Here is a 57,671-nt window from a genome sequence, read left to right on the forward strand (position 1 = left end):
CCAAAAGGTCCACTCAATATGTATTTTTACGGTCTTGTGGTAGGGTGTGAAACTATAAGATACCATTTAGAGTCTTTGAATAAATGAAAAATCCCGAAAAATTATAGGAATGAAAGAGACGATTACTATTTATTCCTTATGTAATATCTCAACAACTAAATGAGTTGTTCACTGAACTTATTACTCAAGATTATAGGATTGCCACGACTAGATTTTTACTTGTAATAATCTTTTCTTTATCTTAATAATAAATAATATTAATTTAAAGAAAAACTAAATATTTTGAAGTTTAATATTCAACTGACAGGCGATTTAGTAGAAGAACTTTGATCTGTTCAGACAGCTCTTTTTTTATTGAACTAACGGGACAGTTTAATCCAAGCTCTTTTCTGTTGAACTAATTAAACTAATGAGGTAGGTTTGTAAAAGAATGCAGGTACAAAAATTTTTCTGAAACTGAAAAAATTAAAATCCTGGGGGAGAATAAAATGAAAGATATTCATGACGAAAGTACCTGTCCCGTTTGGGCTAATGAGACAATAGACATTGTCGAACCAAATCCCAAGTGGGTAGAAAAAGGTATTTATTTTTAGCGATAGGGGTTTTGGCTTCAATTTTATTTAATATGATACATCGTAGTATGAAGGAAAAAACCGAATATGCAGATAAACAAAATAATAGTTCATCAAGTTGATTTAGAGTTACTTACAACTTAAAGTAACGGGGGCAATTGTTCAATTAGAGCAATCGCTTCTTGTGCTAACGAAGCAGTAGAGTTGAATAAGATATAAAATAAAATAAATTAGATTAAAGTTTGGTAATGAATACAGGGAGAAGGCATTAAAATCATGAAAAAGATTATGGTTGTTGGGGCATCAGGAGTTCTTGGTCAATTAGTTTGTAGCGAATTATTAAGAATATTTGATAATCAAATAAGGTTAATAGTAACCGACTATAAAGCTGAACGAGGAGAAAAATTAGCGAATTCTTTTAAAACCGATGTTCAATTCCAATATTTAGATGCAAATAAAGAAGAAAATGTAAAGCAGGCAATAAAAAATATTGATATTGTAGTTGTAGTATTGAAACAGAAAAATCCATATATTCAAAAAGCATGTATAGAAAATAAAATATTATGTCTAGATGTTACACCATATTATGACTTTGTAGAGAAAGTTAACGAGCAAAATGAAGATGCAGAAAATAATGATATAGGTTCAGTTGTAATGTCTGGATTTTTCCCTGGATTATCAGGATTAATGGTAAAAAAGGCTATTTCAAATTTTTCAGAAGTGACAGAGATAAATGTTGGATTATTACAAAATACAAATGCTAAAGCTGGAATATCTGGAATTTTGGATATGTTAAATATAATTGCTCAACCAGTAAAGTTTGAAAACAAAGTTATATCTGGATTTACTAATAAAAGAAAAATGGATTTCCTTCATTACCTTAAAGAAAAAGAGGTAAGATATATAGACCATTCAGAAAAAGCTATCTTAAAAGAAACGTTGGATATTAACTATATAAATTATTGGACTTCTTGGAATGTTAATAGTTTCAATAAGCTATTATCTTTTTTAAGACAGGTTGGCTTCATAAAAAATGTTCATAAGTACAAGGATTTTCTTTCTAAGGTAGTAAAACATAAGCCTCATAAAAATGAAAATGCTTTTCTTACTGTTGAGGTAAAGGGAGTAATCGATAACAAAGAAAAGGTAAAAATATTAGCCCTATCCACCTTTTCTGATTATCATACAACAGCAATGGCAACTGCTTCTTTAGCAAAAATAGCTCAACAGAAAAATGTGAAAGGTGTAGTTTATCCTTTTGAAATAACTGACATAGATGAATTGCTATCCGAAATAAACTGCCCCAACATTGTTATCGAGGAATTTGAAAAATAAAAAATAGTTATTAAGCTAACGGGGGCTTTAGTTTAATTAAAAGGAAAGATCGTTACATATTGGTCATATAAGATATGTAACGCCCTTTTATTAGCTCCTTTTATAATGCTCAAGGCGATTTATTAAAAATTTAGTAGCCTATCGTGTAATGCAGAATAAATCTGCTTACACATATGAACTAGACTTTTAAACTTCTGGATAGGATTTTTACCTTTGCGTAGATAGTTTAAACCATGAGTTACTTCATAAAGAAAACTGTAAATGCAAAAACTTCTTAATAAAAAAAGCGATCCACTCGAATTAGTTGAGAGGATCGCTTTTTCTTTACTATTTTTCTTTCACTACATATGTACTGCTAGTTAAACTTTAATGTGGAGTCTAAGAATTTTTTAATTTCATCTACCTCTTAGTCGCCTTTACCGTTATTTTAGAACCCGTAGAGGTAATAATAAAGTGGCTCTTCTTTTTTCAGTACCATGTTCTGAGATAATTGTTTTTTACTCTAAAATAATATTCTTTGCTGGTGAATCCTTTTTCAGTCTAAAATCATATTTGTTTTCATTTTCATATTTTGGATTTAAATAACTGGATCTCTCATCACTACTTGAAGTAATTTTAAATTCCGGAAAAGAAGTATATTCTTCCTCTTTCCATACCCAAATACCAGTTTTTCCTTTTTCCTTATGGAATACATTATTTTGCAGTTTATTTGCTTGATTGGTTGTGAAATAATTAGCAATAAATAAGCGAGATGGTCCAGCTGTTAAAATGTTTTTTTCGATCACATTGTTTTTTGTATCATTTTGTAATAAAAGCTGTCCCCCATCTAGTCCCTTCGTGTCATTCCGATAAATAATATTTTTCGAGATTGTTGAATTTATCGTACCTCCACGATTTTTATCGTACCCACCAATCGATATCCCAGTGTAATAGTTGTTATAAATAGTATTGTTTTTAATATTAATATGACTAGCATATTTTTTTGCATGCTCAGACGTTGCTTCAATTCCGATATCGCATTTATATATGGTATTCATTTCAATAGTTATATTCCTCCCCCCATCTACGTATATTCCACCAGCAGAATAATCTTCCCCATAAGCCGGGTTTCCGTACGAGGATATTTCATAAACTTTATTATTTTTTACTACCCCATTTCGGACATAGTCAGCTTTTTTATTATTAGAAGTACCCTCATAACCAATCAGATCAATACCGATATTATCACTTCGGCGAACTAGATTATTTTCCACCTTAAAGCCGTCAATATTTCCATTAAGTACAAGAGATTCACTTGAACCGAGTTTTAAATCCTCTACTATATTATTAAAAATATTTATCTCTTTCATTGGGTCTGTTCCGTATATAGCAATCCCATGTCCATTTCCGTCATCTGCATGTGTTTCAATTCGCCGCACATGGTTATTCTCTAATGTAATATGACTGCTAGGTCCTGTTACATATATCCCCATTACCGTTTCATCTGTTAAATTAGTCGATAGATCCTGTATAGTTAATCCGCTAATCGTAAGATAACTTTTATTATTTATTGTAACTAAGGATGTATTCCCTTCGACATCTTTTACATCCTTTCCACTAAGAACAACTTTATCGTTTTTGTAAGCTCTAAAAATAATTGGTTTTGATTTTGTTCCACTATGTTTAATGACAAGTCTTTCATTATAGGTTCCTTTTCGTATGTAGACGGTAGTTCCGGCTACAGATTCTGAAGCAGCTTTTTTTAGTGTTCGAAAGGGCTTTAATTTTGTCCCATTATTTTGATCATTTCCATTTACAGCTACATATATTGAATTATCTTGTTCTGCTTTAGTATTATTTATTACTAAAACAATCGTGACAGCAGCTGCGGCCAAAAGGATAATAATAATTTTTTTCATTTAATCATTCCTTCTAAAAATAAATTATCTGCATAATAAGTCATAAAGGATAAAAGGATTACCTTGGTTGCGTAAACACTTTTAACTTTCAATGTATCAATAACTTCAGCTAATCCGTATACATGATCAGCGTCCGGATGAGTTAAAACAACAGCATTTAATATTTTTACTTTCTGCTTCTTTAAATATGCTACTACTTCATTTCCCTGGCCATTATTTCCTCCGTCAATTAATACATTCTCATTACCAGTTTGAAATAAGATGGAATCTACTTGCCAACATCAATAAAATGAACTTCATTGCTGGCTGCTTCAGACGTTGGAACACAATTAAGACTAACAAAACTATGAAAGATAATAATTCCATCAATTTATTAAAACCTCCCCTTTCATTTACTTAACTAGAACATTAGTGACCATTCCCGCTACCAAAACCGTTTAATTTACAATTTCAACAGCAAATAACATTTCAAGAATATTATCTTCAATCTTTTTCTCTCTCATTAACTCTACACTTACCATTGGGGAAATAGTGTCTCCCTTTTTCTCATTTATCTCTATATGCATTTTAAAAAGCTCATTTTCTGTTTGATCCACAATATCATCTTTAGATTTACCTGGCGATGCCTTTCCGTCACCATAACCACTACTTTTTTATAGTTGCCATATTACTTAATACGCTGTCATCCACAATCAAATTTCCTACTCCACCACATCCTGGGAATGACCATCCTGAAGCTGTTATAGTTTTTAATACATTCGTATACTTTTTTCATTATCGATTTGTACACTATTATCACAATTTCCGACGCCTATTTTAACTACCCTCGTTACTGTTTCAGTGGTCAGTTTACTTGTTAAATATTATGCTTAAAGTAATATCAATGCAAATATACTTAATAATAGGATTCTATTTTTGTTCACTTCATCCCTCCTTATTTGAATGTTAAATACTCCATTTACTTATATTCTACAAAACAGACCTATCCACTTATGTGAATAGGCCCGCGATTTTTCTTATTGTTGTAGTAAGTTCGAAAATTAACTTGATTTATAGTTTTTCTTTTAATTCCTCTATTTGTTCAATATGTCTTTTTTCGTGGTATCCGATAAATGGAACCCACTGATCTAGACTCATTAATCCGAATATTGGCTGCGGATAGGCTTTCTCTTTCAGTTGATCCTTGTTGCTACTTGAGACAACCTGATGAAGAGCATGACGTGATTCCTTCAGTTTATCTTTCATCTCTTCCAGTGTGATAAATCTTGGATCTGGATCTGCAAATGAAGGTGCTTTTATCTTTGTAGAACGGTCAACTGTTAACTCAATTGGCTTGGCTTTAACAGACTGTTTTTCACCTTTTTTCAAAGTATATTGAATTGCTTTTGCTACTCCAGCTTCAATTATATGCAGATGATGAAGTACTTGCATAATCGTCCAACGACCTTCTTCAACTTCCTTATTTAATTGCTCGTCCGATAGATTGCTTACACTATTCAATAATTCATCTCTTATGCTTTTGTTTTGTTCTAAGTACTGTTCCATCTTATATCCCTCCCATACTTACTATACTATTAGTCTATCACCGAGAATATTAACACCCAAAGATGACAAAAATGAATCTTGATTAGATCTTTTGTTAATTCTTTTCTCCATAAATCAGTTGTCCACCCATCAAATTACTTCTATCTCTCCACTTTACATATTTTGCAGAAATCCAAGTTATACCTTCCTCTAAACTAACATTCGTAGGATTAAAACCTTCACAATTAGCCCAATAGAAAATACCATTTTGTTGTATAAACGTAGCGTCAAGAATTTCTGCAGTATAATCCGCTGGAAGAGGGCTTATGCAAAAATGTATAATTTCTTCAAATATTATTTCAATTGCAGAAATTGGCCCAGCTTGTCTTTGAAAAATAGATGTGCTGAAGTAGTAGGATCAATTGCCATTCCGTAATCTTCTCCAACAAAACTTTTTGTTAGAACGTGAGCTTCTTTCAAACAACTATCATAAAAATAGCCAAATTTATTCATGAAGGTCCTAATGTCTTCATCTGTATTCAACGTTTGCCAATCCATTTCTCCACTCCTGTCTATGATGAAAAACCAATGGATCACTGAATTTGATTTGGAAGCTTTTACGCCTTCTACTTTAATTATTTTTTATTACAGAAGATCTTTCATTCTCTTTAAAGTATAGATGAAATACTCCCAGTTATTGATAGTTGAAGGTATACTTATATGCTCATCTGGCGTATGCACTAGAAATATATCTGGACCAATTGAAATAGCATCTAAACCTGGAATCTTCTCGATAAATACACCACACTCAATCCCAGCATGTACAGCAATAACTTCCATCTCTTTTCCGTATTTTTCTTTATATGTTTCTTCAAATAATTTCTTCGCTTTTGAATCAGGGTTATAAGGCCATTCAGGGTAATCAGAGTCAATGAGTACTTCACATTCAAGCATTTCTGCAATTGTTCTTACTTGAGTGACCATATAGGATTTTACACTCTTAACGGAACTTCTGATTTCACTTTCGAATGTAATAGATGTATCAGTTGTCGTCACAACCCCTAAATTTGTGGAACTTTCCACTAACCCCTCTATTGCCATACTCATTCCTTGAACACCATGTGGAATTAACAGTAAAGAAGTAATAGCTTTATGCTTCGTTTCTTTGGCGAATACATTTGAAGAGCTGATGTCTGTTTTTTCAAAGACAATTGATACCTTCGGATCTGAAAACTGTAGTTCGTTTTTCAAAATATCATTGTATTTATCAATTTTCTTTTTTATCTGCTCAACATCTTCCTGTTGAATAAAGACAGTTGCTTCTGCTTCTCTTGGTATAGCGTTAGGTTTTAAACCACCATTAATCTGTTGTATAGAATATTGAAATTCAGTTGATAGTTCATGTAATACTCTTCCTAATATTTTATTAGAATTGCCTCTCTCTTTATTGATAGAGATACCAGAGTGTCCACCTTTTAAACCTTTAATACGAATGCTATGAGCTACCTCATGTTCCGTAGTATTCTCCCATTTAATCGGCAGTACTTGCGTAACATGTACGCCCCCTGCACTGCTGACAAGTAATTTACCGTCTTCTTCTGAGTCAATATTAATCAGTATTTCCCCTTTGAAATGGGCAGCATCTACAGCAAGGGCACCATTCATCGTTGTCTCTTCTTCAGTTGTAATGACCACTTCTAGAGTTGGGTGCGGGATATCCTCTGCATCTAATAACGCTAACGCATATGCAACTGCGATTCCGTTGTCCGCCCCTAAAGTAGTATCCGTTGCATACAGCATGTCCCCTTCTATTCTTAATTGAAGTGGATCCTTTTCAAAATCATGAATTGTATCTTGATTTTTCTCGCAAACCATATCCATATGCCCTTGAATAATGACCGTCGGGACATTTTCATATCCAGTTGTAGCATCTTTTTTTATGATGACATTTAATGCCGAATCCTGTACAACTTCAAGATTGCGCTCTTCTGCAAAGCGAACTAAATAATCACTAATCGCCTTCTCATTACCTGAACCTCTTGGAATTTTGGATATCTCTGCAAAATAATAAAATACTTCATGACTTGTTAGTTCTTCTAGATTACTATACATAGTTTCACCTTCTCTTTAGCAATATTTGAAATGTTTAGTATTATTATAGCTCAACCTTTAGACAAGATGTTGTCCCCAGTGTTAATTATCAGAATATACATGTATCTTTAAAATATAGATTGATCATTTTTTATACTTCTTATTAACATAAAAACAATTTTTACTTTTATAAGAAATTTGGCCAGCATTTATTGTGAATACTTGAACTGCTGTGAATAATGCTTTGTTAAATGTAAAAAAACAAACATGCTGGCTATTTTTTTAGTTTTCCAAGTCGACCGATTAGAATTTGTGCAAGAACAACATGCTCTATTCCTATATCCAAGAGTAATAGTATCTCTTTTCAAATCTTCAATGATTACTGCTTATTTTTTACCAACATCACCATGTTTTGCTTCAAAGCTTCTCCCTTTTTAATTCTTATTTAACCATTCGAAAGCTTGAACTACTGCATTGGCAATTTCGATATCTTGTGCGCTACTGCCTCCACTGATCCCGATACCGCCAACAATTTCCCCTTCACTAACTAAAGGAATTCCTCCTCCAAGAATGACGATATGACCGTTATTTGTTGTATTTATACCAAATGAAGGACTACCTGGAAGAGCTGCTTGCGATAAATTCGCAGTCGGCATCTGCATACTTACACTAGTCCAAGCCTTGTCTTTAGAGATTTCAATACCTGCGATTCTCGCATTATCCATTCGAAGAAAAGCAATCAAATGAGCGCCATCATCTACAATGGCAATATTACTTGAGAGCCCCATTTGATAGGATTTTTGTTCGGCAACACTCAATAATCGTTTAGCTGTTTCAAGAGTAAGTTTAGCCAAAATTCCACCTCTTTCTTATATGTCTATAGCATATGGCAATGCGATAGCAATGGTGTAAACTTAAGCAAATAAGTTACAGTGTTCTAAACCGTGCCTATTTGATGTTCTGATGTCACATTTAATTTTTCTATCCAATTTTCAGCTTACGATATCCATCTACTTTTGGACAAAAAAAAACCTCTTAGATAAACATAACCTGAGGGGTATAACGTTGCGACTTTATTTCACGGCTTCTTTAATAGTAAAAGTGTTTGAATTAATATTCTAATTATTCAAATAACACCTTGTAATGGTATTTAATTCCCATTAACCTTATGTTAAGACTTTTTAGAAATGGGGATGGTTATATTTTATGAAAAAAGCACTCCTCACCATCATTATCTTTATTGTATTAGTGGCTGGATCATATGGTATTTTTCAATACAATAAGTATAAGGAAAAACCAATAACAGATGTTCTGACACACTTAGAGGATAGTGAGGTTCGCTCTACAGATGTAACAAAAATGAACAAATTAAAATTCGGAAAAAGCTATACTTTAAACAATGATAATTACGTAATTTTAAAATCACTTAAGAATGTAAAGCTACGTCTAACAAAAGATGATTACGATATGTTTAATTGTGACTATATAATATCTATCTATACAGACTTAGACAGAATTACTATATTTTTGTTTGTTGATGAAAAAGAGATGGTTATCCTCAGTGATACTGAAAGCTGGGGTAGAAGACATTATAAAACTACTAGTAGTGACTTTTTTGATGTTGTAGAAACATTATTAACTAAAGAAAATGAAGATGTGCAAAAATAAAAATGGGCAATCCAATAAGTCAATTTTTTGACTATTGGATTGCCCATTTGTAAATTCAATAATGATAATTTTTCTATCGTATTTATCTTTTTAACACAGCTCGTTATCGCCTATTTCGCACGTTTTATGAAAAGCGAAACAACTATAGCAAGTAAAACAATGATAAATCCTAAAGTAAATGCAGAATCAAATCCTGCTGTTAAAGCAGATAGAATTTCCGTTGTGTCATTTGGATTTTCTGATTGTGTTAAATAATCCTTTTGTCCAGATGACATTTTACTAATGAATAGTGCCGTTCCAATGGCTCCTGCTACTTGCTGTAACGTACTAAAGATTGCTGTCCCATGAGGATACAACTCTTTAGGTAATTGATTTAAGCCATGTGTTTGTGTTGGCATCATGACAAGCGAGATACCAACTAATAGCATACAATGGATCGTAATAATGTAGCCAGTTGTCGTTGTAACATCAATTCCTATAAACATCCACATTGCAACAGCTACTAACACAATCCCTGGAATGATAATGGTTCGAGGACCATATTTGTCAAAAAGCTTCCCAGTAATTGGGGCCATAATACCATTTAACACACTACCTGGTAACATGATTAAACCAGATTTAAAAGCTGATACTAAAAGTACACCTTGTAAAAACATTGGTAGTAATGTCATTGTTGAGAACATCGCCATCATGACGATAACAATTAATACGACTGTAATTGAAAACATTGGATACTTAAATGTACGTAAATCAAGTATTGGGTCCTTGATCTTTAATTGTCTTATAATGAACCAGATTAATGAAGCAACTCCGATTATTAAAGTGCCATAAACTTCTGGATTGTCCCATCCTAGCTCGCCCGACTTACTAAAGCTATAGACAAATCCGCCAAACCCGATTGTTGATAAAATTATAGATAAGATATCTACAGCTGGTTTAGTTATTTCCGAAACATTCTTTAAATACTTCGCTCCAACAATGATTGATATTAGAGCAAGTGGTATTACGATGTAGAATAACCAGCGCCAATCAAGAGTATCAATAATCACCCCTGAAAGAGTCGGCCCAATAGCTGGTGCAAACATAATAACTAGGCCGATCAAACCCATTGCACCACCACGTTCTTCCGGTGGGAAGATGATTAAAATGGTATTCATCATAATCGGTAGGATTAATCCCGTTCCGAATGCTTGTATAATACGCCCTACAAGTAAAATGCTAAATACAGGTGAGAAGGCCGCAATAATTGTCCCTACTAAAAATAAGATCATCGCAGATAAAAACAATTGCCTAGTTGTAAACCATTGTTGTAACAAAGCGGTAACAGGTACTAGGACCCCCACGACTAACATATATGCGGTAGTTAACCACTGAATAGTAGTAGGTGTTACACTAAATTCACGCATCAATTCTGGCAAAGCATTACTTAATAGTGTTTCATTTAAAATAGAAACAAAAGCACCAATAATCAAAGCAATGATAATCGGTCCTTTTTTTATATTCGATAAATCGAATGAATTATTTGGTGATACTTGGTTCGTCGTGTTCACTTTTATTTCCTCTTCCCTGAAAATTTGCTACACTTGTAGGATAAAGCTACAAATGTCTACTAAATAATATACACATATAATTTTAATGTTGAAAGAATCAAATTTAGTTAAGTATCTATATAAACTACAAAACAAGGAGAATGTAGATGAATTTTAATGACAAAAAGGTCGATCTTAGGGTTAGAAGAACATATAAACTACTGTGGGAGGCACTCGAAGAATTACTTTCACAACCTGGACAAGAGTTTAATTCAATTACAGTCAATCAAATTTGCGATAAGGCAATGGTTCACCGAACTACTTTTTATAAACATTTTGAGGATAAATACGATTTGTTATATTTTGGAATCGAACAATTTAACGAAAAATATGTGAAGGTCGGCTTAGAAGAACGTGTTTTAAAACCTTTCCAATCATTTGAGATGGTTCCAAACTTAGAGTTATTTGATAACATCATACAATCAAATAAAAATGATGAAATATTCAATAACTACATGAATTATCGTAATAAAGAAACACTGAAGTACGATTTTCTAGAGTTAAATAACCGCGGGGAGAATTTCTCGGTACCAATTGAAATCATTGTGGAATTTTATTCAGGAGCACTCTCTTCACTAAGTGCATGGTGGATTCAAAATGGACGCAAGGTTCCTGCAAAACAAATGGATCAGTATTTTCATGAAATGATTAATAAAGAATTTTTCTCTAGTTCAAAATAGATGCTTCTAATTGGAGCTTCTCCTATCCTACTTTACTTCAGTAACATTGTTTGAACAGCCATAATGACAGTTCAAACAATGTGATAGGCTTCATTTATAAAGTAGGCTACTCTTCATGAACCGTCACTATTACTCCGTCCACATTATTTCCTGATATTTCATAATGTTGATTCACAGGGACATCAATTGTCCTACTCTTTGAAATTTCATAATAAGTAACCGTATAATTTTTTCCCTCAGCATTTATGGAAATCTCCTTATTCTCTTTCAAGAAATCTAAGTATTCTTCTAAAGTCAGTTTCTTTTTATGCATAATGGCACTATGAGGTAAACCGACATAACGTATATGCCAAGGTTCATATTGAATTCCTGTAATGTTCGTTTTGTTTTTCGGATAGCGTAGAACAAAGCCGTACTTCCATACCTCTTGTGCAATCCATTTTCCTTCTGGAGCTTTCTCCATTTTCATTTGAGTAGACCCTATATCAAGTGATAAACCTAAATTATGTTCGCTATATCCTGCTGGCAATGCATAATTAGAGCCCATTTTTTGATATAGCTCACTTTGCTCATCAAAATCTCGATAGCTACTACTAATCAAAAAATGACTAACGCCATCTTTTTCCGCTGCATCTACTACCTTCAAAAATTTATATACAATTTCCTTTGATAGGCGAAGATTTCTATCAAGTATTCCATAGCCACTTATTAGCTCTTTATTTTGAAATAAATTTATAATATCAGATTTTATGCTACCTTTCTGAACTGGGTAATCTTTATTAACTAATAATAGATCCCCTTTATAAATTTGCTCTTTTGTAATTTCTTTCTTTTCGATATTCGTAGAAGTTACTTTATCATCCTTTTCCACATTCTTAACTTCTACGCCATTTTGATATAATGGTGCCAAATAAATACTAACAAATACTGTGCACAATATAAGTGAAAAAAATACCCACTTTTTCATTTCTAGTTTCCTCCTTAACCTTACTTAACTATAGGATAAGAAAAACTATTTAAATAAAAAGTGGGGTAAACTTAAAATTTTTATTAAATTTTTAAATGAGATTCAGCACCGTCGTCTACCGGTAATCTTACTTCAAATATTGTTCGGGTTAAATTACTTTCCACAGAAATCGTTCCGTTATGTTGTTCTACAATATTTTTCGCAATGAATAAGCCAAGCCCTGTACTTTCTTGATTATGGGTTCTTGCTTTATCACCCGTATAAAACATATCGAAAAGATACGGCAACTCTTCCTCTGGAATACTATCTCCATAATTAATAATTTGTACGACAACTTCTTCATTATCAATATGCCCATTTAAATCAACAAACTGTCCATCATAGCCGTAACGAATTGCATTGGTTAATAGATTTTCAAATACTCTTGCCAACAATTTACCGTCTCCATTAATCTTTAAATGAGGAGCTATATTCATTCTAGCTACTAAATCCTTCTTCTCTAATAAAGGATATAATTCTTCATCTAACTGAATAAGTAATTCACTTATATCAATCGACCTTTTCTCAAGCTTTAGCATGCCATATTGCATTCTTGTTATTTCAAATAGCTCATCGATTAGACCTTCTAATCGTTGAGATTTCGTAAATGCTATCGTCGAAAAATGTTTAATTTGCTCTTTTGTTAAATTTTCATCTTTAAGAATTAAATCTAAATATCCTAAAACAGATGTTAATGGAGTTCTTAAATCATGAGCCAAATTTAAAACTAACTGATCTTTACTGTTTTCTGCAAAATCTCCTCTTTCAACAGCTTCTTTTAACTTTTCACTTGCTAAATTAATTTCGTGTGCAATATCACTAAACTCATCATTTGAAGCAACATGAACTCGATTTGTAAAATCACCGTTAGCAAGATAATGAATTCCATTAGAAATTTCATTAAAGTACTTCGAATATGGTCTAGTAAGAAAAAAGAAAAACAAAATAGATAGAGGGATAAATATAATTAAAAAGAAATTAACATCTCCAATATTTCTAATCGTTGACCGCAATTGAGCTAAAGAATCCCCATAGCGAGCATTAGTTTTATAATAGAGCTGAAGCCATTTGTAGATTAAATACGTAATGCCACCAGCTAATATCATGCTTAAAACGAATAGTGCAATCATTTTTGAGCGGAAGCTTCTTACCATTTTAGCCATTGAATGTATAACCAACTCCCCAAACAGTTTTGATTAATTTATCTTTCCTCTTATCTTCTCCAAGTTTTTTCCGTAAGGTACGAATATGTACCATAACTGTATTTCCGCCTTCATAATACTCCTCGTCCCACACTTGTTGAAAAATATTTTCCACACTATATACTTTCTTCGGATGGCTCGCTAATAAATATAAAATATCAAACTCTTTTGGAGTTAATTCAATATGTTCATCGTTAACAATAACTTTTCTTTGCTCCGGATAAATAACCACTCCACCAATTTCCAAAACGTAATTATTTTCATCCTTTTGCGGTTGATTCAACAGGAAAAATCGTCGCAATTGAGCATTTACACGTGCTACTAATTCAATCGGAGTGAAAGGTTTCGTCATATAATCATCTGCTCCTATTACTAGCCCTGTCACCTTATCGAAATCAGACGTTTTCGCACTCAAGAAAATAATAGGCATATGATATTGCCCTCGAATTTGACGGGTAACTTCATAACCGTCCATTTTGGGCATCATAATATCTAAAATCACCAAATCAATTGGTTGAGATTCGATAACACGAATAACTTCTTCCCCATCAGCTACTTTAACGACATGGTAACCTTCTTTTTCTAAATGTATCCCAATTAAATCAGCAATTTCTGCCTCATCGTCAGCTACCAAAATTGATACTCGCTTCATTTTATTACACTCCTATATCATTTCAATTCCATACTACTTACACTCAAAATATTATTTAAAAAGAGATTCTAGATTAAGTTCATTTGGAGACATTAGAAATCACTAAATATCTAGAGAAATTAGTTTTGTCTGGCCTCATATTATTTCCAACAATATTGGAACTACTACAAGTTACATTTTAGGACTAAAACTCAAACACAATTTTTCCTTCTACTAGCTTCAACTTTGCACTAAATATCGAACCTTTCTTCGATTTAAAGCCTTTCATTTCCTTTGTCACACCGTATTGACAAAGATCTGACACCTGCTTCGGTGATAGTTTTTTACCTGCTACTGTTTTAGATACAGTAAATTTACAGCCTGCTTTATAATTCGAACAGCCGTAAAAACTTTTACGAGATAACAACTGTCCTTTTTTACAAATCGGGCAAAGTCCAAGTGGTTCATTGGAAGCACTATTCTCAGCGGCTGCTTGAATATCCGTTTTCTCTACCATTTTTGGAGTTACTTCTATTAAATGATTTAAAAACTTACAAACGTTTTGGATGAAAGCTTCTTTTGAACCTGTACCATTACCGATTTTCCGCAAATACGTCTCCCATTTTGCGGTCATTGTAGGACTTGATAATAGCGATCCTTCAATTGTCTGGCATAATACTCGTCCTTTATCTGTTATTGACACGATATTTTTGGTTACCTCTATATAACCATGACGTTTTATCGTTTCAATGATGCCAGAACGTGTTGCTTCAGTACCGAGCCCTTCCACTTCCTTCAAAATATCGCTAGCGCTCTCATCATCCACTAGTTTTCCACAAGTTTTCATCATTTGCACAAGCTGTCCTTCCGAATATGGCTTCGGAGGCTGGGTTGTCCCCTCATGAATAGCAACTTTTGATTCTACTACCTCATTCTCATTTACTGGAGGTAATAATGGTTCTTCATCCTTTTTCTTTGTCGGTTCGCTACCACTCCATAGTGTTTTAAATCCTGGATCTAGCTCCACTTTGCCAACTGTTTTAAAATCGATTGCTTTTACATTCGTCATGATTGTCGTTTCTTTATATACATGATCTCTGTGGAACATCGCAAGTGCACTCTTCACGATCTCAAAGTAAATATTTCGCTCCATTGGTGATAAGCCTTGTACTTTTCCTGCCGTTGGAATTGTTTTTGTTGGTATGATGGCATAGTGCTCTTCCACTTGTGCATTATCTACATAACGTTTTTGAGGACGTGCGGTTGCAATTTCAAATGGTTTATCAACGATTTTCTGATAATCCGCTAATCTGTCAGCCAGATAACTAAATTCGGCTTCGGTAATATACTGACAATCTGATCTTGGATAAGAGACTAGCTTTTTCTCATACAAACCTTGCACAACATCCAACACTTTTGCCGGACTGTATTTCCATATTTTATTTGCTTTAGCTTGTAATGTAGAAAGTGCATGTAACTTCGGAGGTTTAACATGCTTCCGTGCTTTTTTGACATCTCTAATCACACCTGGCAGGATTTCACCTTCAGTAATACTAGCTTGATGAAGTATTTGCTCGACTTCTTCCCGCTTATCCTTCTTAATAGCCGCTTTCCCTTTATATGGCCCTTTTTCAGCTAAAAATTCAGCTGTTAGTTCATAGAAATTGGTCGGTTTAAAATGTTCAATTTCTTGTTGTCTTTGATAAATCATATAGACTGTTGGCGATTGAACACGACCAATCGACATCGTTTCATTTAGACCCTTTGCCTTTAGTAGCATCGTATATAAGCGACTTGCATTCATCCCAACAAGCCAATCACTGATTTGACGTGCCTGCGCTTCATGATACAGCAGTAGATCCTTGTCATTATTTCGCAAATTGGCGAACCCCTTGCGTATTTCATCTACCTCTAGTGAATTAATCCAAAGTCGCTGAACTGGTTTCTGACGGACACCCGTTTGACGATAGATGGAATAAAAAATATTAGAGCCTTCTCTGTCCACGTCACATGCGTTAATAAGTACATGTGCTTCTTTAAACAGTCGCTTCACTTCTTGAAACTGATCCCACTTGCCCTTTGCCACTCGGAATTCATAGTTATCCGGGATCATCGGCAATTGTGCCAGCGACCAGCGCTTCCATTCTGGCTTGTAATCTGCCGGTTGTTTTAACTCAACTAGATGCCCTATCCCCCATGTAATCGTCGCTCCATCTGGAAACGTCTGATTCGGGGCTATTTCTATGTAATGTTTTGTTTTCTTTGCTACTTGAAAAGCATCTGCATAGGCTTTCGCCTGCGATGGTTTTTCAGCTAAAATCACCGTAAGTCCCATACTAACACCTCTATTTATATCCTTACTCGTATCATACCGAAAATTTGTTCGGTTGGCTATTGGAGAACGAGAAAAACGTTTCAAAAGCGGGCTGACTTTTGAAACGTTTAAGTTTAATATATTTCTATTAAGTTAGGCTTTGCATTTTCAGCTTGTAATCTGCGAGTTGTTTTAAATCCACCAAATAAATTCAGGGTTATTTTTTATTTTTTACAATATCCCACTCATCATTATTGATTTGCTAATATTTTCTTTAAGAGACTTTAAGAAAACTAAAAAAACATCCCAAGCTATAAATCACTAAATAAAGCGACCTCTGCATAAAGTAAATAAACTTAAATTTAAGAAATGGAGGTAGCTGTATGAACGTTCATGACGAATTTTCGCAAAACCAACATCCATTCACCAAACCTTGCCCGAACCCTTACTGCAATAATCCGAATTGTCCTTGTGGTGATCAATGTAATTGTTCTCCTGATAAACATTGCGGAGAAAACAAAACAAATCCAATAAACATATTCCTCTCGAAATTCATAGATGAACTTCCCATTCCTCCTGTTTTAAAACCTCGTAGGAAAGATCATTTATACACATATTATAAGGTGAAGATGACGCAATTTAAGCAATCTATCCATAGTGAGTTACCTGATACAACCGTTTGGGGATATGAAGGCAGCTACCCTGGACCAACATTTGAGGTAGAAAGTGGAGAAAGAGTATATATTAAATGGTCGAACAATCTCCCCCCTACACATCTTTTGCCTATAGATCATACGGTGCATGGTGCTCATACGGATGTACCTGATGTAAGAACAGTTGTACATGTACACGGTGCTAGTGTTGAATCAGATAGCGATGGATATCCAGAGGCTTGGTTTACAAAAGGGTTCGAGCAAGTAGGCCCATATTTTAGAAAAAAAGTATATCAATATGATAATAATATGCGAGCTTGTACTCTCTGGTATCATGATCATACACTAGGCATTACGAGGCTCAATGTGTATGCTGGATTGGCAGGGTTCTATCTTATCAGAAATCATCGAGAACGATTATTGAATCTACCAAATGGCAAGTATGAGATTCCTCTTATCATACAAGACAAAACTTTTAATAAGGATGGATCTCTTTATTACCCGACGCAACCAAGAAAACCAGTCCCAGAATTGGAGACTTCAATAGTTCCTACATTTATAGGGGATACCATCTTGGTGAATGGCAAAGTATGGCCATACCTAAACGTTGAACCACGTAAATATCGATTTAGGCTGCTAAACGGGTCTAACAGTCGTTTCTATAATATCAAACTGGATTCGGGTCAACTTATATATCAAATCGGAACAGATGGCGGTTTGATGGAATATCCAATTGGTGTCAGAGAAATTATGTTGTCTCCTGCAGAACGTGCAGATGTAATCATTGATTTTACCAATCTGGAGGGTAAGAATGTAATTATGATAAATGATGCCCCTACCCCTTTTCCAAGCGGGGTTCCGGTAGACGAAAATACAAGTATAGTGATGCAGTTCAAAGTGACGCTCCCGCTCTCCTGTATTGATACAAGTGCGATTCCTGCTAATCTAGTTTCGCTACCAAAAATAAACGAACAGGCAGCCTCAAAGAAACGATATCTATATTTTAATATGAATACAGATAAATTCGGTCGTCCATTAATGTTATTGGAAAATAAACATTGGGATGACCCGATAACTGAAAATCCTAAATTGGGAGCAACAGAAATATGGTATCTTATTAACGCTTCTCCGGATTCACACCCGATGCATCTTCACTTAATTCATTTTCAAATAATAGACCGAAGAGATTTTGATGTCGAAAAGTTTAACAAGGAAGGAATCATCCAGTATACAGGTCCGTCAATCCCACCAGAAGCACAAGAACGAGGGTGGAAAGATACCGTTCGAGCTAATCCTTACCAAGTAACTCGAATAATTATGAAATTTGGTCCTTATATAGGATTGTACGTATGGCACTGTCATGTATTGGAGCACGAGGATTATGAAATGATGAGACCGTATATTGTTATCAAGTAAAAATACTTTAAACCTTATAGTCTGAAATAAAGATTCTTTCGTCAAATGTTGGGGTGCTGTAAATCACCAGCACCTTATCCTAAATGAATCCCGAAAATCAAAGAACAGCTAAACCTTGCGAGCCAAAGTAAGGATAGTTAGTCCAGGCAGCAACCTGTATTCCTACTAGACTACCATCATCTTGGATATTAAATACTGACACTGTACCCTGGTTTCCGTTAAGTGTGTAAAAATGTCGTCCATCTTTACTGATTCCCACATCCATAGGTAGACCTAGCGCTATACCTGGTGGTGTACTAGTATTATGTCCTACCACCGATAATGCTCCATTGATATCGATTCGATAGGTGGAGATGGTTCCGCTCAAGGTGTTGGTAATGTATGCAAAACCTTCATCCCTCGTTGATACAACCCAACAAGCAGTCTTATATCCGTTTCGTACAGAGCCGCTGATTACTTGAAGGATGCCATCCTTGCTCAATGAATAAGAAGACAACGCATTTGAAACTGCTTCTGTAACTAAGAGCATTCCAGAGGATAGAAAATAAGCGCCCAATGGTCCTTGGCCGTAAGAATTATTAACAATCGGTCCTGTAACCGTACCATTTTTATTTACATTGAATACACTGAGATGATTTGATGTAAACTCGGACACAACAATTTTACTGCCATCTGGACTAAATAGAATCTGCGCCGGCTGAGCATTGACAGTACTTAGAGAATGGGTGGATCCTGAAATAACAGTAAGGCGTCCGTTATCATCTATGTGAAAACCAGTGATATTTGATGCAAAATTGTTTTCGGCATTACCTACATTGGAGACATAGAGAAGATTACCAAATACATTTACACTATTGGGCTGAGCACCTCCTGATGGCTTCACATCAGCGAGAACAGGTATTCCACTATCAGTTATGATGAAACTACTGATACTATGACTGCCTGCGTTAACTGCAAGTAGGAAACGCCCATCACGGGACAAAGTAAGAGCGCCCTGTGACGTTAAGGGGTCAATGCCATTTCTTACTATTGCATTGGAAACTTCCTTTGTACCGGTACCTCTACCATTAGTTGAGAAGGAACCCGCAAAGGTGAGCATTCCATTCATGTCCATGTAAAAGGCAATGACTTGATTCATTACTTCATTATTGGTCATCATGTACACCATACGCGCACGATTATTATTGTTCATTAACTGCATTTTATGACCCTCCTCCTTCTATAATTTTATATGTTTCTTGTGCCATTTAAATTACCCTGAGTGGAAGTAAATGGGTCTCATTCATTTATCCCAATAACCAGGTTCCAGCCAAAAATGGTCAAGCTTTTTATTAATATAATTCGGTGTCATTAATGTAAGATATTCCCAATAGAATTGGTTCCTTGTGCCTTTCACAGTGCGAAAAAAGAAGTCAACCAAGATTTGACCTGGCTGACTTCTTTTCTCTGAACAGTGTCTCGTTTCTGTTTCCTAATGAAACAAATATGGACTTCTTTTTAGATTAATAAGTACTTATTTTAAAGTTTAAACTGACGAACTAACTCATCTAGCTCATTTGCTAAGTCGGCGAGTTTCTCTGATCTCACTGCAACTTCGTCCATCGAGCTACTTGATTGTTCGCTTGTTGCAGCAGTTTCTTCGACGCCAGAAGCTGACTCTTCGGAAATTGCTGCAATTTCCACAATCGAACTATTCAACTCTTGGCTATTTATTGCAATATCTGATAAATTCTCAGCAATTATTTTAATATTTCCCACCATTTCTGTCACAGCATCGTTAATTTCATCTAAAGTGTTACTTGTAGTTTTAATATGGCGTGTTCCTTGTTCGACTTCTATGTAGCTGCTTTGAAGCGATTTGGTTACATCGGATGACTCTGTTTGAATATTGATAACAATACCTGTGATATCCGTTACTGAAACAGATACTTGTTCCGCGAGCTTTCTTACTTCATCTGCAACAACAGCAAACCCTTTTCCACGTTCTCCAGCTCTTGCAGCTTCAATCGCTGCATTTAAGGCTAAAAGGTTCGTTTGCGTTGCCACTTCTTGAATAACAGAAACTAACTTGGAAATCTCTTGTACCTGATTGTCGAGGTGATCCATCTTTCTAACGGCTTCATGAACAATTTCTTCGATTTTCATCATTTGGTTCTCTGAAGATGCCATCAATTGTTGTCCATTATTTGTCAGTCCAAGCACTTCTATAGAGGATGTTTGAATGTGCCCTCCTTTTTCACTCATTTCCTGTGCTTTTGTAGCAAAAACTCCCATCGTATCAGCGAGATTACTAGTATTGTCTGCTTGTTTTTCCGTTCCGGATGTAATTTCTTGCATCGTCCTGGCAATTAGTTCCGATCCTATTTTTACTTCTAATGCTGAATGGGTTAATTCTTCACTTTGTGCTGAAACGCTGGAAGAAGCGTCAGCAACTTGTTGAATTGTATCATGAAGAGTATTTTTCATAACTTGCATTGCTTCCGTTAATTGACCAATTTCATCATTGCGGTTACTTTTTCTTATTGCAACTGTTAAATCACCTTTAGAGAGTTCCCTCATCAAGTCAGCAATATGTTTAATTGGATTCGAAATTGTTTTACTGAACTTAATAGATATAAACAGCACAACCAACAACGTCCCGACTGTAATAAATAGTGCGATCAACAGAATTTGTTGCTTCGTTTTCTTAATAACAGATATGTCTTGGTTTATGCCGATGGCGCCAATAATCTCACTTTGCGTCGGATCATACATCGGGATATAGGAATTCATATGTACATCATTATTTTCGGAGATTGTTTCTCCATTCTCAACAGAAGATAAAATTGAAGCATTATTAATGGACTTCCCAACGTTTTCCTCTTCGGAAGAGACAACAATTGCTCCGCTTCTATCATATAAATCGATTGTCACGCCTTGCAACATCTCGTTCAATTCCTTTAGAAAAGTATCGTCAACACCTGTTTGTAGGGTCCCAATCACTTTATTGTTGTAGATTACTGGTGCAAACGCACGAACGGAAAGGCCACTAGCACCAAACTCAAAACCGGAAATCGATTTGCCATCTAACGCAGATTGAATCGCTGAAAGTCCGCTCTTGTCATCTCCATGCTTTTCTGGATTATGCCCACGTAACGACACAATGCCCGAAGTATTTCCAAATTCAAATACATTAAGTCCATGTTCCGCCTGGAGACGAGGATAGATTTTCTCCACCTCTTGTAGTAGTTCATCACGTTTTTCTGATTGAAAAGCTAAGACAAGTTCTTCATCTGTAGCGTAAATCGATGTAATCTCAAGTAGGGCTTCGGAAGCCTTGTTGAATTGCGTTTGAATTGTATGCTCCAACTCTTCCTGCTGATTCTCAATCAGTTTTGTAAATCCTAGTTCCACTGCATAATAAATCACGAAAACCGTAATTATTAGTGGAATAATCGTTAACGATAAAAAGATTGCGAGCAACTTTTTGTTTAAGCTGTCTGGATTAAAGACTCTTTTCATTTCAAAATCCCTTTCATATCTAGGTGCATGACATATATGTTCAAGGCTTCAAATCAATAGGTAATTCTTCTAGCTTCCCACTTCTTTCTACCTATAATCCTTTATGCCTATAGTCAATCATAATCGCTATATAAGTAAATGTCACTCGAAAGTGTCATTTTTTATCATAAAATTACATTGGGTGTGAGCGACTGCCATTTGAAACGATAGTTGGAGACTTTTGAGAATGGTTGCAGAAAGTAATCATCTAGTTCAAGAGCGAGCTGTTCAAGTGAAGAAAATGAATCAATCTACCCCGTTTGTTGGTGAAGATAACTCCCTTCACATAGGAGGAGTAGCTTCAGGATATTAACGAATTTACAATGTTAAGAAAATTCAATGTGAAAAATCCTAATTCCAATAACTATGGAATTAGGATTTCATGATGCTTATTAATTAAACTCTTTATCCACTATCGCTTTCGTTACGCCTAAGATATCTCCCGATAAGAGTAATCTAGGTCATTATTTACTTTTATTTAGGCTCTGTTAAATAATGTTTTTGATATGCGAATATAAATCCACCCGATATTTAATTTTGCTAACTCTGTGTATCAAATATCACTGTTCTCTATATCAAGCAAGTAAGCTTTCGATATATAGTCTGTAACTTTTCTAGGTGAGTTGTATTTGTCATTATCACTAAATATCGTAAGTCCAACTTCGTGTACATCAATAAATGTATCGACCTTTTCAAAATCCAGGGTTTTAAATTCAATAGGTTTATCCCAGTTACTTGTTGGAACTAAATTCCCTTCAGAAAGTCCTTGTCCAAAGAAAATATACACGATTCCAACAACGATTGATTTAAACATTTCATTTGGAAGAGAAAAATCATTTATTATACTATCATGTGAATATTGAACAAAATATTGTTTTTTCAATTTCTCCCCTCCTATTCAAGTTACTTTTAAAATTTTTGAGTAGTAATGGGAACTGCATATGATCGACCATTTTATTTGAAAAGTCTAAGGTAAATATGGTCAACATCTCTTATTTAGTAAGGAGTTAAGCAAAGTCACATACTAACACCTCTATTTATGTCCTTATAATTCTATTAAGTTAAGCTTTCATCAGAATTCTTCAATGAAATTTAATGCGTAAAATCTACTTTTTCCCCTATTTTTATAATAGTCAGAAGCATCATTCCTATAATAATTACAAGGACTAATAACGCTGGTGCAAAATTGTCAAAAACATCTACCGTTAACCCAATAAATGCAGGACCGAGTGCCCCTAGTAAATAGCCACCAAATTGCATCATAGCAGACCAAGAGATTGTTTCTTCAATATTTTTGGATTCTTGAATAGGTAAAAGTAACGCCAAAGGAAATAAGCCACCCGCCCCAATGCCAAGGAAAACAGTCGCTACCCACGGAGAGAAATGAAGCAGTAAAAGTACAATCCCTAGTAACTCGGAAATACTGCAAAATAGCAACCACATTCTTCTATTCCCTGTTTTACTCACAAACATAGGAATTAAGAAACTCACTGGAATTTGAATGACTGTAAATAACGTTAAAATCATCCCTGATTGAGAATAGCTGAAACCTACTGATTGTGCAATTGGAGCTAACCAAGCTGTTATCGAATAAAAGATAGCCGCCATGCACCCAAAAAATAGCATGAATACTGTAACCCGTTTATTCCTTACAAATAAAGATGAAATTGCTAGCGGACTTTTACTTTTATCCGTATTCTTTAGAAGCGGGAGAAGTAGTAAAACCGCTGGAACCGCAACTAAACTCCAGAAACTTAACGAGTATTGCCAAGATTCATTAAACCTTTGATATAGAGGCACTGAAAAACTAGACGCAACTGCCGCTCCAATCACCATGGAAACAGAATAAATCCCCATTAAACCAGGATTTTCAGGGATGTATTTTTTTATAAAGCCTGTAATTAATGGCCCGGCGATACCTATTCCAATACCAGAGATCAAGGCTGTCACAAACAACAAGAAACTATTATGCACGAACATGCGTAGGAATGTAGCAATGAATATTAAAAGCATTGCTATAACTAACGACCTTTCCATCCCTAATCGTTTATTCAACTTAATAGCTAAGACTGCGAATAATCCCATAAAGAAAACAGGTAACGCAGTAATTAAACTAGCAGTCACCCCACTCATTCCCAAATCCCTTTGGATAATATCTAGTAAAGGACCAACAGAAGTGATCGATGGTCTTAAATTTATTGAAACAAAAAATGTTATTAAAATAAGATACACAAAACGCATATCCAACATCTCCTTTCCCCTATCATTGCTTTCATTTTATATTTGCGCATATAATAGTTCAATACTATTATTTCTATACAAACAATAGATACGGACTATTATTAAAGGGGAGTGCAATATGGAGATCAGACAACTACACTATTTTCTTATGTTAAGTAACGAACTTCATTTTACTGAAGCTGCATACAAACTGGGTATTTCACAACCCACACTAAGTCAGCAAATAAAGGTATTGGAAGATGAATTAGGAGTTCCTTTGTTCGATCGTCTTGGAAAAAAGATTGTTAAAACTGAAGCTGGTCAACTCCTTGAGCAATACGCTTTACAAGTTGTTCAACAACTTGAAAACGCAAAGAAATCCATAGAAGACCTGTCAAATTTGAAAACCGGTCACTTACGTGTAGCGGTACTACCATCCGATCTTGATTATCGAATGACATCCGTACTAATTGACTTTCATAAGGAATTCCCGAATATTAAAGTTCAAGTAATTCCTTCAATTGATATTTTAAATAAAGTGCTAGAAAATGAAGTTGACATTGGCGTTGGTTTGGCAATTCAACCTGACAGTCGCTTAAATCGAATCCCTTTTCATAGTGAAACATATAGTCTTTATGTTCATAAAGAACATGAATTAGCAAAAAAAAATATTATTATACCGGAAGAACTGGAAAATCTCCCTCTCGTTATGTATCCCAAAGGCTTCTCAGGACGTGATTTGATTGATACATGGTGCGAAAATCAAGATATTTCTATCGATACTCTAATGGAAACAGGTTCTGTCACTTCCTTATTTCAACTTGTAAAAGCAGGAATTGGAGCTACGATTCAACCTAGTCAATTGATTGAAAGCTTTCAATCGCTTGGCATCCGTGCAATTTCAATCAAGCATTCACCTACCAGAAACTTAGAAATGTTTTATCGTAACGATAAATATTTAACTGAATCAGCAAAAGCGTTCATGAAAAGAATGAAGACTTTTTTCAACTAAATAGTGCCCATTCTTTTATGATGAACAGGTGCAGAGAAATTTTTTTCAACTTGCATTTATCATCAGAACGCATTTGTTTGGCTATTAGAGAATAAAAAACGTTTCAAAAGCAGAATGACTTTTGAAACGTTTTTGAGTAGTACTTTTCCCCAAAGAACTCAATGTTTGCATTCAAAATAAAAAGGCAACGATAGCTTGTTAGCCCGTTGCCCTTTTATCAGGAGTAAAATACATCACATGTTACGGCTCAATAGTACTTAAATCAAAAAGCATTTGACACACGGACGCGTTAAAGTACTAACTGGTTGTTGAATGATGGATTAGACAATTACTTTATTATACTGTGCTTATTTACCCTTTTTTATACATGAAACTGAATTATTTTTTGTAAAATCCATACTGACTCACTCATTTTCCAATAGAAACAGCATTCCTCTACAATTCCACTAAATATCTCATAATTATTTACCCGAAACTATTTTTATTTCTCTACAATAACCCCATCAAATGCTGATTTATAAATCGCATAGATGTCTTCTTTTAACAATGGTAATGGACTTCTAGCTAGAATACGTTTTTGTTCAATCGCATCATTTGTAAGTCCTTCTAAAGCATCTTCTGTAATATTGAAACCTTTTAAAGTAGATGGAATGTTAACGTCCTCAACAAGACGTTTTAACTCAATCACACATTTATATGATGCTTCTGTTTGTGAAAGATTTGTTGCGCTAAAGCCCATTGCTTCATATATATCTTTCATACGTTTCTCACAGCTTTGACGAATATAGCCCATTACATATGGAAGAAGTACGGCATTTGAGTCACCATGCGCGATATGGAATTGACCTCCGATTGGATAAGCTAATGCATGTACTCCAGCTACTCCTGCATTGAAGAAAGCAAGTCCTGCTAAATAGCTACCATAACTCATATCTGAACGTGCTTGTTTATTTGTACCATTTTTTACAGCAATACGAATAGAATTGCTTATTAAACGAATCGCTTGTAGAGCTAAGGCATCTGAAACTGGACTAGCAAATTTAGAAATGTATGCTTCAACTGCATGTGTAAGTGCATCGACACCTGTTGCTGCAGTTATTTTTGGTGGTAAAGAAATTGTCAATGCAGGGTCTACAATGGCAACATCAGCAAGTAAATAATCATGTGCAATGACATCTTTTGTTGTTTCTAATGACAGCACTGAAATGTTCGTGATTTCAGAGCCAGTACCTGATGTTGTTGGCACTAGAATTGTCGGAATCCCTTTCGATTGAATTTCTTTTGTTCCCGTTAAGTTTAAATAATCTTCAACTTTACCTGCATGTGTAGCTAACACACCTGCAATTTTCGTTAAATCTAATGCACTACCTCCACCAAGACCGATAACTAAATCGAATTGATGCTCTCTCGTATATGCAACAACTTTTTCACCAATTGCTAAAGGTGGTTCAGGTACAACTTCAGTGTAAATATCAACTTCCATGCCTGCTTTTTCAAGTGGTACAACTATATTATTTGTTAATCCTAGTTCTTCTAAGAATGGATCTGTTACTAATAGAATTTTTTTTGCATTAAACCGTTTAACTTCTTCTTCTAAATGTTCTAATGAGCCCCAACCAGTATAGCTAATTGGCGCAAAAGTAATTTTTTCAGACATTTCAACCGCTCCCCTTTTATTGATTCCAGACAACAAGTTTTGTTTCAGTCATTTCATGAATGGCGTATTTCAATCCTTCTTTTCCAGTACCACTTTCTTTGACACCACCATAAGGCATTTGGTCAATACGGTAAGTAGGAATATCGTTGATCATAACGCCACCAACTTCTAATTCTTTCGAAGCTTTAAATGCTGTCTTAATATCGCTCGTGAAAATACCCGCTTGTAAGCCGTAGTTTGAGTTGTTAATTGCTTGAATGCCTTCTTCAACGGAAGAAATTCTATTTACAATAACTACAGGTGCAAAAACTTCTTGGCATGAAAGCTTTGCGTCTTCTGCAACGTTTTCTAAAATGGTTGGCAAGAACACTTCATTTTCAACTTTACCTCCGATTAAAACAGAAGCCCCTGCTTCCACTGCTTCATTTACCCAATTAGTTGCACGTTGTTGTTCCTTTTCATGAATCATTGCTGATACATCTGTTGTTAAATCTAACGGGTTACCAATAACTAACTCTTTTGTTTTCTCAACAAATTTAGAAAGGAATTCTTCTGCAAGCTCATCAATTACATAGATACGTTGTAGTGAGATACATACTTGACCTTGATTTGAAAATGCACCACTTACGCACTTTGAAACGATTTCATCAAGATTGACATTCTTATCGATAATAAGGCCTGCGTTTGAACCTAATTCTAATGCTACTTTCTTTAATCCTGCTTTATTGCGAATACCAATCCCTACAGCCGGACTACCCGTAAAGGTAATCATGCTAACTTTATCACTTTCTACTAATGCGTCACCAACTGTTTTACCCCCACCTGTTACAACATTAAATGCACCTTTTGGTAAAGCTGTTTGATCGATTAATTTCGCTAAAAACAATGCTGAAAGTGGTGTTTGTGATGCCGGTTTCAAAACAATTGTATTACCCGCTGCAATAGCCGGTCCTACCTTATGCGCAACTAAATTTTGTGGAAAGTTAAATGGTGTAATAGCACCCACTACTCCAATTGGTTGCTCAATTGTGTATCCTAAACGATTCGCACCATTTTTGGCAGCATCCATCGGAATCATCTCTCCAGTAAGACGTTTTGCTTCTTCAGCAGCAAATTTATAAGTTTCAATCGTGCGATCAATTTCGCCAAATGCAAATTTCAACGGTTTTGCTGCTTCTATAGAAATAATTTCAGCTGCTTCTTCTCTATTTTCAATAAATAGTCTCGTAATATCTTCAAGTATTTCTGCTCTTTCATAAGCAGTTAGTTTAGCCATTTCTGCTGTTGCTTCGTAGGCAATATTGATTGCCTCTTCTACTTCTAATCTAGTAGCCTGAGGAACTTTTGCAATAATCTCTTTTGTATGTGGTGATGTTAAATCTGCGTATTGTACTGATTTTTTCCATTCACCGTTCACATAATAACTTTTTTCCATAAAGCAAAATCTCCTTTTTAAACGATTTCTTTATTTTCTTCACTATCTTTAACAAAAGTATTATCCACTTCACCTTTGAAGAAATCTTTACCGTAAATTAATAAGCATAAAAGAATTCCTACTGCAAAGCCCCAAGCTGCTCCTTTAATACAAAGCACTGCACCAATAACACCTGCAACACCTAGATCACGTTGGCTTCGCGCTTCAAGGACACCTACTTTAACACTTACAAAGCCTTGAATTAACATCGTTAAAGCTAAGGCAACACCAAGTATCGGTTGAACAAGACTTACAATTGGTAAAAGTAATAAGCCTGTATTTGTACCCCAACGGAATGAACCAATACCTCCGAAGAACGAGTCCATCGCTTTACGGCCCTTTTTGAACCGTTCTACGGTAACAACTTGCATTGCTGCCCAAAGAGGTCCACACATTGAAACATCTGGTCCGAGTATACTCATAGCTGAGTTACGAATACCAAAAATCAAATGAGAACGGTTTGGATTTAAATCAATCTTTTCATCTGGTCTAGCTACTTGTCCTTCATCTATTAATGCTTTTGCTTGTAAAACATCACCGAATAATACGATATAAGCTGCAATTACAGTCGGGATAGCTAATAAGAATGTTTTCAATGGTGGCAAACCTATTCCAAACACTGTATATTCATTCCAAAGTGTCATGAAATCTGGTTTTGAAAATCCCCATTCAATTGCTGGCCAAGGTGCTTCCCCAAAAATTGGGGCAATAAAGACTGCCAACAAGATAACAGGCAGTACCCCTAATTTACCAATGAAACTTAATATACTATTCTTGTTTTGCAAAACAGAAAATTGTTTTGAAAATAATAAGTAGAATCCGATACCAACAGCGATCGTGATTGTCCAAGGGAATGAATCAAATTTACCACCTACTTGGAATACTGAAATAATAGCTGCAAATCCCGCGCCTAAAATAATGCCCGATTTCATTGCCGGAGGAATGATTCGAACAACTTTTGTTGCTAGTCCAGTTGCACCGAGTAAGAGTGACATTATCCCGAGTGTCATCTGGAAGGCTATGAGTGCATGTATTCGATCAGGTCCCTCAGGAAATCCTTGTACATATAGCACAAGTAACGGAATAGCTGGTGTAATCCATCCTGGTACTACTGGATCCCCTAAAAGATGATGTAGTAAATAAAATACTCCGTTTAGCATTACAATAGCTAACGCAACTTCAAATGGCATCCCCAATACTTCTGTCATTAAAGGTATTGCTGAAAGATCTACTGCACACATCAATAATCCTTGCACATAATCTGGCCATTCAAATTTGTAGTGAATGAATGGAACTCTAATTTTGAATGGTCCAGCTGGTATATATGGTGATTCTTCCCCATACCCACGTTTTTTCCATAACATGAATCATTTCTCCCCTTTGTTTTGTTTATGTAACCCCTTACACGTAGAACAAAATAAAAAAACCAACCAAAATCGAAATACAAATAGCTCTAATGAATACGTAACCATTTTATATCAAAAATAAAACCAAACTTGAATGGTTACGTATTCATTTCATAATATAGAAAAGATTCAATCTTTTCTTTTAGCTGTCGTATTTCTTAAAAAGACTTTAACAGATTCAGTTATTTGTATGCAAGTACTTTTTTCTAGTTCGATCATCTCAATAAGCTTTTCAATGGCCAGACGTCCTAAGTTATTTTCTGTAATACTTCCAACCGTTGTCAATTGCATAGCTCCGTGGTTACTTAAATCTACATTATCAATACCAATTATACTAATATCTTCCGGTATTTTTAATCCAGAGCTTAATGCATTATTCATTAAATTAAATGCTACCGAGTCTGCACCACTACATATAGCGGTTGGTTTATTTATGCAATTTTGTAAATCTTCAAACGCTTTTTGAATATCGTTTTTAGATGAATCTGTATGGAAAATATATAAGGGATTCTCAATAATTCGATGTTTTTTCAAAGCTTTTTTGTATCCTTCAAAACGATTTTTAAACGTACTTACCGTTAAAGGACCTCCTACCCATGCAATATCTTTATGGCCAAGTTGAATTAAATGCTCAGCAGCTAAAAAACCTGCCTCCTCATTGTCAATTTCTACAAAAAGTTCTTCGTTTTTATGTTTACGGTTATACGTAATAAATGGTATAGACATCCTTTTTAATCTTTCAAAAATCGGGTCATCTAATAAAATGCATGACAAAATCATGCCATCTACTTTGTTTTCAATTGCTGATGAATATGCTTCCGATAGCTTTTTATCATTCACAAAGTGAACATTAACTCTATATCCATTTTCGTTTGCATAGTTAACAATTGCAGTTGTAGTATCTACAAAGAACGGATTATGTAATGGCCCTGATAAGAGCGTGATGACACCAGTTTTTTTCTGTACTAGTGAGCGCGCATTAGCATCTGGTACATAGCTTAATTTTTCAATTGCTTTTAATACTTTATCTTTTGTTTTCTGCTTTACTAGATCAGGTGTATTTAGTACTCGTGACACAGTCGTTTGTGAAACTCCTGCATGTTTGGCAACATCTTTTGAAGAAACCACTATCATTGCCCCTTTTCCTATAATTTCTCTCTTAAATATACATGGAAAACGGTAATTCAGTAAAGTTATCTCCCAGTTTGTTAAATGAATTCGTATTTTATGCAAAAATATAAATATAGTTTTTAAAATACATAGCTCAATTCCCTACTATAAACCCAACTACACGATTGTTATCTTGATTAACCAAAACTTCTGGCAAGTAAGTATCGACATGTGATTTGTCTTTGAAAGTTACTTTATATACAACTTGCCCAATATCTTTTGGATCAGAAACTTCATCCGATGCACCGACTAAATAGTCTGTAATACTGGCTGTACCAACTTGGATTGTTTCTGAAGTTCCACAATTATTTTTGATAAGATAATCTTTTGCTACTTGAGTTACATTTACTTTAATATCATTTGATAATTCAAATGTCACATCAATACGCTCTTCTTTACTTGCACATCCGAATAACATGATTGATAAGCAAGATAAAACGATAGTGTTTATCATTTTCCGTTTCAATAAGATTCCCCTTTTTCATGCTTAATTTAAATCAAAGCCCAAAAAGCTGGTTCCATCATATTTTTTATGATATTAAAAAGATAATTGAAATAATAATAAATACTTCTATTAGAATATGCTTTAACAATTTACATCATATGTATATCGTTATGGAAATATAAATGAGCAGCGCCATAATGTCGCTGCTCAAAAAGAAACTACAATTTCTCCACTTTGTTTTTTTATGTGTCAGCTACTATAACTTTATAAAACTCAATTCTTCTTCACCGCTCTCCCAAAATAATTCGTCCCTATGACCCCGATTATGATCACTAGTGCTCCTACTAAATGATAATAGTGAAATTTCTCTTGTAGAAATAGAACTCCTGCTAAAATCGTAATGAGTGTCGCAACATTACTGAAAACACTCATTTTAGATGCAGCCATTTTCGATAAGGCATAATTAGATAAAAACGAAGTAATAAGTGAAGAAAGAATACCTAAATAGACAATGGCTAAAACAAAATCTATGTGCAAAAAAGGTTGGAAGAATTGTTTCGTAGTACCATTGAAAACATTCATACTAATCGCTACACCGTTAAAACCGATAAATCCAAAAAGTGTCATTATATACGTTAAAGTAAACAATGAATACTGTTGAGTTAACTTTCTTGCAAAAACATTATAAAGTGCAGATGTAATGGCTGATAATAAGATAAATCCACTTCCAATGAAGCTAACCTTAGCTGCCCCTGCCCCGTTCATCATGAAAATAAAGATGACCCCAAGTACTGATAAGCTAACGCATATAAGCTGTTTAAATGAAGTTTTTTCTTTCAAAATTAAACTAGCTAACAGTAACGTAAAAATCGGAATCGTTGCTTGAATAATGCCTGCTTCTGAAGACGAAGTACGAGCTAGACCAAACACTTGGAAAGCAAAGAATAAAATAGGATAAAGTAATGCTAAAGGAAGAATTCTCTGCAAATCTTTCCATCCAATTTGTAGTTTGTTTTTACTAAATATCAGAAAAACCGTTGCTACAATCCATGCAACTGTAAATCGATGTGCCAGTGTATCCAATGGACTTGCAACTGTGAGTGCAATTTTGACAAACATAAAGGAAAGTCCAATTATTAGGGCATATCCGATTGCTGCGATATATGCTTTTTTCATTTCTTTCATATGTTATTACCTCTTTTCGATTAGTCCGGCCGGTACAACTATCGTATAAAAAAACACATATTTAGACGACTACAAAAAAACACATCTGTACCGATACAGATTGAATTAACTAAAAAAGTATTTTACAATAATTTCGGGAACATAGACCGGTTAGTTCTAGAAGAAAAATTGAAATTGGTAGGTGCAAAATAGTGGGTAAACTGGAGAAATGGCGTGAACTTATACAAAATGGCAGTATTATTTTGTTTTGGGATACAAAGATTTTGGAGCGAAATTTAAAATAATTAGATCGTGAAGGTTTTGAAATATATAGTTTTGATTGCACCCTTTTGAATGAGAAAAATTTTCACGAAGTGTTAGCTAATACGCTTAATTTTCCTGATTACTATGGTAAAAATTTAAATGCTTTTAATGACTGTTTATCAGACATAGTCCCTAAAGAAAAAGGCTTTATTCTAACCTTTAAAAATTTTGATGTTTTCACGAAAAGGTATCCTGAAATTGCCTATGATATTTTAGATATAATCCAATTAAATGCTTGGAGAAACCTTATCGAAGGTAACGTTTTACTAGGATTTGTTCAATCAAATGATGGAAATTTCTCAATGCCACCTGTAGGCGGGATGTCTCCTGATTGGAATAGTGATGAGTGGTTAGAAAAAAATAGAGAACTGTAACACTTATTCAATTAAAAAAGGACCATATAAATTGGTCCTTTTTATTTATTAATGAAATATCAAAAATAGTATTTATCAAAATTAATATGTTAGAAAAATAACTTATAAATTGTTACGTCTACTTTAACTAAAGCTCTGTCGAAAAACTTAGTTAGGTTGGATAATACATCGTCATACTTAATCGTGTTAAAGTGTCTCCCGAATTACAATATGTGTGCGGTCTATCCGCCTTAAATCTGATCGAATCACCACTTTTTAAAATATAACTACTATCACTTACACTAATCGTTACTTCTCCATCAAAAACAGTAATAAATTCCTCAGTTCCCTCTCTATGAGAATCTGAGCTTAATGCCCCTTCACTTTCAATTTCAACCGAATAAACTTCGAAACGTCTATCCTCTTGGAAATGAAAAGAGGGATAGACTCTATAACGTCCATTGTCTTCAGATAATACTTGAATTTCACTTTTTAAAACTACTTTAGTATCTGGTTGAGGACTATTTATTAGTGAAGTAAAGGATATCTTTAATCCATTAGCTATTTTCCAAATAGTTGTTAAAGTTGGACTTGACTCTCCTCTCTCTATTTGCCCTATCATCGTTTTACTTACTCCACTTAGTTGAGAGACCTTTTCCAAACTTAATTTTTCCTTCTCTCTGATCGCTTTTAAATTCTTTGCAAGAATAAGTTGTATTTCTTCCATAAACTCACTCCTATTTCATATACAATATAACGACCGTTATGTATAATAAAAAGTACGTCGTTATATTGTTTGTTTTGGACATTATAACATACAAATAAAAGGGAGGTCTCTAAATGCCTATATTTTCATTTTTATTATTTGTTTTTATTTCCAGTTTCACTCCAGGTCCCAATAATATCATGTCAATGGCGTTTGCGAATAAACATGGCTATAAAAAGACAATTAGGTTTTGTCTAGGAGTAGGTGTTGGATTTTTTTTCATCACTTTATTGTGTAGTTTTTTAAATAATATCCTTATAAGTGCTCTACCAATAATTGAACTTCCTTTGACGATTTTAGGCGTAACTTATATGTTATATTTGGCTTATAAAATTCTTACTAGTAAAGATCTTGACGATGGAAATATTGAAAGTAATAGTAACGGTTTCTTCATAGGTATCTTGTTACAATTTGTTAACCCAAAAGGTATTCTTTTTGGTATTACAGTAGTATCAACTTTCATTCTTCCTTACTACAATTCATATTTCAGCTACTTTCTTTTCTCCTTATTTTTAGGAATAGTTGGTGTAATGAGTACATTTAGCTGGAGTTTATTTGGTTCGATTTTTCAAAAGCACTTATTACAATACAGGCAACAATTTAATATAGCTATGGCAGTTTTATTGGCATATAGTGCTTTTTCAATTCTTATCAAATAGAATAATAGTAGAATGATATGTTTTCATAGTTTAAAGCGACTTAATTCGGTCGCTTTTTTAGGATGATAAATATGCAAGGAGGTACAACATGCTCAAATATGAATCAATTTATCATGACCTTTGCGGAAGGATACATAATGCTGACCTGCAATCTGGTGAGAAATTACCGTCAATTAGACAATTAGCACAACAATTTTCTTGCAGTAAAAGCACTATTCTTACAGCATTACAAAAACTTGAAGACCAACATTTAATATATGCTATTCCGAAAAGCGGCTATTACGTCGTAGATCATCAAATTGCACAAAAACCAACATCAACTAATACAATGGATTTCGCGACTTCATCACCAACATGGCATGCATTTCCATATCAAGATTTTCAGCATTGCATGAACAAAGCTATTGATACATATCAAACAGATTTATTTAAATATGGTACACCTAAAGGATTACCTTCATTAATCTCAGAGGCAAAGAAATTATTAGAATCGTACCAAGTATTCACGGATATTAACAATATCTTTATTACTTCAGGTGTACAACAAGCACTATCCTTGCTTAGCCTTATGCCCTTCCCGAACAACCGTAAAACTATACTAGTAGAACAACCAAGCTATCATTTATTTTTGGATTTCCTGAAAACATACAATCTGCCTGTTATCGGGATTAAACGTTCAACAAATGGCATTGATTTAATAGAACTGGAACAGATCTTCCGTAAGAATGACATTAAGTTTTTCTACACAATGCCGCGTTTCCATAATCCGTTAGGTACTTCTTATAGTAAAAAGGAGAAAGAAGCGATTCTTCATCTGGCCAATCAGTATGATGTCTATATTGTTGAAGATGACTTTTTAGCTGACTTTGAATACAAATCAAAACGTGATCCAATGTTCGCAATGGATACCTATAATAAGGTCATCTATTTAAAAAGCTTTTCTAAAATCATGTTCCCTGGACTACGCATTGGATTTGCCATTTTACCGAATGCATTAATTAACATTTTTCAACAACATAAAATCACGACCGATATTGACAGCTCTATGATTTCACAAGCTGCACTTGAGCTTTATTTAAAAAGCGGCATGTTTGAACGGTACCGTGCAAAAGTTCATGGAAATTATCATAAACGCGGGAAAATTCTTCAACACTCGATAAAAACACATTTACCTATGTATCCAGCTTCTTCAGAAATAAGCATGCATAGCCATATCATCTTTCCAAAAAATGTAGATTTAAATCGAATAATTCATCATTTAAGCCACAAACAAATTTTGTTTAACCCAATTGAACATAACTATTTAGCCGGCTTTTATCGTGAACGTATTTTAAAAATCAATGTATCAACGATTGACGATGAAAAAATTGAAGATGGGATTAAAGAAATTGCTTATACATTATACAATCTGGATAACTACTTTTAGAGATACTGAAACATTACCTACATGGTTTTGTTTCAGTTTTTTTGTATAAAACACAGTTTAAAAACCTGTACATATAGCACTTCTTGTAGAGAATTCATTTACAAAAATTGTTTTTTGAAATTACTTTGACAGACAGAGTACTTTTTTGCTAATATTACTCTATCAGGTAGAACAATAATATCTAAGTAGGTGAATTATGGTTAGAAGCGATATCATTCGTGGACACTTGGATTCAATTATTTTACGTCTGATTTTAGAGAAAGATCGATATGGTTACGAAATATCTCAGGAAATTAGTTTACGTACAAATAATCGTTTTCAAATTAAAGAAGCAACTTTATACGCCGTGTTTCAACGATTAGAAAAAAAAGAACTGATTGAAGCATATTATGGGGATGTCTCTCATGGTGGAAAAAGAAAGTATTACTGCATTACTCCATTAGGAAAAGCATATCTAAAAGAGCTTGTAAGCGAATGGATGGAAGTGAAGGAAATTATCAACTTGTTTATGGAGGGGTTAGAATGAAGAAATTGAAAAATCATATTGATGAGTTATTTAAAGACATTCCTAGCAATAAAGAAACAGAGATGGTTAAGCAAGAAATTATCGAAAATCTCGAAGAAAAAGTATTTTATTTAATGGAACATGGAAAAGCAGAAGAAGATGCAATTAATAAAGCAATAGTTGAATTTGGAGATATTGAAGAATTAAAAAAAGAATTAGGTGTGAAGCAGCCAGTTAAAAAAAACATGGCTAGATTAAATTTAGAGTTTTCCTTCTGGGGAAGTGGTTTAATTATCGCCTTCTTTGTTTTTATCAACGTGTACTATACCCCAAATATAATTTGGGCGATTTATCCAATCTTTGCTATTTTATGGTGGCCTCTATCAATGTACTTCGTATGGTCACGTAAGAAATGAGGTAAATAGAAAATGAAAAATTACATTAGCTTTGCCGCAGCTGGTAGTATGATGACAATTCTATTTTTAGGAATTACCAATTATATAACATCGCCACATGATATCTGGTTTATATATCCTAGTTTACTTCTTATACTATGGCCTATTACACTTTACTTCATATCAAAGAAAATGTACAAACAACATTCGATTTTCTGTAGTATAATGTTGGTTTCTTTCCTTATGATAGAAAATTATTTATATTCACCAGATCATTTATGGTTTTTGTACGCTGTTTATCCAATTTTATGTTGGCCTATTCTTATGTTTTTAGGAGAAAAAACTAAATCTATAAAAATCTCACTTATATTCTGTGCAACTACAATCATCTATTATTCAATACTAAACATTACACTCTCACCACAATATCCATGGGCTATCTACCCTGCTTTCTTAATAATGTGGTGGCCATTAGCTTTATACCATGCTAAGAAAAGAACTTTCGTTGCATTTTCTATTTACGCAAGCTTATTGATTAGTATCTTCTTTATAACTGTAAATGTTATCTCTTCACCTGGAACAATATGGGCTTTTTACCCCATCTTTGTAGTAATGTGGTGGCCACTTAGTATGTACTTTTATGTCTATAAAAAAAGAATATACAAAGGTATTAATGAACATTAATTATTGAGTACAACAATCTGCATGCTGAAAAGGCGCCCATTTACTTGGCGCCTTTTTGTATATACTGTTCATTGTTGTATTTAACTTATAACGGTTTCTTTTTGTACATTGAGGTAATTTGTTTAGCAATGTATTCTGAACTATAGTGAATTCCATCCTTTATCCACCAATTAATAATCCCTAAAAGAGATGCGGCCATGATCTCCAAAGCTACAGTATTCTCTGTAGTGGCAATATTTCTTTCACTACGTCGCATATGTATTACATTTTTCAAAAATTCAAATAAGCTGTTTTTGAATTCGGCGTGTTCTATAAATACTGCGAAAATTTTGCGATATTCATATACATAATCCAAAAACCCTAATAAATGTTCCTGCTTATCCAAATTCTTCATTTGGAGTAATGGTTCCGTTTTCGACGACAGTTCGTCGAAGATTTCTTGTACAATTTGACTTAACAGATCGTTAATATCCTCATAATGTAAATAAAATGTGGCACGATTGAGCTCTGCACGGCTTGTAATTTTTTGTACAGACAGTTGGGCAACATCCTGATTTTCGGAAAGTAACGAAAATACCGCATTTTTTAACATTTTTTTAGTGCGTAATGCACGTGGATCTTGTTTTTTATGTATAGACATTTCATCCCTCTTTATCGATTAATATTTATTTAATCAACAGAAATTATAATTTTGTTGTTTAGTCGACGAATTCATAAATATTGTAAATAGGCAACTTATTTTAATACTGTTATCATTTATTTTATCGACTATGTGTCTATTAAGCAATGGAGAGAGGATTTCATAAATGCTACAAACGAATAAAGAAATCAACAAAGGAATATTATTAACAGTTTTAATTCTTGGCTGTTTTTTATCTACATTGAATCAGACTTTATTAAATATTGCCTTAAGTAGTTTAATGGACATTTTTGATGTTTCGGCCACAACGATACAATGGCTTGCAACTGGCTTTATGCTCGTTAATGGGGTTTTAATACCAACAACTGCTTATTTAATGAAACGATTTACAACTCGTCAATTATTTTTGAGCGCAATGCTACTTTTATTAATTGGTTCCATCATTTGTGCTTTGGCACCAAGCTTTGGCGTACTTTTAGCCGGACGTATGATTCAGGCTGCAGGTGCTGGGATTATAATGCCTCTAATGATGGGTGTCGTGCTAGTTATTTTCCCAGTTGAAAAACGTGGCAGTGTCATGGGACTACTAGGATTAGCAATAATTTTCGCCCCTGCCATTGCACCAACGTTATCAGGTTTTGTCATTGAATATTACTCTTGGCGCTGGTTATTTATAGGACTATCTGTGCTTGTAGTAATCGTTATTTTACTTGCTTTGAAATATTTAATGAATGTATCGGAAACATCTAAGGCTAAGCTTGATGTGTTCAGTGTTATCTTATCAACCATAGGATTTGGTTTGATTTTATATGGTTTTAGTAATGCTGGTAGTAAAGGTTGGAGTGATGTAGTTGTTATTCTTTCATTAGTATTAGGGTTGATTATTACAGCTATTTTCTGTATTCGACAATTCCATTCAGAAGATCCCCTGTTAAATTTATCTGTCTTTAAATTTAAAGTATTTACATCTACTTCTCTGATAAACGTGTTGATTACGATAATAATGTATGCGGATATGATTTTACTGCCAATTTATTTACAAAATGGCCGAGGTTTCACAGCATTTGATGCTGGTCTTTTGTTATTACCTGGAGCCCTTGTGAATGCTTTTATGTCACCTGTTACAGGTAAATTATATGACCGATTTGGTGCAAAGCCTTTGTTTATTGTTGGTTTAATTTTTATTATCCCTTCTATGTGGGCTGTAACGGATTTAACAGAATCAACAACCTATTTGTATTTGATGATACGAACGATCTTCCTTCGCATCGGTTTAAGTTTTATTACAATGCCTTTGAATACTGCAGGGCTTAATGCCTTACCAAAAGAACTTGGCACACATGGCTCAGCGGTCAATAATACCGTTCGCCAATTAGCCGGAGCAATCGGAACTGCGGTAGTAATTACGATTTATACGGCTCAGTCTGCAGACCATGTTCAGTCAATTGTGCAGAAGAATTCAGGAGCAAGTTCTGAGATGATTCGAACAGCTGCTTCCATAGTAGGCTCAAGTGATGCTTATTATTTCATGACAATTTTAGCTATTATAGCTCTTGTTTTCACCATATTTGCGCCATTAAAAAATAAATAAAATGTTAACAAAAATACCCTGTTCACTTTTTGAACAGGGTATTTTGAGGTTCTATGGATATTTTCAAAAAATATACGTTGATAATGCTTTACCCCTAAACATAAAAGCTATTTAATTCTCCTCTACATATACCTTCTTGCATAAAATCCAACCTTAATTGTTAATAATAGTACTGCACATCGACTACAACGCAAGGTACAGTAAAGAGATTGGCTAAATCCAATCTATTCTAAATAGTGTGGTGATTTTAATTGGAAAAAGAACCATTATCAAAGATAGAAGCATTGGCATTAAAACGATTACTTATTCACCGTCATAGTGCTATCATCTACCTCTTAAGAGCAATCCTTGCAAGTTTATTCATTGGCTTTGGTGTAATTGTAGCGTTTAAAACAGGTAATTTCTTTTATCTAGAACATTCTCCATTTGCCTATCCGGCTGCAGCAATAACTTTTGGCGTGGCGATTATCATGATTTACTATGGTGGTGGCGACTTGTTCACTGGTGATACCTTTTACTATACATATGCTGCCTTACGCAAGCAGATGGCCTGGAAGGATGTCGGCAAGCTCTGGGTATATAGTTACGTAGGAAATATCATCGGCGCCATTCTATTTGCGCTCTTGATATATGCAACGGGGCTTTTCCATGATCCTTCAGTAAATAGTTTTTTAGTTAGTGTTGCAAAAGGAAAAACATTAGTGCCAACTTTTGAATTGTTCTTCCGTGGCGTTCTTTGTAACTGGCTTGTTTGTCTTGCCTTTTTCCTTCCTTATTCAGTTAAAGGTGATGGACCAAAAATAGCCATGATGATATTATTTGTTTTTTGTTTTTTTATTTCTGGATATGAACATAGCATTGCCAATTTAGTTACCTTTTCAATTTCAATTGCAACTCAACATCCAGATGCAGTTACTATAGCTGGAATTGTTCATAATATTATTCCTGTCACAATCGGAAATCTTATCGGAGGAACATTGTTTATGGCCTCCATGTACTATTATGTAAACAAGCCATTTATGGATGATCCTGAGTAAAAAATAGAGGATGGGACAAAACAACTAACCTCAAAAATGAATAGCCACGAAAATTTTCGTGGCTTTGTTTTTTAGTCTACTTCGTAGCAGTTGTTCTCCGCTACGGCGGACGCTTTCCGCGGGCACAGCTCCAGCCTTCTCCCTCGCTTCGCTCAGTCCGGGTGCTTCCGCTCGTGCTGTTCCCGCAGGAGTCGCCGCCTTCGCTCCGAACAACTAATGAAACACTTCTATTTCAATTAAATCTATTCATAATTTCAGGCATAAAAAAAGGACATCTTCTGATGAAATTTAAGTACCTCTACAAAAATTAACACAGAAAGAAGTGTCCATATGTTTAAAGATTATAACATGAATCAACTCATTTTACCGCTAGATTTAGAAGTGAAATTACAAGAGGCCATTTAGTCGAAAGTATTCCAAATGAAGCTTTCGCTCCTATCATCCATCACACAGGTTGTCCATCTTACCATCCACGTATGATGCTTAAACTGATTTTATGTGGTTACACACAATCTACTTTTTGTGGTCGTAAAATCGAAGACCTGACAGAGATAGTATCCGCATGATGTGGCTCGCACAAGCATATTAGCCAAGTTATCGGACGATCAATCGTTTTCGTATTCATCCCGATATGAAAGAACTGATTCGTCAGTGCTTTCTGCAATCCCGTTGCCAGTTAGTTATTGCATCATGCAATCTCGATTTTTTACGTGAACTGAAACTATTTATGTCTCAGCCTCATCTCATTTTTTTATCCATTTTACTACATGTTTACTATGGCTAACTTGACGTAGGAACAAACATAGATTCTACTTTACAGCATTAATTCTTAAATGACTAAATTCTTTAGGTATATAGTATTTATTATAAACTAATGGATATTCCTCATGAATAAAAACACTCTCTAACAATAAATCACAGTCTTCTCCACCAACTACTTTATGTTTCTGAGATGCCGCATTAACAGAACTGGAACGCTTTATGTCAGTCGTTGATCTATTTGCAAGTTCATAGATACGGGTTTCAAGCATTTCCAATAATTGATCATTATCTTGTAAATCTAAATTCAATTCAGCTACCGCTTCAATTGCCATAAACGTAAAGGAATAGGCTACAACTTCCCCTTCACTCTTATACCAACGCTCAACTGCAACAACTGCTGCAGATTTCCTACATAATACTTGTTGCGTATATTCACTATCCAAATCAATTCTAAAACTCATTTCAACATCATCAATTTGTTTCGTATGAGATTTATATATAGGGTTCCCTATTTTCTCTAATCCAATTTTAGGGTTATTCTCTGAAATCTTTGTAATGTAATTCCCTTTACCATGTATCCTTTTCACCAATCCATCATCTTGTAAAAGAGAAAGGGCCTGCCTTAATGTCATTCTACTGACTTTAAACATTTTTGCTAATTCGGGCTCGGCTGGCAATTTGCTTTCTGGCAAAAACGTACCATTTATAATTAGCTTATACAATTCATCATACACAGTAATATACAACGGTTTTTTTCTTTCTTGCATGTTTGCGATTTTGAATTCCATCTTCTCACACACCTATACTATTTTCAAATTCTGGACCTTCATCTAATTATTCCCTCTAATATGTATTATAACATTTATTTTGAGCCTACTAAATATCCTGACTTCTCATATATATAGAAAAGAATGTGTCACGGTTTTTACTGTGACACATTCACATGAAAGATTTATATTCATTTTATTTCGCTAATTTATTTAATAACACCCAGTACAAAGCAAAAGCAGCAACTACAATAATTGAAAGGGTAATTAGGATAGTTGAAATTTGTGTTTTATCAAGCATTGCTGCAGTGTAAGCAATACCGATTGAACCAGATACATTGATTGTTAAGTTGTAGAATCCAATTGCTGTTCCGGATTTTTCTTTAGGAATCGTGCTAAGACAAGTATCAAGTAAAGGTGCATACATTAGCGCGAATGAACCTGAGAATACAATCATAGAAAGTACATAGATAACAACAGTGATTTCAGTAAATAATCCTGGAATTAATAGCGCAACTGCGATACCACATAATGCCATCATCGTTGCTTGTTTACTGCTTAATACCTTACCAATCTTACCAGAAAGGGAACCAACAATAACTGACGCCACATAACCTGGAATTAATAACAGTGAAATCATATCGAGCTTTAAACCATATATTTCCTCTAAAATGAATGGGAAGACGAAAATATAACCTAATTGTACTGAGTAAATAATAAATACAATTGGTAGCGTACGAATGAAATATTGGTTTTTGAAGAAAGTCGCATCAATTAAAGCTTTTGAGCTTTTATTGATATAAGTTAAGAATAGAACCAACGCAACCGCAAAACCAATTAGGTATAGCCAGTTAAAGTCTGAGATATATAACATAACTGTTGTAGCAATTGCTGCGATTAAGAATAAGCCAATTACGTCAACATTAACCTTTCTAGACTCTTCCTTCGGTAACAACTTCAAGATGAATGGAAGGATAACGATTGATAATAAAGCAATTAAGAATAAAGTTGTCCAATGTAAGTAAGTAGAAATAAATCCACCTGTTAAAGAACCAACTAACATGGACATGGCATAACTAGCTGTACTTAATCCTAAGAACTTTTTTTGTTCCTCTTTAGGTAAGTGTTTTGTAACGTAAATAACATACAATGTTTCAGCAGATGCTAAACCAGCTGTTTGAATAATTCGTCCAAAAAGAATCATTGCAAAATTGTCTTTAAAAAGATAGCCAACTACCGAGCCCACAACGATGAAAATAATACCGGCACTTAAAAGCGTACGAATATTAATTGAGTCTGCTAACGAAGCGTAAACTACTGCCCCAATACCAATTACTAGACCAGCTAATGTTGCTTGCCAACTAACTGTAGTTGCTGAAATTCCAAGGTCTTTTGCGATGTCTATAGATACGAGTTTAAACGAGTTATCAATAATCAATGCAAAAAGGAAGAAAAACAGTATAACCGGTACGGCTTTTTTTGCATTAAAATTTTGAGTTTCTGGTGCATTTTTATTTATTGCTTCCATTTTAGCGCTCTCCTTCTAGAAATATTTAATAATTTTTTTGAAATGAAATAGTCTGTGGGGGTGAGGGAAATTAGACAACTTCCTTTCCCACAGACTTTATATATCTTTTAATTATTCAGCAAGTTCCAATGCGATTTCCATCATTTTAGTAAATGCTGTTTGTCTTTCTAATTGAGTTGTTTTTTCATGTTTAAAGATATGGTCACTTATTGTTAAGATACAAAGAGCATTTACACCTGCTTGCGCAGCATTCATGTAAAGTGCAGCAGACTCCATTTCTGCGCATAAAATGCCCATTTTACTCCATCTTTCCATTGCTGTTGGATCAGCATTGTAGAAGACATCACTAGCAAGAACATTACCAATGCGGACAGGATATCCTTTTTCATCAGCTACCTTCTTAGCTTTCTCAAGTAATTCATATGATGCAGTAATTGAATAATGACCTGGTAGGTTAAATTGGTGTGCGTAATTAGAATCTGTCGCAGATCCCATTGCAAACACAATATCATATAAGTTTAGGTCATCTTGAATTGAACCCGCTGACCCAATACGAATTAAGTTTTTAACGCCGAAAATATTTATTAACTCCCATGAATAGATACCAATACTAGCAGTTCCCATACCTGTACCCATTACAGAGATTTTTTTTCCTTTAAAAGTACCTGTATATCCAAGCATGCCACGCACTTCATTGAACTGTACTACATCTTCTAAAAAATTATCTGCAATAAATTTAGCTCGTAATGGATCCCCTGGTAATAGGATTGTTTCAGCAATTTCTACTCCATTAGGTTTAATGTGTGGTGTTTCTTTGTGATTTGTACTCATTGATTAAGTCTCCTTTTAAATCAGTTTTAAAATAGGTTCTAAATTAAGGTGCTCTATTTCCTTGGAATTATTAATGCGTTTTCATTTCAAGGAATTTAATAGACAACTCATATATAATCCATTTAACTTGTACAATAAGTTGTCTAACTGGTACACAAATAAAATAACACAGGTTTATTTCTTTTTTCAATTCTATTTTTAAATTTTTTTAATGAAAATGAAAACCCTTTCACAATTTTGTCATAGATAAAATTAAAACCAACTTATATATATATGTAGAAAAAAATTTATCAAAATTCACAAGCTAAACCGTTCAATGATATCCTACTGGAAAAAATTAAAAAGAGCATTCACAAAAAGAAATATTTTCGTGAATGCTCTACATTTTTCAAACTCATACTCTGCATATATAGAACTTACATTGAAAGTGTCTCACTCTGAATTTTATCGACTCTCACCTTTGTTCTATATAAATTTATCGCTCCTAGTGCCACAATGATTCCTACTATATAGAGCGCTAGTTGATAGCTGTTCAATATATTTACAATTAAACCGAATAGAGATGGTGCAATGACTATAAACAATTGATTTAATGTTAAAGCTGAACTAACTGTTAAGCCGATATAACGGGGATCTGATTGCTCTGTGACACAAGCAATGAATAACGAATACCAACCTATTGCTACAAAGCCTAAAAGAAAACAAAACAGTAACATCACTAACTCTGCATGTATAACTAATGGCAATATTAGAGTAAGAACTACTGTAACAATCATCACAATGAATAACAGTTTTTCTCTATTTTTCTCAAAGAATTGATCACTTACCCATGCAATGGCTACTCGACCGATCATCCCCCCTATTAAAATAAGACTCAAATATTCCCCTGCCTGAGTTAAAGAATAATTACCTTCTTTATGTAAATAACTCATGAAATGAGCGATAATAATCATCTGTAATGACATCATTACAATGCCCACAATATATATTGGATACAGCCCTTTATTGTTTTTGATTGCATTCATTTTTTCTTTAAACGAAACCGATTTAGATGCAGTAGCCACACTTTCTTTTGGCTCATGGTACGCTAATAAGAAAAGTAATCCTCCAGCAATCGCCATGATCCCTTGTACAATATGTACTGCAGACAATTCGTAATGATAATAAGTATACGTTAGTAGGACAGATGCTAAAGCTCCTCCGATTGGTATACCAGTTTGTCTAATTCCTAGAGCTAATCCTCTATGTTTGTCTGGAAACCATTTTACGATAGCCGTGCTTCCACCAGTTTGAGCACTTCCGTACCAAATTCCAACTAGTACTAATAACAGCAACAAAATAATATAATTATTAACGAAAACGAGTGTTAATGCTGATAGCCCTAATAAGATAGAACCCCATCCAATGATTTGTTTTTCCCCTTTCTTATCCATCCAATAACCAAAAATAATCATCGAAAAAATAGGTCCTATATTCACAGCTGAAACGATAAATCCTGTTTGTAGCGCTGATAAATCCCATTCAATTTGATAAAATGCTGCGATTGGTCCCATACCATAGGTCACAAAAGTTGCTGCCGTTTGGGATAGTGTCGCAACTAGTACGATTAACCATTTAGTATAACTATTCATAATAGGTACCTCCAAAATCTTTTTATTACACCAATGTATTTGTTCGGTATAATGAGTTAACTAGAGTTTACGCTGTATACTACGACGCGTAAAATGAAGATAAATGATAGGCGCTATCAAAAATTTTAATAGGGTGTGTGACAAATAATATGAACATCGAAGAAATTGCATTAAAAATAGAAATATTAGAACGTCAAAATTTAAGTAAATCCGCCGAAATGACCAACTATACACAGTCTGCGCTTACTTCTAAAGTAAAAAAGATGGAGTCAGAAATCGGACAGCCTGTTTTTAAACGTACACCCCAAGGTCTAAAAATCACCAACGTAGGCATCCAGTATAAAAACTACCTGCAACTCATTACACAAGAATACGAAGGATTTTTAAACTCCGTTGGTACTAATCAAGTGAAAACAAAAGTGAACTTTGGCGCATCACATACAACAATTAAGATTTATGGAGCCTCTATCGTTAATGCTTTAAATACAAATAACATTCCACTGGATGTAGATTTCACAGTAGAATCTAGTAATTCTATAAATGAAAAAATACACAACTCTGAAATGGACTGTGCACTCACTAGTAATCCGATTAAACATTACCCTGATTTAGCCTATGACATTATTGCTACTGAAACATTCGATGTCATTTCAAATGATTCTCATATTGTTAATTTTGATGAGCGTATACCTGTTACACTGCTTGTATTAAGTAAAGGTTGTATGTACACGCGGGCTATGGTGGAATATCTATCGAAAAATCAAATTCCATATAATATAAAAGAAATTAAATCAGTCAGCAGTATTCAAGATTTCCTGCATATTGATCAATCAATAGCTGTGTTAAATACGAAGCTAATTGACTTATATAACTATACAAACATTCACCGCTACAATCTACAGCTAAACAATGAGATTAACACTGTATATATCTATAAAAAGAATGAAAGTACGCAGAAGAGTATTTTACAATTAAAAAATGTCATTAAATCGATTATTGAAGAACCCTTATGATCGTCTATTACGTCTAATTATTTACAACCTATTTATTAACTTTTCACGAAAATTTTACAAAGGAGCAAATGCTATGAATTCAAATCGATTTTTACTTTTAATTGCTATTTCCCTTTTATGGTTAGTTGGTTGTTCGAATCAAGATATTAAAGTACATACAACCGAAAAACCTGATGCAGCAGAAATACTAAAGTTAGATTCAAATGCTGATATATTTCAATGGGGAGATTCTATTTATCAAACAGGAATTGATTGGGTAGATGAATTGAAGTTAGAAGAGAAAGAGCATATCGGAGAAATTGAGTTTAAAGCATCTAAACCGGAAGATTTCAAAAATGGTGCGGCGAATAAACTACCAATAGGTGCTGAAATTTATTCTGTAAAAGATCACGATGACATACTTATTGTGAAATTTGAGAACGAAGTAAAACGTTATTTAGCATCTTCAGAAGGTTAATAAACAAATAAAAAGTGTGTTTTGATAAAATAACTCAAAACACACTTTTATTCTATTCAATATTGAACTTTTTGATATAGATTATGAGACCGAGTAAAAAATGCCTACTAGCGTTAATTCTTTCCTAAGTAACGCTAATTCTCTTCTGAGTAGCGCTAATCACATCCCCAGTAGCGCTAATCATCCCCAGTAGCCCTAATTCTCTTCTGAGTAGCGCTAATCACATCCCCAGTAGCGCTAATTCTCTTCTGAGTAGCGCTAATCATCCCCAGTAGCCCTAATTCTCTTCTGAGTAGCGCTAATCACATCTCCAGTAACGCTAATTCTCTTCTGAGTAGCGCTAATCACATCTCCAGTAGCTCTAATTCTCTTCTGAGTAGCGCTAATCATCCCCAGTAGCCCTAATTCTCTTCTGAGTAGTGCTAATCACATTCCCAGTAGCGCTAATTCTCTTCTGATTAGCGCTAATCATCCCCAGTAGCCCTAATTCTCTTCTGAGTAGCGCTAATCACATCCCCAGTAGCCCTAATTCTCTTCTGAGTAGCGCTAATCTATAATCCCGCTACGAATACCACTTAACCAATCCATCATGTATTCATATCTTATGTCCGACGCATATATGCACGAACCGTAATTGGTGCAAAGATTGCCACAATGACAGCTGCTCCTATTAGGGAAGCAAATAGGTCCCAACCTACTGTACCAGAGTTTGCAAGATCTCGAACAGCGGTAACTAGATGCGAGATCGGGTTAATTTTCACAAACCATTGTAGCCAGTTAGGCAATGTATCAGCGGGCACAAAAGCATTTGAAAGAAACGTTAGAGGAAACAGCACGATCATTGAGATACCCTGTACACTTGATGCAGTACGTGCAATAACACCGAAGAAGGCAAAGATCCAGCTAATTGCCCATGCACATACAATGACTAAAAGTGCGGCTAAAACAACGTGACTTAGCCCTCCCTCTGGTCGATACCCCATGATATAACCCATAGTAAAAGTGAGTACAGTTGCAATTGTATAGCGGATTGTGTCAGCCAACAATGCTCCTGCCAATGGTGCAATTCGCGCGATAGGCAGTGACTTGAATCTATCAAAAACGCCCTTATCCATATCCTCCCGTAGTTGCACACCCGTGACAATTGAAGTCGTAATTACGGTCTGCACTAGAATACCGGGAATAATGACAGGCAAGTAGTTTTGCACGTTCCCCGAGATAGCTCCTCCGAAAATGTAAGTGAACATCAGAGTAAAAATGATCGGTTGGAGCGTAACGTCAAACAACTGCTCTGGAGTACGTCGAATCTTCAATACACCACGATAAGCCATTGTTAACGAATTACTTACTGATTGTTTAAAGCTCGTTTTTTTTCGTAGTTGCCGTCCAGCAACCTGATTTATAGTAGAACTGCTCATACTCTTTCCTCCTCCACTTTATCGGATTCATTGGACGACTTAGAAGCATCATCCTCAGCACCGCGACCAGTAATGGTCAAAAAGACTTCGTCTAGTGTTGGTTTCTGTACACTCATCTCATCTAGTCTGATTCCTTTTTGACGGAGAGCAATCAGTAGATCTGTGACTTTGTCAGCATCCGCCATTGGGGCAGTTATCTTCCCGATTTCCGAAGAAATTGATGTCTGAACTTTAAGCACTTGTTCAATGGTTTGACGAGCGTCCTGTATGTCCTGAGGATTTTGAATACTCAAATGTAGTGATGAGGTTCCAACTGAAGCTTTTAGTTCATTAACTGTCCCCTCTGCTACAACTCGACCATGATCAATAACAGCAATACGATCTGCTAATTCATCTGCTTCTTGCAAATACTGCGTTGTTAACAGCACGGTTGAACCTGTTTTTACTAATCGACGAATAGTATCCCACATCTGATTTCGTGTTCGGGGATCTAACCCTGTAGTCGGTTCATCCAAGAAAATCAGTGGTGGTTGAGCAATTAGACTTGCCGCTAAATCCAGTCTACGACGCATACCTCCAGAGAAGTTTTTCAAAGGACGTTTCGCGGCTTCAGTTAAACCAAATTCCTCCAACAATTCCGCTGCCTTATTTCGAGACTCCGCACGACTCAGCCCTAGTAATCTTGAGAATATAATTAGATTCTCCGTAGCGCTGAGTGACTCATCTACTGAAGCATACTGGCCAGTTACCCCTATCAATTGACGTACGATATGTGGATCTTTCGCTACATCGTACCCGAAAATGCGTGTCGATCCTTCGTCAGCCTTCAAAAGAGTCGCCAACATTCTGATAGTGGTAGTCTTCCCTGCCCCATTTGGTCCAAGTACACCGTAGATAGTACCGGCACGGACGTTCAGATTTACACCATCAACTGCACGATTGTCACCAAAATTTTTGACTAGTCCTCGTGCTTCAATAGCCCATTCACTATTGGCCGTTGCTTCCTTTCTATTTTGAATACTCATTGTAATTCCTCCTTCTTCGCATTACCATAATTTTCATTTTACATTTTTCCGAAGAACTTAAGTAGTAGAGTACCTTCCTAATTAGGGATGATTTTGCATGTTACTCCATCCCACACCAAGAAGTTCTCCTGCAGATTTCTTTCTCTAAATTTTCATAAACGGATAATACATCATGTTCATGAACTGAATATGAACTGAAGATGAAGAACAAATATTTTTATGTTTTAAGGATGCGATCATTTTAATAATAAGAATATGTACGGAGAAAGTATAAGTGGAGAGTATATGTGAGAATAATTATTTTAATCCCGCATAAATTAATTAAAAGACACTCATTTACATATGATAAGGTTCACCTTAATATATCTAGATGATGAAACGAAAACCTAAAGTTGAACGATTGTAGAAGATTTGCTAGTCTGTTATTAACTAAGAAGAATCCATTATCGGTAATTCCAACTAGTAGTCTCAAAGAAAATTAAATAAAACACAACCAACCTTTTCATTTCACCCTAAATAGAAAGAAGTTGATAGTTATCATGAACGTTCGTTTGAAAAATGGAAATGAAGTTACGATAAAAGAAGCTAATAAAAATGATGCTCAGCAAATGATTAATTTCTACAATGTAGTAGGTGGAGAAACTGATTTTCTATCATTCGGAAAAAATGAATTTAATAGAGATTTAGAGGAGTATAAAAAGTTTATAGATTCTACATCAATGGAACAAAACTCTATAATTTTAATAGCAACTTTAAAGGATGAAATTATAGGCATAGCATCTATTAATTCTAGCCAAAAAGATAGAACGAAACATGTAGGAACATTAGGAATTGTTGTGAGCGAAAAGTTGATTGGACAAGGGTTAGGTAGAATATTGATGGAAGAACTGATTAATTGGGCACCTTCAAATGGGGTGACTAAAAAAATTAGACTTGTAACGAGAGAAGATAATGTTTTCGCCATTGAATTATACGAAAAGCTCGGCTTTGAAAAAGAAGGACTCCTAAAAAAAGACAATTTAATTAATGGGGTTTACTATAGTACATTAGTGATGGGGTTATTTATTTAGATTTTGCGCACTTGTCTTCAAGGACTCCCCTGAGTTCCATAAACTATAAAAAGCAGAACTAAAGATTATCTTTTAGTTCTGCTTTTATTTTGCATATTGAGGATTTTCATTCATTTATAAATTTATTGGAGTAGAAAAAAATGTGAATAACGCCTCCCACTATGTATACAACACTAAACGTTATTAATTTAATTTCAGGAGAACAAAAGCAAATTACCTTCCCTAAGAAAAATGAATTAGATATTTCACCACAAGTTGTTGGAACAAATATCACTTGGTATCGAATGAATGAGAAGAAAAATCAAGGAGATGTATGGGTTAAAGATTGGCGAAGTGGTCAAGAATATCGATGGTTAAAAAATGTAGACTCTGCACCGACTTTTTTCAGTAAATCTAATTAAAACATTATCACTATGTTGCTCCATTTTTTATTATTTTTCTTCAAAAGAGTAATGTACACTACTAAAATTACGTAGTGTACATTTTTTCAATAGAAGTTTATGTTCTACTAAAACCAAAACCAACAGATCTATTTTCTTGAAAAATTGACATTATAAATGCTTTTATTAATACACTTTTTCAAATACAACTATGCACATCCGGTCTCCCCACACTTTAATAGATTACCGTCTTAGATTATTCCCGTGTCTTATTAAAGATAATAAAGATATTCCAACACATATTTACCATTTTTTAATTGAGTAAAACTAAATTTTATTGCGATAGACCCAAAAGCATCAAATTCTTTTGGTCGATATTGATAAGTAAATGTAGCAAATCCCTTTCCTTTATAAGTATCATAAACTTCTACCTTGGAAGTTGAGACTTTGTTTAGAGCCTTAGAATAAGTAGATAATATTTTCTTGGAATTGACTTTTCGCATGCCTTTTATTTTTCTACTATAATTGTCATTAGTATATTTGTGACCAAGGAAAAAGTCGTTTTTTCCGTGCTCAACTACATGTTTGTTAACATACGAATTGAAAGATGTAGTTTTCCCCGTATTAAGAGAATTACCGTAGATTTTTATAAGTTTTGCAGCTTCTGGTTTTAATTCACTTGTTACCTTTTTCATGCTGAATTTCTTAGGGTAGGTTAGTACTCCTTTTTTCGAAACCGTCGCAGCTACTTGTGTAACAGCTGCAGATTTAGTTATTTGCTGTGTTTTATTTGTTGCAGCTTTAGTTTCTGCTCCGACTCCCATCGAACTTAATATAAGGGTACCGGCTACGATCATTGTCATGACCATACCTTTTTTTAGTTTCTTTCCACTTTTTTTCATTAAATTCCCTACTTCCTTCATTTTTAAAACAGATATTTATTTTCTATAAATATCCACATTCACAAATCTTAACATAAAGGAACCATTTTTTAGCACGTTTGATAATAAAACAGGTTAAAATTCCCATCAATTTAATTATAGTAGTTAAATTGATTCATCTCACTTTTATGTAAAAGAAGATATATTATGTCCTAACACCTAAATTTGATTTTTCACAATAGACAAAAAGACTTTTCCCTGTAATTATATATTTCTTTTTTTATTCCGAGTAATTTTGTTTTCATTATTTATTCTCAATAGAACATACTATTTTGGATTTAAAAACTTTTGGCACTAGTAACGAATAAGAGACATTTAATATTTGTGGAGGGAGATAATAATTTTGAAAAAAAATATAACCTCAGTTGGCATTATCTTATGTTTACTATTTGGTGGAGCTTGGTTACACCATGAAGATCCAAATACTAAGATCGCATTTGCAATGGAACCTGAGCCAAATCCGGAAAAAATTTTAAATGATAACTTCAGCATTTTATTACAAAAATTAAGCCCCAAACTAAAGGAACAAAATTTCAAAATAACAACCCTCAGTTTTAATTCCAAAGAAAATAAAATATCTATTGGAGTAAATGCTAGCCAGCTGTATATTAACAAAACTGAAAAAAGTATTAAGAAAATCATTCATGAATCATCACAACAAACATTGTTTAAAAATTATTCAATCGATGTTTATAAGCTGATCTTAGACTCACCAGATCCACATAAATTGGCATTAGAAAGAAATGATACACTAACTACGACATTTCAAGAAGACCTTAGAGCTAAGGAATATATTGAAATTGAAAGTATACGTATAAGAGATAAAAATAAGAAGCTATTTGTAGAAATAAACACATCTATACAAAGAACCACTTTATTCAATATCAATCGAGGAAAAGAAATAGAATTAGAAATCAAGAAGTCATTAACAAATTCATTTTATAAAGATGAACTCAAAAGACTAGAGGTTTTTGTTTATAATGATAAACATGTAAAGATCAACTAAAAGAAGGTGACCCACTGAATAAATATCATGGGTCACCTATTTTTGATTAATTTTACTTTAATTCAAAACTGAAGCTGTTTTATATAAAGTATTTGCGAGTAATTTAAGAACGCTCAACGATGGAATCACTATGCTTCCCCTTCATTTTGAACTTATATTATTAAATACCAAAAAAAGTTACTTTATAAGTATAATATTCACTCTAATATGATGTACAATATATTAGACTTTGTTCAATACTGTAGACAACTAGACAGGAGTACACAACATGCGATCTTCACTTTTTTCATACCTAGCGCTCTTCTTTGCTGTATTTGCGTTATCAACATCTGCAATTTTTGTAAAAATAGCAGATGCTCCACCAGCCATTACTGCATTTTATCGCTTATTTTTTGCGATGCTCATATTGTTACCTTTTTTAATCGGGAATAAGAGTTACCGACAAGAACTTGTTGGTTTAACTAAAAAGCAATGGGGGTTAGGGATACTTTCCGGCCTATTTTTAGCCTTTCATTACGTATTATGGTTTGAATCTTTAGAATACACATCTGTTGCTAGTTCAACGGTAATCGTAACGTTACAACCTCTATTTTCTATGGTTGGGGGTTATTTTCTATTTAAAGAACGCTTTTCTAAAGGCGCTATCATTGGTTGCTTTGTAGCGATTTTAGGTAGTTTGATTATTGGTTGGCAGGACTTACAAATAAGCGGCGACGCACTATACGGAGATATCTTAGCCTTTATCGCAGCAGGTATTATTACTGGCTATTTCTTTATTGGACAATCTGTTCGGAAGGAGTTATCTCTTATTCCGTATTCAGTTATAGGTTATGGGAGTAGCTCAATCTTTTTGGCCATCTATGCACTTTGCCTAAATGAATCATTTACTAACTACTCATCAACTACATGGTGGGCTTTATTAGGTCTAGCATTTGTGGCAACTATTTTAGGGCAGACGATTTTCAATTGGCTAATCAAATGGATTAGCACTTCTGTTATCTCCATGAGTATTTTAGGAGAAACGATTGGCACTTGTATTCTTGCTTACTTCATTTTGGGAGAAGTCATATCCATTGAGCAAGCAGTAGGTATTATCGTTATCTTAATTGGTTTAGCAATATTTCTAGTCCAGCAAAGAAAGACGAATTAAACGAAAAAACAACGGCTAGTAAATCTGCCGTTGTTTTTTATTTTTTTTAGCACTATGCAATGATACTTCAATTACTACGATTTTTATAATAGATTAAAAAATCCGTCCATTTGTCATCCTCATAAGAAAACTCTTTTCTCTCGCATTCAAAGAGATATCCTGCCCTTTCCGCCAGTTTTATGGAAGGATTATTATCTACATTAATATGTAATTCAATTCTATGGAAATCTAAAGTCGAGAAAAACAAATCAGTTGCAGCCTTGACACTCTCTATTCCGTACCCATTTTTCCAAAACTGATTATGAATAGAATAACCCATCATCGCCCATTGATAATCCATCCTCAGTATCGTTATTAGCTCCACTTTCCCGACATTCACGCCATCTTCTTTACGGAAAATCCCGAGGATATACATTTCATCCTTCTTTGCTGATTGATCAAATCCATTTATCCAGTTGATAAACCAATCCTCAGTAGAAGTAGACATATTTAAAGGTTTACCATCATCATATTTGTATTGCGAAGGCAATCGATTATCAAACTGTGTATACCAATTGAGATAATCCTCTTTTTTATAAGGACGTATAATCAATCTTTCAGTCTCTATTTGTAAATTTGAAAAATCCATATTGCTACCCCCTACGTTATTTCATCATTGAACTTTTTATGTTAATAAAATCCAAATACAACTTTAACATATTTTCCCTTAAAAAGTGTAATTATATTTTTCATCAGTAATCCCCCTATAACTTCATCAATTAAAAACAAATAAAAAACAGTATACTGATTGAAATCTTTTCATTTGAATTAGAATTTGACGAAATGTATACAAACGTATACAATCAACATTATAACCTTTTGTATACATTTGTATACAAAGAAGGAGGGGTTTTAATGAGAGATGGAAAATTTAAGGATTTAAAGAAAGAGGGTCATCATCGAGGTGAGCGTCATAAAGGAAGAGGTGGATCTGGAGAACGTGGACCAAAAACATTTCGTCGAGGTAGAGCAATTGCTTTTTTAGAGAGAATGAATCTTAAGCGTTTCACTATTAAGCAGCAATTAGATAAACCTGAGTTTCAATCTATTCATCCAATTTTAGTCGGTGAATTAAAAGCCATTGATATGGTAATCAACGAATTTATTCAATTGTTTGAAATACAAGAGAATGAAGCAATGGATATCCCAAACAATGATGAACACACAGAAAATTTGGAGTTGGATAGTAAAGAGTCAGTAACTATTGATGAGGGAGGAATTGAACCTAATGAAACAAATAAATAATTATATCGATTCAGTGTTTCAAAATCATAATACTCATTTGGAGGAAGTCATTTCGTCCATAGAAGAAAATGGCATGCCCTCCATATCGGTATCTCCTTCTTCAGGGAAACTTTTAACTATGCTAATTTCCATTTCAGGAGCTAAAAACGTTCTTGAGATAGGTGCACTAGGAGGTTATAGTGGCATTTGTCTTACAAGTGGATTCGGGAAAGAAGGAAAATTAACTTCTCTTGAATTAGAAGAAAAATACGCTGAGTTAGCAAACATCAATCTATCTAAAGCAGGATTTGGAGATCAAGTGTCGTATCTAACTGGTCCAGCATTGCAGAGCCTTGAAAAACTATTTGAGGATAATAAGCGATTTGACTTTTTCTTTATCGATGCTGACAAAGAAAACTATGAAAATTACTTAGAATATTGTATTAAACTTGCGGAATCAGGAGCTATAATCGTTGCTGACAATGTACTTGCTCGAGGTAGTGTAGCAGACCAAGAGGTTAAACCTAAACACTATTCCGAATTAATGAAGAAATTTAATGAAACAGTGGCCAATCATCCTCAATTAGAATCTATTCTTATTCCAATTGGTGATGGAATGACTATTTCAAAAGTGAAGAAATAATTGAATTTTTTATCAAACACCATACTTCGTTAAGAACAGTCTCACTCTAAGTTGTTTTCAAAGTATCTCATGGTTTAAAGATGATAATTATTAAAAGACCGTTGATAGCCTGCATAACTTTCAACGGTTTACTTCAATTATGAATTTGATTTAATCGAAATAGAATTCCATACCTTTTCTATTAAACTTATAAGTCCAAATAGAAGAAGTGTATTTAAGGCTAATGTTGATAAAGCAAAAAATAAGTTGTTAATTCCATAATCGAAAATTGTAAAAATACTTATACCTACATCATCCCCTTTGTAAAAAATCCATTTAAAAGGAAGTCCTAGCAACAAGGCTATTCCAAAACTAATCCATATTTTTATGTTTTTCCGCATATAGATGGTCCCCTCCTTTAAGAACTTTCCAAACTAAAATCTGATTAAGATATATTATGTATTTGTTTTAATACAAAGTTCAGTAATGATTAAGTATCTTAATGGAATACTTCCGAATAATTATTCTGATAGACTACTTTTCTTTTTATCTTTATATGCCATCATTCCACTTATAAACAAACAAAGAAGTATTAATAATGTAAAGGTAAAAAAGTTAAAGAAGACTGCGTTAGAATAGATGCTTAGTAAAGGAATTTTCGATTCTTCATGATATATTGGGTTTACTTCGGCAAGAAGGGATTTTAATTGAATTGCTCTTATTAGAGTGGTACTTACAATCAAGATTATTCCCAATAAGC

General features: G+C 34.2%; 56 protein-coding genes and 4 pseudogenes (1 of these 60 running past the window's edge). 24 read left to right on the plus strand and 36 right to left on the minus strand.

Features of this window, described 5'->3' with window-relative positions; all coding sequences use genetic code 11:
- Positions 1 to 848 precede the first annotated feature (848 nt).
- A complete protein-coding gene (locus tag AMD00_RS03430; RefSeq protein WP_053415675.1) occupies positions 849 to 1,907 on the plus strand; it encodes a saccharopine dehydrogenase family protein in 1,059 nt (352 codons plus the stop codon).
- A 497-nt stretch (positions 1,908 to 2,404) separates the two neighbouring features.
- Here the strand turns inward: AMD00_RS03430 and AMD00_RS03435 are convergent, their stop codons facing one another.
- From AMD00_RS03435 to AMD00_RS23105, 3 genes and pseudogenes are all read right to left on the minus strand, one after another.
- Positions 2,405 to 3,805, minus strand: coding sequence for a right-handed parallel beta-helix repeat-containing protein (locus tag AMD00_RS03435; protein WP_053415676.1), 1,401 nt, complete (start codon positions 3,803 to 3,805; stop codon positions 2,405 to 2,407).
- Positions 3,802 to 4,071, minus strand: a pseudogene (locus AMD00_RS23845) (MBL fold metallo-hydrolase); the annotation flags it as partial. The gene AMD00_RS03435 and the pseudogene AMD00_RS23845, both read right to left, overlap by 4 nt.
- A 171-nt stretch (positions 4,072 to 4,242) precedes the next feature.
- The gene (locus tag AMD00_RS23105) at positions 4,243 to 4,401 is read right to left on the minus strand and encodes a hypothetical protein (RefSeq protein WP_157059164.1); all 159 of its coding nucleotides are present in this window, start codon (positions 4,399 to 4,401) and stop codon (positions 4,243 to 4,245) included.
- 398 nt (positions 4,402 to 4,799) lie between these two features.
- Here AMD00_RS23105 and AMD00_RS24260 point away from each other — a divergent pair.
- Positions 4,800 to 4,844 (plus strand): annotated as a pseudogene (locus tag AMD00_RS24260) (hypothetical protein); the annotation flags it as partial.
- A gap of 11 nt (positions 4,845 to 4,855) precedes the next feature.
- Here the strand turns inward: AMD00_RS24260 and AMD00_RS03440 are convergent.
- The 4 genes from AMD00_RS03440 to AMD00_RS03455 form a co-directional block, all read right to left on the minus strand.
- The gene (locus AMD00_RS03440) at positions 4,856 to 5,350 is read right to left on the minus strand and encodes a DinB family protein (RefSeq protein WP_053415677.1); all 495 of its coding nucleotides are present in this window, start codon (positions 5,348 to 5,350) and stop codon (positions 4,856 to 4,858) included.
- 333 nt (positions 5,351 to 5,683) lie between these two features.
- Positions 5,684 to 5,887 (minus strand): hypothetical protein, encoded by a 204-nt coding sequence (locus AMD00_RS03445; RefSeq protein WP_053415678.1) that lies wholly within the window; start codon positions 5,885 to 5,887, stop codon positions 5,684 to 5,686.
- A gap of 87 nt (positions 5,888 to 5,974) precedes the next feature.
- Positions 5,975 to 7,441, minus strand: coding sequence for an aminoacyl-histidine dipeptidase (locus AMD00_RS03450; protein ID WP_053415679.1), 1,467 nt, complete (start codon positions 7,439 to 7,441; stop codon positions 5,975 to 5,977).
- 413 nt (positions 7,442 to 7,854) lie between these two features.
- Positions 7,855 to 8,274, minus strand: coding sequence for a GlcG/HbpS family heme-binding protein (locus tag AMD00_RS03455; protein ID WP_053415680.1), 420 nt, complete (start codon positions 8,272 to 8,274; stop codon positions 7,855 to 7,857).
- Positions 8,275 to 8,626: 352 nt separating this feature from the next.
- On the opposite strand from AMD00_RS03455, the gene AMD00_RS03460 reads away from it, so the two are divergent.
- Positions 8,627 to 9,088, plus strand: a complete 462-nt coding sequence (locus AMD00_RS03460) for a hypothetical protein (protein WP_053415681.1) — start codon at positions 8,627 to 8,629, stop codon at positions 9,086 to 9,088.
- 110 nt (positions 9,089 to 9,198) lie between these two features.
- On the opposite strand, the gene AMD00_RS03465 is transcribed toward AMD00_RS03460, so the two are convergent.
- A complete protein-coding gene (locus AMD00_RS03465) occupies positions 9,199 to 10,587 on the minus strand; it encodes a DHA2 family efflux MFS transporter permease subunit (protein WP_407701116.1) in 1,389 nt (462 codons plus the stop codon).
- A 197-nt stretch (positions 10,588 to 10,784) separates the two neighbouring features.
- Between AMD00_RS03465 and AMD00_RS03470 the strand changes: the two genes are divergently transcribed.
- Positions 10,785 to 11,357, plus strand: a complete 573-nt coding sequence (locus AMD00_RS03470) for a TetR/AcrR family transcriptional regulator (protein ID WP_053415683.1) — start codon at positions 10,785 to 10,787, stop codon at positions 11,355 to 11,357.
- Between the two features lie 106 nt (positions 11,358 to 11,463).
- On the opposite strand, the gene vanY is transcribed toward AMD00_RS03470, so the two are convergent.
- The 4 genes from vanY to AMD00_RS03490 all read right to left on the minus strand — a co-directional run bounded on the left by vanY (position 11,464) and on the right by AMD00_RS03490 (position 16,531).
- On the minus strand, positions 11,464 to 12,324 hold the full coding sequence (gene vanY, locus AMD00_RS03475; protein ID WP_053415684.1) for a VanY-A/VanY-F/VanY-M family D-Ala-D-Ala carboxypeptidase: 861 nt from the start codon (positions 12,322 to 12,324) through the stop codon (positions 11,464 to 11,466).
- 83 nt (positions 12,325 to 12,407) lie between these two features.
- Entirely contained in the window at positions 12,408 to 13,526 is a 1,119-nt protein-coding gene (locus AMD00_RS03480; protein WP_053415685.1) for a HAMP domain-containing sensor histidine kinase, read from the minus strand.
- Positions 13,519 to 14,217 carry a response regulator transcription factor gene (locus tag AMD00_RS03485; RefSeq protein ID WP_053415686.1) on the minus strand — a complete coding sequence of 233 codons (699 nt, stop codon included), beginning with the start codon at positions 14,215 to 14,217 and terminating at the stop codon, positions 13,519 to 13,521. Before AMD00_RS03485 ends, AMD00_RS03480 begins: the two co-directional genes overlap by 8 nt.
- Before the next feature lie 184 nt (positions 14,218 to 14,401).
- Positions 14,402 to 16,531, minus strand: a complete 2,130-nt coding sequence (locus AMD00_RS03490; protein WP_053415687.1) for a type IA DNA topoisomerase — start codon at positions 16,529 to 16,531, stop codon at positions 14,402 to 14,404.
- 515 nt (positions 16,532 to 17,046) lie between these two features.
- Here AMD00_RS03490 and AMD00_RS03495 point away from each other — a divergent pair.
- The gene (locus AMD00_RS03495) at positions 17,047 to 18,579 is read left to right on the plus strand and encodes a multicopper oxidase family protein (protein WP_053416774.1); all 1,533 of its coding nucleotides are present in this window, start codon (positions 17,047 to 17,049) and stop codon (positions 18,577 to 18,579) included.
- Positions 18,580 to 18,676: 97 nt separating this feature from the next.
- Here the strand turns inward: AMD00_RS03495 and AMD00_RS03500 are convergent, their stop codons facing one another.
- Both AMD00_RS03500 and AMD00_RS03505 read right to left on the minus strand, forming a co-directional pair.
- Positions 18,677 to 19,780: a lactonase family protein gene (locus AMD00_RS03500; protein ID WP_053415688.1), complete on the minus strand. Its 1,104-nt coding sequence runs from the start codon at positions 19,778 to 19,780 to the stop codon at positions 18,677 to 18,679.
- 317 nt (positions 19,781 to 20,097) lie between these two features.
- Positions 20,098 to 22,080 (minus strand): methyl-accepting chemotaxis protein, encoded by a 1,983-nt coding sequence (locus tag AMD00_RS03505; protein WP_053415689.1) that lies wholly within the window; start codon positions 22,078 to 22,080, stop codon positions 20,098 to 20,100.
- Positions 22,081 to 22,306: 226 nt separating this feature from the next.
- Between AMD00_RS03505 and AMD00_RS24090 the strand changes: the two genes are divergently transcribed.
- Positions 22,307 to 22,432, plus strand: a complete 126-nt coding sequence (locus AMD00_RS24090; RefSeq protein WP_281173031.1) for a hypothetical protein — start codon at positions 22,307 to 22,309, stop codon at positions 22,430 to 22,432.
- A 79-nt stretch (positions 22,433 to 22,511) separates the two neighbouring features.
- Here the strand turns inward: AMD00_RS24090 and AMD00_RS24265 are convergent.
- The 3 genes and pseudogenes from AMD00_RS24265 to AMD00_RS03515 form a co-directional block, all read right to left on the minus strand.
- Positions 22,512 to 22,580 (minus strand): annotated as a pseudogene (locus AMD00_RS24265) (LEPR-XLL domain-containing protein); the annotation flags it as partial.
- Positions 22,581 to 22,672: 92 nt separating this feature from the next.
- Positions 22,673 to 23,002, minus strand: a complete 330-nt coding sequence (locus AMD00_RS03510; protein ID WP_053415690.1) for a hypothetical protein — start codon at positions 23,000 to 23,002, stop codon at positions 22,673 to 22,675.
- A 209-nt stretch (positions 23,003 to 23,211) separates the two neighbouring features.
- On the minus strand, positions 23,212 to 24,360 hold the full coding sequence (locus AMD00_RS03515; protein ID WP_053415691.1) for an MFS transporter: 1,149 nt from the start codon (positions 24,358 to 24,360) through the stop codon (positions 23,212 to 23,214).
- Between the two features lie 118 nt (positions 24,361 to 24,478).
- Here AMD00_RS03515 and AMD00_RS03520 point away from each other — a divergent pair, with 118 nt between their 5' ends.
- Complete coding sequence (locus AMD00_RS03520; RefSeq protein WP_053415692.1) at positions 24,479 to 25,351, plus strand: LysR substrate-binding domain-containing protein; 873 nt, start codon at positions 24,479 to 24,481, stop codon at positions 25,349 to 25,351.
- A gap of 481 nt (positions 25,352 to 25,832) precedes the next feature.
- Here the strand turns inward: AMD00_RS03520 and AMD00_RS03525 are convergent, their stop codons facing one another.
- The 6 genes from AMD00_RS03525 to AMD00_RS03550 form a co-directional block, all read right to left on the minus strand.
- Positions 25,833 to 27,008, minus strand: coding sequence for an iron-containing alcohol dehydrogenase (locus AMD00_RS03525; RefSeq protein ID WP_053415693.1), 1,176 nt, complete (start codon positions 27,006 to 27,008; stop codon positions 25,833 to 25,835).
- 16 nt (positions 27,009 to 27,024) lie between these two features.
- Positions 27,025 to 28,443 (minus strand): aldehyde dehydrogenase family protein, encoded by a 1,419-nt coding sequence (locus AMD00_RS03530; RefSeq protein WP_053415694.1) that lies wholly within the window; start codon positions 28,441 to 28,443, stop codon positions 27,025 to 27,027.
- Positions 28,444 to 28,460: 17 nt separating this feature from the next.
- Positions 28,461 to 29,846 carry a permease family protein gene (locus tag AMD00_RS03535; RefSeq protein ID WP_053415695.1) on the minus strand — a complete coding sequence of 462 codons (1,386 nt, stop codon included), beginning with the start codon at positions 29,844 to 29,846 and terminating at the stop codon, positions 28,461 to 28,463.
- 171 nt (positions 29,847 to 30,017) lie between these two features.
- Positions 30,018 to 31,022, minus strand: coding sequence for a LacI family DNA-binding transcriptional regulator (locus tag AMD00_RS03540; protein WP_407701110.1), 1,005 nt, complete (start codon positions 31,020 to 31,022; stop codon positions 30,018 to 30,020).
- 130 nt (positions 31,023 to 31,152) lie between these two features.
- Positions 31,153 to 31,524, minus strand: a complete 372-nt coding sequence (locus tag AMD00_RS03545) for a hypothetical protein (RefSeq protein WP_053415697.1) — start codon at positions 31,522 to 31,524, stop codon at positions 31,153 to 31,155.
- 252 nt (positions 31,525 to 31,776) lie between these two features.
- The gene (locus tag AMD00_RS03550) at positions 31,777 to 32,688 is read right to left on the minus strand and encodes a DMT family transporter (RefSeq protein WP_053415698.1); all 912 of its coding nucleotides are present in this window, start codon (positions 32,686 to 32,688) and stop codon (positions 31,777 to 31,779) included.
- A gap of 329 nt (positions 32,689 to 33,017) precedes the next feature.
- Between AMD00_RS03550 and AMD00_RS03555 the strand changes: the two genes are divergently transcribed.
- On the plus strand, positions 33,018 to 33,365 hold the full coding sequence (locus AMD00_RS03555; protein WP_053415699.1) for a barstar family protein: 348 nt from the start codon (positions 33,018 to 33,020) through the stop codon (positions 33,363 to 33,365).
- Between the two features lie 151 nt (positions 33,366 to 33,516).
- Here the strand turns inward: AMD00_RS03555 and AMD00_RS03560 are convergent, their stop codons facing one another.
- Complete coding sequence (locus AMD00_RS03560; protein ID WP_053415700.1) at positions 33,517 to 34,071, minus strand: helix-turn-helix domain-containing protein; 555 nt, start codon at positions 34,069 to 34,071, stop codon at positions 33,517 to 33,519.
- A gap of 113 nt (positions 34,072 to 34,184) precedes the next feature.
- Between AMD00_RS03560 and AMD00_RS03565 the strand changes: the two genes are divergently transcribed.
- The 5 genes from AMD00_RS03565 to AMD00_RS03585 all read left to right on the plus strand — a co-directional run bounded on the left by AMD00_RS03565 (position 34,185) and on the right by AMD00_RS03585 (position 37,779).
- Positions 34,185 to 34,769: a LysE family transporter gene (locus tag AMD00_RS03565; protein WP_053415701.1), complete on the plus strand. Its 585-nt coding sequence runs from the start codon at positions 34,185 to 34,187 to the stop codon at positions 34,767 to 34,769.
- 88 nt (positions 34,770 to 34,857) lie between these two features.
- The gene (locus tag AMD00_RS03570; protein WP_053415702.1) at positions 34,858 to 36,195 is read left to right on the plus strand and encodes an aminotransferase-like domain-containing protein; all 1,338 of its coding nucleotides are present in this window, start codon (positions 34,858 to 34,860) and stop codon (positions 36,193 to 36,195) included.
- 196 nt (positions 36,196 to 36,391) lie between these two features.
- Positions 36,392 to 36,721 carry a PadR family transcriptional regulator gene (locus AMD00_RS03575; RefSeq protein ID WP_053415703.1) on the plus strand — a complete coding sequence of 110 codons (330 nt, stop codon included), beginning with the start codon at positions 36,392 to 36,394 and terminating at the stop codon, positions 36,719 to 36,721.
- Positions 36,718 to 37,116, plus strand: coding sequence for a permease prefix domain 1-containing protein (locus AMD00_RS03580; RefSeq protein WP_053415704.1), 399 nt, complete (start codon positions 36,718 to 36,720; stop codon positions 37,114 to 37,116). The genes AMD00_RS03575 and AMD00_RS03580 overlap by 4 nt, the downstream gene beginning before the upstream one ends.
- 222 nt (positions 37,117 to 37,338) lie before the next feature.
- Positions 37,339 to 37,779, plus strand: a complete 441-nt coding sequence (locus AMD00_RS03585) for a hypothetical protein (RefSeq protein ID WP_245639431.1) — start codon at positions 37,339 to 37,341, stop codon at positions 37,777 to 37,779.
- Positions 37,780 to 37,864: 85 nt separating this feature from the next.
- Here AMD00_RS03585 and AMD00_RS03590 read toward each other — a convergent pair whose 3' ends face one another.
- Positions 37,865 to 38,419, minus strand: a complete 555-nt coding sequence (locus AMD00_RS03590) for a TetR/AcrR family transcriptional regulator (RefSeq protein ID WP_053415706.1) — start codon at positions 38,417 to 38,419, stop codon at positions 37,865 to 37,867.
- A gap of 166 nt (positions 38,420 to 38,585) precedes the next feature.
- On the opposite strand from AMD00_RS03590, the gene AMD00_RS03595 reads away from it, so the two are divergent.
- The 3 genes and pseudogenes from AMD00_RS03595 to AMD00_RS22740 form a co-directional block, all read left to right on the plus strand.
- Positions 38,586 to 40,010, plus strand: coding sequence for a DHA2 family efflux MFS transporter permease subunit (locus AMD00_RS03595; RefSeq protein ID WP_053415707.1), 1,425 nt, complete (start codon positions 38,586 to 38,588; stop codon positions 40,008 to 40,010).
- A gap of 251 nt (positions 40,011 to 40,261) precedes the next feature.
- The gene (locus AMD00_RS03600; RefSeq protein WP_053415708.1) at positions 40,262 to 41,047 is read left to right on the plus strand and encodes a formate/nitrite transporter family protein; all 786 of its coding nucleotides are present in this window, start codon (positions 40,262 to 40,264) and stop codon (positions 41,045 to 41,047) included.
- A gap of 330 nt (positions 41,048 to 41,377) precedes the next feature.
- A pseudogene (locus tag AMD00_RS22740) lies at positions 41,378 to 41,729 on the plus strand (transposase); the annotation flags it as partial.
- Positions 41,730 to 41,856: 127 nt separating this feature from the next.
- On the opposite strand, the gene AMD00_RS03610 reads toward AMD00_RS22740, so the two are convergent.
- The 4 genes from AMD00_RS03610 to AMD00_RS03625 all read right to left on the minus strand — a co-directional run bounded on the left by AMD00_RS03610 (position 41,857) and on the right by AMD00_RS03625 (position 46,566).
- The gene (locus AMD00_RS03610; protein ID WP_053415710.1) at positions 41,857 to 42,597 is read right to left on the minus strand and encodes a GntR family transcriptional regulator; all 741 of its coding nucleotides are present in this window, start codon (positions 42,595 to 42,597) and stop codon (positions 41,857 to 41,859) included.
- A 175-nt stretch (positions 42,598 to 42,772) separates the two neighbouring features.
- On the minus strand, positions 42,773 to 44,104 hold the full coding sequence (locus AMD00_RS03615) for an MFS transporter (RefSeq protein WP_053415711.1): 1,332 nt from the start codon (positions 44,102 to 44,104) through the stop codon (positions 42,773 to 42,775).
- Between the two features lie 111 nt (positions 44,105 to 44,215).
- Entirely contained in the window at positions 44,216 to 44,935 is a 720-nt protein-coding gene (deoD, locus tag AMD00_RS03620; RefSeq protein ID WP_053415712.1) for a purine-nucleoside phosphorylase, read from the minus strand.
- Between the two features lie 416 nt (positions 44,936 to 45,351).
- Positions 45,352 to 46,566, minus strand: coding sequence for an MFS transporter (locus tag AMD00_RS03625; protein ID WP_053415713.1), 1,215 nt, complete (start codon positions 46,564 to 46,566; stop codon positions 45,352 to 45,354).
- 149 nt (positions 46,567 to 46,715) lie between these two features.
- Here AMD00_RS03625 and AMD00_RS03630 point away from each other — a divergent pair, with 149 nt between their 5' ends.
- Together AMD00_RS03630 and AMD00_RS03635 are read left to right on the plus strand one after the other, a co-directional pair.
- Positions 46,716 to 47,579 (plus strand): LysR family transcriptional regulator, encoded by an 864-nt coding sequence (locus tag AMD00_RS03630; protein ID WP_053415714.1) that lies wholly within the window; start codon positions 46,716 to 46,718, stop codon positions 47,577 to 47,579.
- A 73-nt stretch (positions 47,580 to 47,652) separates the two neighbouring features.
- Positions 47,653 to 48,036: a hypothetical protein gene (locus tag AMD00_RS03635; protein WP_053415715.1), complete on the plus strand. Its 384-nt coding sequence runs from the start codon at positions 47,653 to 47,655 to the stop codon at positions 48,034 to 48,036.
- 258 nt (positions 48,037 to 48,294) lie between these two features.
- On the opposite strand, the gene AMD00_RS24095 is transcribed toward AMD00_RS03635, so the two are convergent.
- From AMD00_RS24095 to AMD00_RS03645, 3 genes are all read right to left on the minus strand, one after another.
- A complete protein-coding gene (locus AMD00_RS24095) occupies positions 48,295 to 48,426 on the minus strand; it encodes a hypothetical protein (RefSeq protein ID WP_281173032.1) in 132 nt (43 codons plus the stop codon).
- 212 nt (positions 48,427 to 48,638) lie between these two features.
- A complete protein-coding gene (locus AMD00_RS03640) occupies positions 48,639 to 49,454 on the minus strand; it encodes an ABC transporter permease (protein WP_053415716.1) in 816 nt (271 codons plus the stop codon).
- Positions 49,451 to 50,479, minus strand: coding sequence for an ATP-binding cassette domain-containing protein (locus AMD00_RS03645; protein ID WP_053415717.1), 1,029 nt, complete (start codon positions 50,477 to 50,479; stop codon positions 49,451 to 49,453). Before AMD00_RS03645 ends, AMD00_RS03640 begins: the two co-directional genes overlap by 4 nt.
- Positions 50,480 to 51,018: 539 nt before the next feature.
- Here AMD00_RS03645 and AMD00_RS03650 point away from each other — a divergent pair.
- Both AMD00_RS03650 and AMD00_RS03655 read left to right on the plus strand, forming a co-directional pair.
- Complete coding sequence (locus AMD00_RS03650) at positions 51,019 to 51,549, plus strand: GNAT family N-acetyltransferase (protein ID WP_053415718.1); 531 nt, start codon at positions 51,019 to 51,021, stop codon at positions 51,547 to 51,549.
- Between the two features lie 161 nt (positions 51,550 to 51,710).
- Positions 51,711 to 51,950 carry a hypothetical protein gene (locus AMD00_RS03655; RefSeq protein WP_053415719.1) on the plus strand — a complete coding sequence of 80 codons (240 nt, stop codon included), beginning with the start codon at positions 51,711 to 51,713 and terminating at the stop codon, positions 51,948 to 51,950.
- A 251-nt stretch (positions 51,951 to 52,201) separates the two neighbouring features.
- Here the strand turns inward: AMD00_RS03655 and AMD00_RS03660 are convergent, their stop codons facing one another.
- Entirely contained in the window at positions 52,202 to 52,852 is a 651-nt protein-coding gene (locus AMD00_RS03660; protein WP_169786305.1) for a hypothetical protein, read from the minus strand.
- A 361-nt stretch (positions 52,853 to 53,213) separates the two neighbouring features.
- On the opposite strand from AMD00_RS03660, the gene AMD00_RS03665 reads away from it, so the two are divergent.
- Together AMD00_RS03665 and AMD00_RS03670 are read left to right on the plus strand one after the other, a co-directional pair.
- On the plus strand, positions 53,214 to 53,876 hold the full coding sequence (locus tag AMD00_RS03665) for a hypothetical protein (RefSeq protein WP_053415721.1): 663 nt from the start codon (positions 53,214 to 53,216) through the stop codon (positions 53,874 to 53,876).
- A 268-nt stretch (positions 53,877 to 54,144) separates the two neighbouring features.
- Positions 54,145 to 55,026, plus strand: a complete 882-nt coding sequence (locus tag AMD00_RS03670; RefSeq protein WP_053415722.1) for a DMT family transporter — start codon at positions 54,145 to 54,147, stop codon at positions 55,024 to 55,026.
- Between the two features lie 67 nt (positions 55,027 to 55,093).
- Here the strand turns inward: AMD00_RS03670 and AMD00_RS03675 are convergent, their stop codons facing one another.
- Positions 55,094 to 55,654 carry a GNAT family N-acetyltransferase gene (locus tag AMD00_RS03675; protein WP_053415723.1) on the minus strand — a complete coding sequence of 187 codons (561 nt, stop codon included), beginning with the start codon at positions 55,652 to 55,654 and terminating at the stop codon, positions 55,094 to 55,096.
- 266 nt (positions 55,655 to 55,920) lie between these two features.
- Here AMD00_RS03675 and AMD00_RS03680 point away from each other — a divergent pair, with 266 nt between their 5' ends.
- Positions 55,921 to 56,310 carry a hypothetical protein gene (locus AMD00_RS03680; RefSeq protein ID WP_053415724.1) on the plus strand — a complete coding sequence of 130 codons (390 nt, stop codon included), beginning with the start codon at positions 55,921 to 55,923 and terminating at the stop codon, positions 56,308 to 56,310.
- Positions 56,294 to 56,932: an O-methyltransferase gene (locus AMD00_RS03685; protein ID WP_053415725.1), complete on the plus strand. Its 639-nt coding sequence runs from the start codon at positions 56,294 to 56,296 to the stop codon at positions 56,930 to 56,932. The genes AMD00_RS03680 and AMD00_RS03685 overlap by 17 nt, the downstream gene beginning before the upstream one ends.
- Positions 56,933 to 57,069: 137 nt before the next feature.
- Here the strand turns inward: AMD00_RS03685 and AMD00_RS03690 are convergent, their stop codons facing one another.
- Together AMD00_RS03690 and AMD00_RS03695 are read right to left on the minus strand one after the other, a co-directional pair.
- A complete protein-coding gene (locus AMD00_RS03690; RefSeq protein ID WP_053415726.1) occupies positions 57,070 to 57,312 on the minus strand; it encodes a hypothetical protein in 243 nt (80 codons plus the stop codon).
- 120 nt (positions 57,313 to 57,432) lie between these two features.
- On the minus strand, positions 57,433 to 57,671 hold the end of the coding sequence (locus AMD00_RS03695) for a hypothetical protein (RefSeq protein WP_053415727.1). It continues 259 nt past the right edge of the window; 239 of the gene's 498 nt are visible here — the last part of the coding sequence; its start codon lies beyond the right edge, outside the window; the stop codon is at positions 57,433 to 57,435.

The organism is Viridibacillus arvi, assembly GCF_001274945.1.
Taxonomy (GTDB): Bacteria; Bacillota; Bacilli; order Bacillales_A; family Planococcaceae; genus Viridibacillus; species Viridibacillus arvi.

Coding starts and splice junctions, on each gene's coding strand:
- AMD00_RS03430 (WP_053415675.1), top strand. CDS start 849: ATGAAAAAGATTATGGTTGTTGGGGCATCAGGAGTTCTTGGTCAATTA.
- AMD00_RS03435 (WP_053415676.1), bottom strand. CDS start 3,805: ATGAAAAAAATTATTATTATCCTTTTGGCCGCAGCTGCTGTCACGATT.
- AMD00_RS03440 (WP_053415677.1), bottom strand. CDS start 5,350: ATGGAACAGTACTTAGAACAAAACAAAAGCATAAGAGATGAATTATTG.
- AMD00_RS03445 (WP_053415678.1), bottom strand. CDS start 5,887: ATGGATTGGCAAACGTTGAATACAGATGAAGACATTAGGACCTTCATG.
- AMD00_RS03450 (WP_053415679.1), bottom strand. CDS start 7,441: ATGTATAGTAATCTAGAAGAACTAACAAGTCATGAAGTATTTTATTAT.
- AMD00_RS03460 (WP_053415681.1), top strand. CDS start 8,627: ATGAAAAAAGCACTCCTCACCATCATTATCTTTATTGTATTAGTGGCT.
- AMD00_RS03470 (WP_053415683.1), top strand. CDS start 10,785: ATGAATTTTAATGACAAAAAGGTCGATCTTAGGGTTAGAAGAACATAT.
- vanY (WP_053415684.1), bottom strand. CDS start 12,324: ATGAAAAAGTGGGTATTTTTTTCACTTATATTGTGCACAGTATTTGTT.
- AMD00_RS03480 (WP_053415685.1), bottom strand. CDS start 13,526: ATGGCTAAAATGGTAAGAAGCTTCCGCTCAAAAATGATTGCACTATTC.
- AMD00_RS03485 (WP_053415686.1), bottom strand. CDS start 14,217: ATGAAGCGAGTATCAATTTTGGTAGCTGACGATGAGGCAGAAATTGCT.
- AMD00_RS03490 (WP_053415687.1), bottom strand. CDS start 16,531: ATGGGACTTACGGTGATTTTAGCTGAAAAACCATCGCAGGCGAAAGCC.
- AMD00_RS03500 (WP_053415688.1), bottom strand. CDS start 19,780: ATGCAGTTAATGAACAATAATAATCGTGCGCGTATGGTGTACATGATG.
- AMD00_RS03505 (WP_053415689.1), bottom strand. CDS start 22,080: ATGAAAAGAGTCTTTAATCCAGACAGCTTAAACAAAAAGTTGCTCGCA.
- AMD00_RS24090 (WP_281173031.1), top strand. CDS start 22,307: ATGGTTGCAGAAAGTAATCATCTAGTTCAAGAGCGAGCTGTTCAAGTG.
- AMD00_RS03515 (WP_053415691.1), bottom strand. CDS start 24,360: ATGCGTTTTGTGTATCTTATTTTAATAACATTTTTTGTTTCAATAAAT.
- AMD00_RS03520 (WP_053415692.1), top strand. CDS start 24,479: ATGGAGATCAGACAACTACACTATTTTCTTATGTTAAGTAACGAACTT.
- AMD00_RS03525 (WP_053415693.1), bottom strand. CDS start 27,008: ATGTCTGAAAAAATTACTTTTGCGCCAATTAGCTATACTGGTTGGGGC.
- AMD00_RS03530 (WP_053415694.1), bottom strand. CDS start 28,443: ATGGAAAAAAGTTATTATGTGAACGGTGAATGGAAAAAATCAGTACAA.
- AMD00_RS03535 (WP_053415695.1), bottom strand. CDS start 29,846: ATGTTATGGAAAAAACGTGGGTATGGGGAAGAATCACCATATATACCA.
- AMD00_RS03540 (WP_407701110.1), bottom strand. CDS start 31,022: ATGATAGTGGTTTCTTCAAAAGATGTTGCCAAACATGCAGGAGTTTCA.
- AMD00_RS03550 (WP_053415698.1), bottom strand. CDS start 32,688: ATGAAAGAAATGAAAAAAGCATATATCGCAGCAATCGGATATGCCCTA.
- AMD00_RS03560 (WP_053415700.1), bottom strand. CDS start 34,071: ATGGAAGAAATACAACTTATTCTTGCAAAGAATTTAAAAGCGATCAGA.
- AMD00_RS03565 (WP_053415701.1), top strand. CDS start 34,185: ATGCCTATATTTTCATTTTTATTATTTGTTTTTATTTCCAGTTTCACT.
- AMD00_RS03570 (WP_053415702.1), top strand. CDS start 34,858: ATGCTCAAATATGAATCAATTTATCATGACCTTTGCGGAAGGATACAT.
- AMD00_RS03575 (WP_053415703.1), top strand. CDS start 36,392: ATGGTTAGAAGCGATATCATTCGTGGACACTTGGATTCAATTATTTTA.
- AMD00_RS03580 (WP_053415704.1), top strand. CDS start 36,718: ATGAAGAAATTGAAAAATCATATTGATGAGTTATTTAAAGACATTCCT.
- AMD00_RS03585 (WP_245639431.1), top strand. CDS start 37,339: ATGATAGAAAATTATTTATATTCACCAGATCATTTATGGTTTTTGTAC.
- AMD00_RS03590 (WP_053415706.1), bottom strand. CDS start 38,419: ATGTCTATACATAAAAAACAAGATCCACGTGCATTACGCACTAAAAAA.
- AMD00_RS03595 (WP_053415707.1), top strand. CDS start 38,586: ATGCTACAAACGAATAAAGAAATCAACAAAGGAATATTATTAACAGTT.
- AMD00_RS03610 (WP_053415710.1), bottom strand. CDS start 42,597: ATGGAATTCAAAATCGCAAACATGCAAGAAAGAAAAAAACCGTTGTAT.
- AMD00_RS03615 (WP_053415711.1), bottom strand. CDS start 44,104: ATGGAAGCAATAAATAAAAATGCACCAGAAACTCAAAATTTTAATGCA.
- deoD (WP_053415712.1), bottom strand. CDS start 44,935: ATGAGTACAAATCACAAAGAAACACCACACATTAAACCTAATGGAGTA.
- AMD00_RS03625 (WP_053415713.1), bottom strand. CDS start 46,566: ATGAATAGTTATACTAAATGGTTAATCGTACTAGTTGCGACACTATCC.
- AMD00_RS03630 (WP_053415714.1), top strand. CDS start 46,716: ATGAACATCGAAGAAATTGCATTAAAAATAGAAATATTAGAACGTCAA.
- AMD00_RS03635 (WP_053415715.1), top strand. CDS start 47,653: ATGAATTCAAATCGATTTTTACTTTTAATTGCTATTTCCCTTTTATGG.
- AMD00_RS24095 (WP_281173032.1), bottom strand. CDS start 48,426: ATGATTAGCGCTACTCAGAAGAGAATTAGAGCTACTGGAGATGTGATT.
- AMD00_RS03640 (WP_053415716.1), bottom strand. CDS start 49,454: ATGAGCAGTTCTACTATAAATCAGGTTGCTGGACGGCAACTACGAAAA.
- AMD00_RS03645 (WP_053415717.1), bottom strand. CDS start 50,479: ATGAGTATTCAAAATAGAAAGGAAGCAACGGCCAATAGTGAATGGGCT.
- AMD00_RS03650 (WP_053415718.1), top strand. CDS start 51,019: ATGAACGTTCGTTTGAAAAATGGAAATGAAGTTACGATAAAAGAAGCT.
- AMD00_RS03655 (WP_053415719.1), top strand. CDS start 51,711: ATGTATACAACACTAAACGTTATTAATTTAATTTCAGGAGAACAAAAG.
- AMD00_RS03660 (WP_169786305.1), bottom strand. CDS start 52,852: ATGAAGGAAGTAGGGAATTTAATGAAAAAAAGTGGAAAGAAACTAAAA.
- AMD00_RS03670 (WP_053415722.1), top strand. CDS start 54,145: ATGCGATCTTCACTTTTTTCATACCTAGCGCTCTTCTTTGCTGTATTT.
- AMD00_RS03675 (WP_053415723.1), bottom strand. CDS start 55,654: ATGGATTTTTCAAATTTACAAATAGAGACTGAAAGATTGATTATACGT.
- AMD00_RS03680 (WP_053415724.1), top strand. CDS start 55,921: ATGAGAGATGGAAAATTTAAGGATTTAAAGAAAGAGGGTCATCATCGA.
- AMD00_RS03685 (WP_053415725.1), top strand. CDS start 56,294: ATGAAACAAATAAATAATTATATCGATTCAGTGTTTCAAAATCATAAT.
- AMD00_RS03690 (WP_053415726.1), bottom strand. CDS start 57,312: ATGCGGAAAAACATAAAAATATGGATTAGTTTTGGAATAGCCTTGTTG.